Annotated in this window: 52 protein-coding genes and 2 pseudogenes; 27 read left to right on the top strand and 27 right to left on the bottom strand. The window is 58.1% G+C overall.

Annotated features, from left to right (window positions below; translation table 11 throughout):
- Positions 1–294 precede the first annotated feature (294 nt).
- From BFQ04_RS07885 to BFQ04_RS30355, 3 genes are read left to right on the top strand one after another with little or no spacing between them, the layout of a single operon-like run.
- Entirely contained in the window at positions 295–1542 is a 1248-nt protein-coding gene (locus BFQ04_RS07885) for a hypothetical protein (RefSeq protein ID WP_065950330.1), read from the top strand.
- Between the two features lie 39 nt (positions 1543–1581).
- Positions 1582–2589: a glycosyltransferase family 2 protein gene (locus BFQ04_RS07880; RefSeq protein ID WP_065950329.1), complete on the top strand. Its 1008-nt coding sequence runs from the start codon at positions 1582–1584 to the stop codon at positions 2587–2589.
- Entirely contained in the window at positions 2586–2999 is a 414-nt protein-coding gene (locus tag BFQ04_RS30355; protein ID WP_065950328.1) for a GtrA family protein, read from the top strand. The genes BFQ04_RS07880 and BFQ04_RS30355 overlap by 4 nt, the downstream gene beginning before the upstream one ends.
- Positions 3000–3177: 178 nt before the next feature.
- Here the strand turns inward: BFQ04_RS30355 and rpsA are convergent, their stop codons facing one another.
- The 8 genes from rpsA to mtnA form a co-directional block, all read right to left on the bottom strand.
- Complete coding sequence (gene rpsA / locus BFQ04_RS07870; protein ID WP_065950327.1) at positions 3178–4863, bottom strand: 30S ribosomal protein S1; 1686 nt, start codon at positions 4861–4863, stop codon at positions 3178–3180.
- Between the two features lie 119 nt (positions 4864–4982).
- The gene (cmk, locus tag BFQ04_RS07865) at positions 4983–5672 is read right to left on the bottom strand and encodes a (d)CMP kinase (protein ID WP_065950326.1); all 690 of its coding nucleotides are present in this window, start codon (positions 5670–5672) and stop codon (positions 4983–4985) included.
- The gene (locus tag BFQ04_RS07860) at positions 5669–7879 is read right to left on the bottom strand and encodes a bifunctional prephenate dehydrogenase/3-phosphoshikimate 1-carboxyvinyltransferase (RefSeq protein ID WP_065950325.1); all 2211 of its coding nucleotides are present in this window, start codon (positions 7877–7879) and stop codon (positions 5669–5671) included. Before BFQ04_RS07860 ends, cmk begins: the two co-directional genes overlap by 4 nt.
- Positions 7880–7907: 28 nt before the next feature.
- Complete coding sequence (gene hisC / locus BFQ04_RS07855; protein ID WP_065950324.1) at positions 7908–9020, bottom strand: histidinol-phosphate transaminase; 1113 nt, start codon at positions 9018–9020, stop codon at positions 7908–7910.
- Positions 9021–9029: 9 nt separating this feature from the next.
- A complete protein-coding gene (pheA, locus tag BFQ04_RS07850) occupies positions 9030–10124 on the bottom strand; it encodes a prephenate dehydratase (RefSeq protein WP_003172650.1) in 1095 nt (364 codons plus the stop codon).
- On the bottom strand, positions 10124–11209 hold the full coding sequence (serC, locus tag BFQ04_RS07845) for a 3-phosphoserine/phosphohydroxythreonine transaminase (protein WP_065950323.1): 1086 nt from the start codon (positions 11207–11209) through the stop codon (positions 10124–10126). Before serC ends, pheA begins: the two co-directional genes overlap by 1 nt.
- 225 nt (positions 11210–11434) lie before the next feature.
- Positions 11435–14089 carry a DNA gyrase subunit A gene (gene gyrA / locus BFQ04_RS07840; protein WP_065950322.1) on the bottom strand — a complete coding sequence of 885 codons (2655 nt, stop codon included), beginning with the start codon at positions 14087–14089 and terminating at the stop codon, positions 11435–11437.
- Between the two features lie 424 nt (positions 14090–14513).
- Positions 14514–15584 carry an S-methyl-5-thioribose-1-phosphate isomerase gene (gene mtnA, locus BFQ04_RS07835; RefSeq protein WP_065950321.1) on the bottom strand — a complete coding sequence of 357 codons (1071 nt, stop codon included), beginning with the start codon at positions 15582–15584 and terminating at the stop codon, positions 14514–14516.
- A 109-nt stretch (positions 15585–15693) separates the two neighbouring features.
- Here mtnA and BFQ04_RS07830 point away from each other — a divergent pair, with 109 nt between their 5' ends.
- From BFQ04_RS07830 to BFQ04_RS07815, 4 genes are all read left to right on the top strand, one after another.
- Entirely contained in the window at positions 15694–17025 is a 1332-nt protein-coding gene (locus BFQ04_RS07830) for a TRZ/ATZ family hydrolase (protein ID WP_065933007.1), read from the top strand.
- 29 nt (positions 17026–17054) lie between these two features.
- Positions 17055–17753, top strand: a complete 699-nt coding sequence (gene ubiG, locus BFQ04_RS07825; protein ID WP_003189760.1) for a bifunctional 2-polyprenyl-6-hydroxyphenol methylase/3-demethylubiquinol 3-O-methyltransferase UbiG — start codon at positions 17055–17057, stop codon at positions 17751–17753.
- A 4-nt stretch (positions 17754–17757) separates the two neighbouring features.
- Positions 17758–18429, top strand: coding sequence for an N-acetylmuramic acid 6-phosphate phosphatase MupP (gene mupP / locus BFQ04_RS07820; RefSeq protein WP_065950320.1), 672 nt, complete (start codon positions 17758–17760; stop codon positions 18427–18429).
- Between the two features lie 149 nt (positions 18430–18578).
- Positions 18579–19319, top strand: a complete 741-nt coding sequence (locus BFQ04_RS07815; RefSeq protein ID WP_065950319.1) for a YciK family oxidoreductase — start codon at positions 18579–18581, stop codon at positions 19317–19319.
- A gap of 77 nt (positions 19320–19396) precedes the next feature.
- Here BFQ04_RS07815 and BFQ04_RS07810 read toward each other — a convergent pair whose 3' ends face one another.
- From BFQ04_RS07810 to BFQ04_RS07785, 6 genes are read right to left on the bottom strand one after another with little or no spacing between them, the layout of a single operon-like run.
- Positions 19397–20911 carry an ABC transporter substrate-binding protein gene (locus BFQ04_RS07810; RefSeq protein ID WP_065950318.1) on the bottom strand — a complete coding sequence of 505 codons (1515 nt, stop codon included), beginning with the start codon at positions 20909–20911 and terminating at the stop codon, positions 19397–19399.
- Positions 20893–21912 (bottom strand): ABC transporter ATP-binding protein, encoded by a 1020-nt coding sequence (locus BFQ04_RS07805; protein ID WP_065950317.1) that lies wholly within the window; start codon positions 21910–21912, stop codon positions 20893–20895. Before BFQ04_RS07805 ends, BFQ04_RS07810 begins: the two co-directional genes overlap by 19 nt.
- Positions 21909–22865 (bottom strand): ABC transporter ATP-binding protein, encoded by a 957-nt coding sequence (locus BFQ04_RS07800; RefSeq protein WP_065950316.1) that lies wholly within the window; start codon positions 22863–22865, stop codon positions 21909–21911. The genes BFQ04_RS07805 and BFQ04_RS07800 overlap by 4 nt, the downstream gene beginning before the upstream one ends.
- Positions 22862–23719, bottom strand: a complete 858-nt coding sequence (locus tag BFQ04_RS07795) for an ABC transporter permease (RefSeq protein ID WP_065950315.1) — start codon at positions 23717–23719, stop codon at positions 22862–22864. Before BFQ04_RS07795 ends, BFQ04_RS07800 begins: the two co-directional genes overlap by 4 nt.
- Positions 23716–24663: an ABC transporter permease gene (locus tag BFQ04_RS07790; RefSeq protein WP_065950314.1), complete on the bottom strand. Its 948-nt coding sequence runs from the start codon at positions 24661–24663 to the stop codon at positions 23716–23718. The genes BFQ04_RS07795 and BFQ04_RS07790 overlap by 4 nt, the downstream gene beginning before the upstream one ends.
- A gap of 3 nt (positions 24664–24666) precedes the next feature.
- On the bottom strand, positions 24667–25554 hold the full coding sequence (locus BFQ04_RS07785; protein ID WP_065950313.1) for a proline iminopeptidase-family hydrolase: 888 nt from the start codon (positions 25552–25554) through the stop codon (positions 24667–24669).
- Positions 25555–25737: 183 nt separating this feature from the next.
- On the opposite strand from BFQ04_RS07785, the gene BFQ04_RS07780 reads away from it, so the two are divergent.
- Together BFQ04_RS07780 and BFQ04_RS07775 are read left to right on the top strand one after the other, a co-directional pair.
- A complete protein-coding gene (locus BFQ04_RS07780; RefSeq protein WP_065950312.1) occupies positions 25738–26502 on the top strand; it encodes a LuxR family transcriptional regulator in 765 nt (254 codons plus the stop codon).
- A gap of 92 nt (positions 26503–26594) precedes the next feature.
- Positions 26595–27527: a proline iminopeptidase-family hydrolase gene (locus tag BFQ04_RS07775; RefSeq protein WP_065950311.1), complete on the top strand. Its 933-nt coding sequence runs from the start codon at positions 26595–26597 to the stop codon at positions 27525–27527.
- Between the two features lie 36 nt (positions 27528–27563).
- On the opposite strand, the gene BFQ04_RS07770 is transcribed toward BFQ04_RS07775, so the two are convergent.
- Entirely contained in the window at positions 27564–29066 is a 1503-nt protein-coding gene (locus tag BFQ04_RS07770) for a nucleobase:cation symporter-2 family protein (RefSeq protein ID WP_065950310.1), read from the bottom strand.
- A 158-nt stretch (positions 29067–29224) separates the two neighbouring features.
- Here BFQ04_RS07770 and BFQ04_RS07765 point away from each other — a divergent pair, with 158 nt between their 5' ends.
- On the top strand, positions 29225–30058 hold the full coding sequence (locus BFQ04_RS07765; RefSeq protein ID WP_065950309.1) for a nucleoside-binding protein: 834 nt from the start codon (positions 29225–29227) through the stop codon (positions 30056–30058).
- Between the two features lie 63 nt (positions 30059–30121).
- Here the strand turns inward: BFQ04_RS07765 and punC are convergent, their stop codons facing one another.
- On the bottom strand, positions 30122–31306 hold the full coding sequence (punC, locus tag BFQ04_RS07760) for a purine nucleoside transporter PunC (RefSeq protein WP_065950308.1): 1185 nt from the start codon (positions 31304–31306) through the stop codon (positions 30122–30124).
- Between the two features lie 122 nt (positions 31307–31428).
- Between punC and punR the strand changes: the two genes are divergently transcribed.
- A complete protein-coding gene (punR, locus tag BFQ04_RS07755; protein WP_065950307.1) occupies positions 31429–32337 on the top strand; it encodes a DNA-binding transcriptional activator PunR in 909 nt (302 codons plus the stop codon).
- 57 nt (positions 32338–32394) lie between these two features.
- Here the strand turns inward: punR and BFQ04_RS07750 are convergent, their stop codons facing one another.
- Complete coding sequence (locus BFQ04_RS07750; RefSeq protein WP_065950306.1) at positions 32395–33564, bottom strand: aspartate aminotransferase family protein; 1170 nt, start codon at positions 33562–33564, stop codon at positions 32395–32397.
- Between the two features lie 101 nt (positions 33565–33665).
- Here BFQ04_RS07750 and BFQ04_RS07745 point away from each other — a divergent pair, with 101 nt between their 5' ends.
- Both BFQ04_RS07745 and BFQ04_RS07740 read left to right on the top strand, forming a co-directional pair.
- Complete coding sequence (locus tag BFQ04_RS07745; RefSeq protein WP_065950305.1) at positions 33666–34571, top strand: LysR family transcriptional regulator; 906 nt, start codon at positions 33666–33668, stop codon at positions 34569–34571.
- Between the two features lie 159 nt (positions 34572–34730).
- The gene (locus BFQ04_RS07740) at positions 34731–35924 is read left to right on the top strand and encodes an anthrax toxin-like adenylyl cyclase domain-containing protein (RefSeq protein ID WP_065950304.1); all 1194 of its coding nucleotides are present in this window, start codon (positions 34731–34733) and stop codon (positions 35922–35924) included.
- 66 nt (positions 35925–35990) lie between these two features.
- On the opposite strand, the gene fabV is transcribed toward BFQ04_RS07740, so the two are convergent.
- The gene (gene fabV, locus BFQ04_RS07735; RefSeq protein ID WP_065950303.1) at positions 35991–37184 is read right to left on the bottom strand and encodes an enoyl-ACP reductase FabV; all 1194 of its coding nucleotides are present in this window, start codon (positions 37182–37184) and stop codon (positions 35991–35993) included.
- 272 nt (positions 37185–37456) lie between these two features.
- Here fabV and BFQ04_RS07730 point away from each other — a divergent pair, with 272 nt between their 5' ends.
- The 4 genes from BFQ04_RS07730 to BFQ04_RS07715 all read left to right on the top strand — a co-directional run bounded on the left by BFQ04_RS07730 (position 37457) and on the right by BFQ04_RS07715 (position 40623).
- The gene (locus BFQ04_RS07730; protein ID WP_065950302.1) at positions 37457–38281 is read left to right on the top strand and encodes an aspartyl/asparaginyl beta-hydroxylase domain-containing protein; all 825 of its coding nucleotides are present in this window, start codon (positions 37457–37459) and stop codon (positions 38279–38281) included.
- Positions 38282–38430: 149 nt separating this feature from the next.
- Positions 38431–39804, top strand: a complete 1374-nt coding sequence (gene ppnN, locus BFQ04_RS07725; RefSeq protein ID WP_065950301.1) for a nucleotide 5'-monophosphate nucleosidase PpnN — start codon at positions 38431–38433, stop codon at positions 39802–39804.
- Positions 39805–39973: 169 nt separating this feature from the next.
- Positions 39974–40231, top strand: coding sequence for an AbrB/MazE/SpoVT family DNA-binding domain-containing protein (locus tag BFQ04_RS07720; protein ID WP_065950300.1), 258 nt, complete (start codon positions 39974–39976; stop codon positions 40229–40231).
- Complete coding sequence (locus BFQ04_RS07715; RefSeq protein ID WP_065950299.1) at positions 40228–40623, top strand: PIN domain-containing protein; 396 nt, start codon at positions 40228–40230, stop codon at positions 40621–40623. Before BFQ04_RS07720 ends, BFQ04_RS07715 begins: the two co-directional genes overlap by 4 nt.
- Before the next feature lie 18 nt (positions 40624–40641).
- Here BFQ04_RS07715 and BFQ04_RS07710 read toward each other — a convergent pair whose 3' ends face one another.
- Both BFQ04_RS07710 and BFQ04_RS07705 read right to left on the bottom strand, forming a co-directional pair.
- Positions 40642–40971, bottom strand: a complete 330-nt coding sequence (locus BFQ04_RS07710; RefSeq protein WP_101219068.1) for a YXWGXW repeat-containing protein — start codon at positions 40969–40971, stop codon at positions 40642–40644.
- Between the two features lie 132 nt (positions 40972–41103).
- Positions 41104–42003 carry a DMT family transporter gene (locus BFQ04_RS07705; RefSeq protein ID WP_065950297.1) on the bottom strand — a complete coding sequence of 300 codons (900 nt, stop codon included), beginning with the start codon at positions 42001–42003 and terminating at the stop codon, positions 41104–41106.
- A gap of 99 nt (positions 42004–42102) precedes the next feature.
- Here BFQ04_RS07705 and BFQ04_RS07700 point away from each other — a divergent pair, with 99 nt between their 5' ends.
- Complete coding sequence (locus BFQ04_RS07700; RefSeq protein ID WP_065950296.1) at positions 42103–42939, top strand: LysR family transcriptional regulator; 837 nt, start codon at positions 42103–42105, stop codon at positions 42937–42939.
- Positions 42940–43002: 63 nt separating this feature from the next.
- Here the strand turns inward: BFQ04_RS07700 and mqo are convergent, their stop codons facing one another.
- Positions 43003–44649 carry a malate dehydrogenase (quinone) gene (mqo, locus tag BFQ04_RS07695; RefSeq protein ID WP_065950295.1) on the bottom strand — a complete coding sequence of 549 codons (1647 nt, stop codon included), beginning with the start codon at positions 44647–44649 and terminating at the stop codon, positions 43003–43005.
- A 481-nt stretch (positions 44650–45130) separates the two neighbouring features.
- Between mqo and BFQ04_RS07690 the strand changes: the two genes are divergently transcribed.
- A complete protein-coding gene (locus BFQ04_RS07690; protein ID WP_065950294.1) occupies positions 45131–46318 on the top strand; it encodes an MFS transporter in 1188 nt (395 codons plus the stop codon).
- A gap of 286 nt (positions 46319–46604) precedes the next feature.
- Here BFQ04_RS07690 and BFQ04_RS28380 read toward each other — a convergent pair whose 3' ends face one another.
- The 3 genes from BFQ04_RS28380 to BFQ04_RS07680 all read right to left on the bottom strand — a co-directional run bounded on the left by BFQ04_RS28380 (position 46605) and on the right by BFQ04_RS07680 (position 48214).
- A complete protein-coding gene (locus tag BFQ04_RS28380) occupies positions 46605–46826 on the bottom strand; it encodes a hypothetical protein (protein ID WP_083217936.1) in 222 nt (73 codons plus the stop codon).
- Between the two features lie 146 nt (positions 46827–46972).
- Complete coding sequence (locus tag BFQ04_RS07685) at positions 46973–47338, bottom strand: DUF6124 family protein (protein ID WP_065950293.1); 366 nt, start codon at positions 47336–47338, stop codon at positions 46973–46975.
- Positions 47339–47686: 348 nt separating this feature from the next.
- Positions 47687–48214, bottom strand: a complete 528-nt coding sequence (locus tag BFQ04_RS07680; RefSeq protein WP_065950292.1) for a hypothetical protein — start codon at positions 48212–48214, stop codon at positions 47687–47689.
- Between the two features lie 688 nt (positions 48215–48902).
- On the opposite strand from BFQ04_RS07680, the gene BFQ04_RS07675 reads away from it, so the two are divergent.
- From BFQ04_RS07675 to BFQ04_RS07665, 3 genes are all read left to right on the top strand, one after another.
- The gene (locus tag BFQ04_RS07675; protein ID WP_065950291.1) at positions 48903–50198 is read left to right on the top strand and encodes a hypothetical protein; all 1296 of its coding nucleotides are present in this window, start codon (positions 48903–48905) and stop codon (positions 50196–50198) included.
- Between the two features lie 289 nt (positions 50199–50487).
- On the top strand, positions 50488–51357 hold the full coding sequence (locus BFQ04_RS29945) for a TIR domain-containing protein (RefSeq protein ID WP_065950290.1): 870 nt from the start codon (positions 50488–50490) through the stop codon (positions 51355–51357).
- A gap of 147 nt (positions 51358–51504) precedes the next feature.
- A complete protein-coding gene (locus BFQ04_RS07665) occupies positions 51505–52329 on the top strand; it encodes a TIR domain-containing protein (RefSeq protein WP_065950289.1) in 825 nt (274 codons plus the stop codon).
- 64 nt (positions 52330–52393) lie between these two features.
- Here the strand turns inward: BFQ04_RS07665 and BFQ04_RS07660 are convergent.
- A pseudogene (locus BFQ04_RS07660) lies at positions 52394–52801 on the bottom strand (DUF4113 domain-containing protein); the annotation flags it as partial.
- 40 nt (positions 52802–52841) lie between these two features.
- Here BFQ04_RS07660 and BFQ04_RS07655 point away from each other — a divergent pair.
- From BFQ04_RS07655 to dusA, 5 genes and pseudogenes are all read left to right on the top strand, one after another.
- Positions 52842–53389 (top strand): annotated as a pseudogene (locus tag BFQ04_RS07655) (transposase); the annotation flags it as partial.
- A gap of 127 nt (positions 53390–53516) precedes the next feature.
- Positions 53517–54494: a hypothetical protein gene (locus BFQ04_RS07650; RefSeq protein WP_065950287.1), complete on the top strand. Its 978-nt coding sequence runs from the start codon at positions 53517–53519 to the stop codon at positions 54492–54494.
- A 283-nt stretch (positions 54495–54777) separates the two neighbouring features.
- Entirely contained in the window at positions 54778–55020 is a 243-nt protein-coding gene (locus BFQ04_RS07645; protein ID WP_032902648.1) for a CopG family ribbon-helix-helix protein, read from the top strand.
- Positions 55010–55294 (top strand): type II toxin-antitoxin system RelE/ParE family toxin, encoded by a 285-nt coding sequence (locus tag BFQ04_RS07640; RefSeq protein ID WP_065950286.1) that lies wholly within the window; start codon positions 55010–55012, stop codon positions 55292–55294. The genes BFQ04_RS07645 and BFQ04_RS07640 overlap by 11 nt, the downstream gene beginning before the upstream one ends.
- 83 nt (positions 55295–55377) lie before the next feature.
- Complete coding sequence (dusA, locus tag BFQ04_RS07635) at positions 55378–56364, top strand: tRNA dihydrouridine(20/20a) synthase DusA (protein WP_065950285.1); 987 nt, start codon at positions 55378–55380, stop codon at positions 56362–56364.
- A 100-nt stretch (positions 56365–56464) separates the two neighbouring features.
- On the opposite strand, the gene BFQ04_RS07630 is transcribed toward dusA, so the two are convergent.
- The gene (locus BFQ04_RS07630; protein WP_065949523.1) at positions 56465–57301 is read right to left on the bottom strand and encodes an IS3 family transposase; all 837 of its coding nucleotides are present in this window, start codon (positions 57299–57301) and stop codon (positions 56465–56467) included.
- Positions 57298–57600, bottom strand: a complete 303-nt coding sequence (locus tag BFQ04_RS30350; RefSeq protein ID WP_065949522.1) for a transposase — start codon at positions 57598–57600, stop codon at positions 57298–57300. Before BFQ04_RS30350 ends, BFQ04_RS07630 begins: the two co-directional genes overlap by 4 nt.
- Positions 57601–57671 lie beyond the last annotated feature (71 nt).

The following is a 57671-nucleotide window of genomic DNA, read 5'->3' as shown; positions in this document are numbered from 1 at the left end:
AGGGGCATGCGCACTTCACGACTACATGTCCCGATGGCTAGATCAAGCCCACCTCCGGATGACTCTCCAGACAGCTGTAAGCCACGTCACTTGCGAATCGAGACCGCCCATGCATGCACGGACATCCCGTAACCTTCGAAAGCCGAGCGCGGCGACGGCGCTGACGCTATCGGGGCGCAAGCCCATACGATGAGAAGCCTGCAAAAAGCGCATCATCATCGCTCAGCAGGTATAATTACCTTAAGTTAATTCGGTCCGCATGTTCACAACGAAAGCCAAAGGGATGCAGCAGCAATGACGTTATTTAAACCTGCTAAACCAATTAAAAAAAACAGCAGGGTGCACACTAGCACGACAGCCGACACACCTCAGTCAAAGCGCCTTACGAACTTAGTGGCCTATGGGATACTTCTGGGAATTTGCATTATTCTATTTGAGCCTCTTATCAGCACTCTCTCTACAAACGCGTTCGACTATGTCACTCACTTAAAGTGGGCAAGCGACATGGAGAATGGTCAGAAATTAATATTGCCTCACCCGCTGTATCACGTGCTCACGATACTTTCCAAAAAAGCACTCGCCATCAGTTACCCCCAGGCGTCAACACTGGTCATAGTGCTTTCAATCTTCTTCCTTGCTATTTTAAATTACAATATTTTAAAAGCTCACACGTCCGCGTTGATCGCTGTATTTCTCTCAGTCTGCTTGCTTGTCATAACGCCCTTACAACTCTTCTTCGCTATTGATCAGCACCTTTACTTCGGCTACATAGGAATAAGCATTTATCACAGCCCTACCATGCTGCTGCTGAAGCCTCTATCCCTCCTGGCGTTCTGCTATGCACTCAAGTCTGTAGACAGCCCGCAGCACAACAATCTCTCCAACGGACTCGCACTCGCGTTCGCTTTGTTCCTCAGTGGGATTTCAAAGCCTAATTTCTTGATGATCGTGCTCCCCGCCTTTGTGCTTTTCCTGCTGATCACCCACCGGCTCAAATCAGCACTCATGAACAAGTATATCTATCTCGCATTTTTTCTCCCCATCATCGCTTTGCTAGGCCTGCAGTTTTTTCAAACGTTTTTCTTCCAAGACCTTTCACAAGCCACCGGCGCTACTGAAAGCCATATTGTTGTTCTACCCTTTGAGACCATGGCTCATTATTCAGACTTTCTATTTCCGAAGCTGATTTTATCGATAGCGTTCCCGCTGCTGGCCTTTTTATGCTACCCGAGAGACTTCATACAAGACAAAGCTGTCGTTTTTTCCTGCTGCTGCCTTTTGATGGGCTTGGTGCTGACCTACTTCTTCGCAGAAAGCGGATCAAGAATGTACGATGGAAACTTCTGGTGGAGCGGACAAATGGGGCTCTATCTGGTCTTCCTGTTCTCTGTCGCATTTCTAGTTAAAAACAGACATCACCTGACGATTCGCACCGTAGACAAAGTAAAGTATTCACTCTGTCTGATGTTGTTTTTCTTACACGCGCTTTTTGGAATATTCTTTTATAAACAAGAGCTTTTTTTCAATGCGAAATTTTGGTAACAATTCGTCTATCCCACACACCAACAAGATAAAAATATTATGCCAGCAAAATTGACATCACCTCATATCTCGGTGATCGTTCCAGTTTACAAAGCCGAAAACTCACTTGAGGAGCTTTACTCACGCCTGAAATCCGCCCTCGAGGAAATCTCATCCGATTTCGAAATCGTATTGATAGAAGACTGCGGGGGTGATCGCTCGTGGCAAATTATAGAGCGCCTCGCCGAGGCGGACCCAAGAGTACGTGGCATCCAGTTGAGTCGAAACTTTGGCCAGCACTATGGAATCACCGCAGGCTTGGATGCTTGCCGAGGCCAATGGGTCGTTGTGATGGATTGCGACCTTCAGGATCGCCCTGAAGAGATTCCTCGCCTCTATGCCAAGGCGCAAGAAGGTTACGATATCGTTTTAGCCTTGAGAGGAAAAAGAAGTGATCCGCTACTTAAGAGAGCAACCTCTTGGCTGTTCTACAAGACGTTCAGCTATTTAGCCGACTTTGAATATAATGGCGACAGCGGAAACTTTCGTATTATTTCGCGAAAAGTAGTCGATAACCTCTGCCAAATGCGCGAGCAACTTCGCTTTTTTGGTGCACTCGTTCATTGGACAGGTTTCTCAAGCACAGGGATTGAAATCTCGCACGCAGAACGCCTGGATGGAAAAAGCACCTATACGTTTTCAAAGCTCTGGAACCTGGCGATGGAGACAATAATTGCCTATTCAGACAAACCACTTCGGCTTGCAGTGAAGTTAGGTTTCACCATGGCAGCACTGGCGTTTATCTTTGGGGCGTACCTCATGTTCACCACGATGCTACACGGAGCCGTGGTACAGGGCTGGACCAGCCTTATGGTTTCTACATTCTTTATTGGTGGCATCGTCATTTCAATCCAGGGCATTGTTGGCATATACGTCGGCAAAACATTTGACCAGACCAAGAACCGCCCCCTGTATATTGTAGGACGGAAAACCTACGATTTATCTGATGACACAGTTGGCACACACACGCAAACCTCTCGATCTACCTTGCGCTTCGAAAAAGAATGAAGGCCAGAATGAGTTTTTTTGCCTCACCCGCTTTTTTACAACTGATACGTTATGGGGTTGTCGGCCTGACTAATAATGCCTTGCTTTACGCGGGCTACTTATTGCTTGTGTATTGCGGAAGCGGTGAAAAGCTGGCGATGACGTTAATTTATATAATAGGTGTTCTCACCAGTTATACGTTCAATTACAAGTGGACGTTTTCTCAGAAAAAGAATCGAGGTGCCTTGATACGATACATCCAGATGCACTTAACCGGGTACCTCATAAACTTTTTGCTTCTGTATATCCTTGTCGACAAGTTACTTTACCCTCATCAATTTGTTCAAATCTTCGCAATCATAGTTGTCGCTTTTTTTGGGTTTTTCACATGCAAGTATTTCGTTTTTCGTGAAAAATCGGCTCGCGAATAAAGCCTATCTTTCACGTACGGGTGCTAGTGCCACTCACTGAAGCGCAGCCTCTATGAGTCAGGCGTTATTTCGGCCGTGACTTGCGCCACTGGATTACGAGCTGCCAGTCTCATCAGACTGAACCAACAGGCACAAAAAAGGGCGACCGAAGTCGCCCTTTTTTACAGCCTTACAGAACTTAGTTCTGCTTAGCCATTGCTTCGCGCAGCAGGGAGGCCATGGTGGTCTCGCCAGTTGCAGCTTCCGGAGCGGATTTCAGGCTCTGGATAGCTTCTTTCTCTTCCACTTCATCTTTCGACTTGATGGAGAGTTGGATTACGCGGCTCTTGCGGTCAACGCTGATGATCTTGGCTTCTACTTCCTGGCCTTCTTTCAGAACGTTGCGCGCGTCTTCAACGCGGTCACGGCTGATTTCGGAGGCTTTCAGAGTCGCTTCGATATCGTCGGCCAGAGTGATGATGGCGCCTTTGGCGTCAACTTCTTTCACTGTACCTTTAACGATGGCGCCTTTGTCGTTCTCTTGTACGTACTCGGAGAACGGATCGCTTTCCAGTTGCTTGATGCCCAGGGAGATGCGCTCGCGCTCTGGGTCAACCGACAGGATAACGGTGTCCAGCTCGTCGCCCTTCTTGAAACGACGAACAGCTTCTTCGCCAACTTCGTTCCAGGAGATGTCGGACAGGTGAACCAGGCCGTCGATGCCGCCGTCCAGACCAATGAAGATACCGAAATCGGTGATCGACTTGATGGTGCCGGAGATTTTATCGCCCTTGTTGAACTGGCCAGAGAAATCTTCCCATGGGTTAGATTTGCACTGCTTGATGCCCAGGGAGATACGACGACGCTCTTCGTCGATGTCCAGAACCATAACTTCCACTTCGTCGCCGACTTGTACGACTTTCGAAGGGTGGATGTTCTTGTTGGTCCAGTCCATTTCGGAAACGTGTACCAGGCCTTCAACGCCTTCTTCCAGCTCAGCGAAGCAGCCGTAGTCGGTCAGGTTGGTAACACGCGCGGTCACGCGGGTGCTTTCTGGGTAACGGGCTTTGATAGCGACCCATGGATCTTCACCCAGTTGCTTCAGGCCCAGGGAAACACGGTTGCGCTCGCGATCGTATTTCAGAACTTTGACATCGATCTCGTCGCCAACGTTGACGATTTCCGAAGGATGCTTGATACGCTTCCAAGCCATGTCGGTAATGTGCAGCAAGCCATCGACGCCACCCAGATCGACGAATGCGCCGTAATCGGTGAGGTTCTTGACGATACCTTTGACTTGTTGGCCTTCCTGCAGGGATTCCAGCAGAGCTTCACGCTCGGCGGAGTTCTCTGCTTCCAGGACGCTGCGACGGGAAACGACAACGTTGTTGCGTTTCTGGTCGAGCTTGATGACCTTGAATTCGAGTTCTTTGCCTTCCAGGTGCGTGGTGTCGCGCACAGGACGAACGTCGACCAAAGAACCTGGCAGGAACGCACGGATGCCGTTAACGTCGACAGTGAAGCCGCCTTTAACCTTACCGTTGATAACGCCCTTGACCACTTCTTCAGCTGCGAAGGCTGCTTCGAGAACAATCCAGCATTCAGCGCGCTTGGCTTTTTCACGGGACAGCTTGGTTTCACCGAAACCGTCTTCAACCGAGTCCAGAGCAACGTGAACTTCGTCACCGACATTGATTGTCAGATCACCAGCATCGTTGTAGAACTGTTCCAGCGGGATCAGAGCTTCAGACTTCAGACCAGCGTGAACGGTTACCCAGCGAGCTTGGTAATCGATATCAACGATAACACCGGTGATGATGGAGCCTGCCTGAAGGTTCAGGGTTTTTAGGCTTTCTTCAAAGAGTTCCGCAAAGCTTTCGCTCATTTTAATTCCTGTTGATAAGGGCGAAGAATACGCCCATCTCCACACCCCAGACGGTATGGGTCAGTTTCAATTAGAAGAAGCACCACAGGACTATGACTGGTCCCCTGCGGCCTTCTTGGTCACCCGGCGATATCGCGAATGGCGATCTCGCTCATGATGCGTTCCAGCACCTGCTCGATGGACAACTCCGTGGAATCCAGCTGTATGGCGTCAGCCGCCGGCTTGAGCGGGGCTACCGCACGCTGGGTATCACGCTCATCGCGTGCACGGATCTCATCTAGCAGACTCGACAGACTAACACCATCGACTTTGCCCTTCAACTGCAAGTAACGGCGGCGAGCACGTTCCTCGGCGCTGGCGGTCAGGAAAATCTTCAGCGGCGCCTCGGGAAAGACCACCGTGCCCATGTCACGGCCGTCGGCCACCAAGCCCGGCGGCTCCTGAAACGCGCGCTGGCGCTGCAGCAATGCGTCACGTACGGCGGGCAGCGCGGCAACCTGGGAGGCCCAGGAACCGACTTGTTCGTTACGCAGGTCGTCGGTCACATCGTCGCCTTCAAGGATGATGCGCTGGGGATGACCTTCCGTCGCGCCGACGAACTGCACGTCAAGGTGCGCCGCCAGCAACGTGAGGGATTCCTCGTTGGTCAGGTCGACGCCATGGTTGCGCGCGGCGAACGCCAGCAGGCGATACAGCGCGCCGGAATCGAGCAGGCACCAGCCGAGGCGCTTGGCCAGGATGCCGGCGATCGTGCCCTTGCCCGAGCCGCTTGGCCCGTCGATGGTAATCACCGCAGCTTTGATATTCACAATTGAGCCTCTTGGGCTACACGCATGCCGACATGGGCACACAGTGTAAGAAAGTTCGGAAAAGATGTAGCGACGTTGGCGCAATCGCGGATACGGATCGGCGCCACCGCTCGCAACGACGCCACGCTGAAGGCCATGGCGATCCGGTGATCGCCATGGGCCTGCACGTCGCCGCCGCCTATCGGGCTGCCGTCAATGATAATCCCATCAGGTGTCGGTTCACACTTCACACCCAGCGCCAACAGACCGTCGGCCATGACCTGGATACGATCGGACTCCTTCACCCGCAGCTCCTCGGCACCGCGCAACACTGTGCGCCCCTCGGCGCAGGCGGCGGCTACGAACAGTACGGGAAATTCATCGATCGCCAGCGGCACCAGCGCTTCGGGAATCTCGATGCCTTTGAGCCCAGCGGCGCGTACACGCAAGTCGGCAACCGGTTCGCCACCCACTTCACGTGTGTTTTCAACGGTAATGTCCGCGCCCATCAGGCGCAGAATATCGATCACCCCGGTGCGCGTCGGATTGATACCGACATGTTCGAGCAACAACTCGGAACCCTCGGCAATCGTGGCCGCTACCAGGAAAAATGCCGAGGAGGAAATATCCCCCGGCACTTCTATATGGGTAGCGGTCAACGCATGCCCGGACTCGACCGACGCTGTCGCGCCCTCCACCACCACCGGGTAACCAAAACCGCGCAACATACGCTCGGTGTGGTCGCGGGTCGGTGCAGGCTCGGTCACTGCGGTTCTGCCTTCGGCATACAGTCCGGCCAGCAACACACAGGATTTCACCTGGGCACTGGCCATCGGCAGTACATAATTGATGCCTTTGAGTGCCTGGCCACCGTGTATGGTCAGCGGCGGGCAGCCTTGCGGCCCGGTCTCGATCACTGCACCCATGTCTCGCAACGGCTTGGCCACGCGGCTCATCGGGCGCCTGGACAGCGAGGCGTCGCCCGTCAGCACGCTGTCGAAGCGCTGCGCCGCCAGCAACCCGGACAACAGGCGCATGGACGTACCGGAATTGCCCAGGTAGATCGGCCCCGGCGCCGGTTTCAGGCCATGCAGGCCCACGCCATGAATCGTCACTCGACCGTGGTGCGGCCCTTCAATCACCACGCCCATGTCGCGAAACGCCTGCAAGGTCGCCAAGGCGTCCTCACCTTCAAGGAAGCCTTCCACTTCGGTCACGCCCTCAGCCAATGAGCCCAGCATGATCGAGCGATGGGAGATCGACTTGTCACCCGGCACCCGAATGCGCCCGCTCAAGCGGCCACCGGGACGGGCGATGAAGGTCAGTTCTTCGGCATTCACTGCGGTTTCCACATAGGCGCGGCGCGCCAGGATCTTGCTGAAGTGTTCACGCGCCACCCGCGCACGGGTGAACACGCCCAATAGTTGATGGCCATCGCCCGCATCCACCGCGTCGCGCAGGGCGTCGAGGTCGCTGCGGAAAGTATCCAGGGTACGCAACACCGCTTCACGGTTGGCGAGGAAGATGTCGTGCCACATCACCGGGTCACTGCCGGCAATTCGCGTGAAGTCGCGAAAGCCACCGGCGGCATAGCGGAAAATCTCCAGGTTTTCGTTGCGCTTGGCCAACGAATCCACCAGGCCGAATGCCAACAGATGCGGCAGATGGCTGGTCGCCGCCAGCACTTCGTCGTGACGCTCGACCTGCATATGCTCCACATCCGCCCCCAGCTCGCGCCATAACCGGTCTACCACGGCCAAGGCCGCAGGATCGGTCTGTTCAAGCGGAGTCAGGATCACTTTGTGCCGCCGAAACAGCTGCGCATTGGATGCTTCCACCCCACTCTGCTCGGAACCGGCAATCGGATGGCCCGGCACGAAACGCGGCGGCATTTCACCAAACGCCAGTTGTGCGGCGCGCACCACGTTACCCTTGGCGCTGCCGACATCCGTGAGAATCGCGCCGCCCAAATCCAGGCCGGCCAGGATCACCAATAGCTTTTCCATCGCCAGGATCGGCACGGCCAGCTGGATCACATCGGCGCCCTGGCAAGCGATGGCCAGGTCCGCCTCGCAGCGATCCACCACCCCAAGCTCCACCGCCAGCTTGCGCGATTGCGGGTCCAGGTCCACGCCGACCACTTCGCCGCACAGGTCGCTCTCGCGCAGGCCTTTGGCGAAGGATCCACCGATCAACCCAAGACCGACCACCACCAGGCGACCGATCATAGGCACAGCAGGTTGCAATGCAGTGACATCAACCACGGGCCAGAACCTTGGCCAACGCCTCCAGGAAGCGGCTGTTCTCCGCCGGCAAACCGATGGTGACGCGCAGGTGGTTTGGCATGCCGTAATTGGCCACCGGGCGCACGATCACGCCTTCGCGCAGCAACCCCTGGAAGACCGGGGCGGCTACCTGTCCGAGGTCGACACAGATAAAGTTGCCCCTGGACGCAATCCAGCCCAGGCCCAACTCGCGAAAACCGTCCTGCAATTGCTGCATGCCGCGCTCGTTGAGGCGACGGCTTTCTTCCAGGTAATCGGCGTCATTCAATGCCGCGCAGGCCGCCGCCAGGGCCAGACTGTTGACGTTGAACGGTTGGCGCACGCGGTTGAGCACATCGGCGACTACCGCTGTGGACAAGCCATAGCCAACCCGCAGCGACGCCAGGCCGTAGGCCTTGGAGAACGTGCGCGACACCAGCAGGTTCGGATAGGCCGCCAGGAAGTCCAGGCCATCCGGCAGGTCGCTGCCTTCGGCGTACTCGATATAAGCCTCATCCAGCACCACGAGGACGTGCTCGGGCACGTCCTGCAGGAATTCGTTCAAGGCCTGCTCATCGAACCAGGTGCCCGTCGGGTTATTCGGGTTGGCGATAAACACCACGCGGGTTTGCGCATCGATGGCGGCCAACATCGCCGGCAAATCGTGCCCCCAGTCTTTTGCCGGGATAACCCGCGCATCGGCACCTACGGCCTGGGTGACGATCGGGTAGACCGCAAATGCATGCTCACTAAACACCGCATTCAGGCCCGGCGCCAGATAGGCCCGGCCGACCAGCTCGAGGATGTCGTTGGAGCCGTTGCCCAGGGTCACCTGATTGAGCTCTACCCGGCATTTTCCTGCCAGCAGGGACTTGAGGGCAAAGCCGTTGCCGTCGGGATAACGGGTCAGCTCAGCCAACTCATCGCGAATCGCCGCCAGCACTTTAGGGCCAGGACCCAGCGGGTTCTCGTTACTCGCCAACTTGACGATTTTGGACGGATCCAGATTCAACTCACGTGCCAACTCGTCCACAGGCTTGCCTGGGACGTAAGGCGAGAGTTGTTGCACGCCCGGCTGCGCCAGGGCGAGGAAGTTGCCACTCATGTCAAAGCCTCACAAAACCGCTTTCGGGTAAGAGCCCAGCACCTTGAGTGCCACGGCCTCCTGGCTGATTTTCTCCAGCACACCTTTGACCAGTGGGTCGCGGTGATGCCCGATGAAGTCGATAAAGAACACGTAGGTCCATTTACCGCTGCGCGAAGGACGCGTCTCGATGCGCGTCAGATCAATCCCGTTGTCGTGGAACGGCACCAGCAGCTCGTGCAGCGCGCCGGGTTTGTTGCTCATGGAGACGATAATCGAAGTCTTGTCGTCGCCGGTGGGCGGCACTTCCTGGCTACCGATCATCAGGAAACGCGTGGAGTTGTCCGGACGGTCCTCGATTTTCTCGGCCAGGCGCGTGAGCCCGTACAGGCCCGCCGCCATATCGCCAGCAATCGCTGCCGAGTTCCACTCGCCCTTGACCCGCTTGGCCGCCTCGGCATTGCTGGAGACTGCCACGCGCTCGACGTTCGGGTAATGCGCATCCAGCCACTTGCGGCACTGGGCCAGGGACTGGGCGTGGGAATAGATACGGCTGATGCTGTCGGTCTTGGTGTTTTCGCCCACCAACAGGTGATGGTGGATGCGCAGCTCAACCTCGCCACAGATCACCATGTCGTGTTCCAGGAAGCTGTCCAGCGTGTGGTTGACCGCGCCTTCGGTGGAGTTTTCCACCGGCACCACGCCAAAATTCACTGCGCCGGCCGCCACTTCGCGGAACACTTCGTCGATCGCAGCCATGGGCTTGCTGATCACGGCGTGGCCGAAATGCTTCATGGCCGCCGCTTGGGTGAAAGTGCCTTCCGGGCCGAGGTACGCTACTTTCAGCGGCTGTTCCAGCGCCAGGCACGAGGACATGATTTCACGGAACAACCGCGCCATCTCTTCGTTGCCCAGCGGGCCCTTGTTACGCTCCATCACGCGCTTGAGCACCTGGGCTTCTCGCTCGGGCCGGTAGAACACCGGCACTTCACCTTCCGCCAGGGACGCCATTTTCACCCGTGCCACTTCCTGGGCGCAGCGTGCGCGCTCGCTGATCAGCTCGAGAACTTTCTCGTCCAGGCTGTCGATGCGTACCCGCAGGGCCTTGAGTTCTTGCTCAGACATTAGCCGTGTTCCTTTTCGAACTCTGCCATGTAGGCAACCAGCGCGTTGATGGCGTGGATGTCGACAGCGTTGTAGATGGAGGCGCGCATGCCACCGACTGAACGGTGACCCTTGAGGTTCAGCAGGCCGCGCTCGTCGGCGCCGGCCAGGAACGGCTTGTCCAGGCGGTCGTCGGCCAGGCGAAATGGCACGTTCATCCATGAGCGATTGGCGAGGTTGATCGGGTTGCTGTACAAGCCGCTGGCGTCGATGAAGTCGTAGAGGGTGCGCTTCTTCACTTCGTTGAGCTTGCCCATGGCCGCCACGCCGCCCTGCTCCTTGAGCCATTCGAACACCAGGCCGGACAGGTACCAGGCGAATGCCGGCGGGGTGTTGTACATCGAGCCATTATCGGCCGCGACCTTGTAGTTGAGCATGGTCGGGCACAGCGAGCGGGCGCGGCCGAGCAGGTCTTCGCGGATGATGTTGACCAGAATACCGCTCGGGCCGATGTTTTTCTGCGCACCGGCGTAGATCATGCCGTACCGGGACACGTCGATCGGGCGCGAGAGGATGTCCGAGGACATGTCGCACACCAGCGGGACGTCGCCCACTTGCGGCACCCAGTCGAATTGCAGGCCGCCAATGGTTTCGTTGGCAACGTAGTGCACGTAGGCCGCATCCTTGGACAACTTCCATTCGTTCTGACCAGGAATGGCGAAGTAGTCATAAGGCTTGGCGGTGCCTGCCACGTTGACATGACCGTAGCGGGAGGCTTCTTCAATGGCCTTCTGACCCCAGATACCGGTGTCGATATAGTCAGCGGTGCCGCCTTCAGGCAGCAGGTTCAGCGCAATCTGGGCGAACTGCTGGCTCGCGCCGCCCTGCAGAAACAGCACTTTGTAGTGGGAGGGAATGTCCAGCAAGTCGCGCAGATCCTGCTCGGCCTTGGTGGCAATGGACACGAACTCATCGCTGCGATGGCTCATTTCCATCACGGAGAGGCCTTTTCCATGCCAGTCGAGGAGTTCAGCCTGCGCGCGCTGCAGGACTGCTTCAGGAAGCGCCGCGGGACCGGCACAGAAGTTATAGGCTCTCTTGCTCACATCCAATCTCTCTGATCTGGTGGGACTCAAATCACACACTGTAGGAACGAGGGAGACGCCCAGTTCTTGCTCGCGAAAAACCCGAGAGCGCAAGGGCGTATCAGGCAGCCCGCGTCATCGTTGGCGATTTTCGCGAGCAAGCTCGCTCCTACAGGGGGCGGCGTTATATTTCAAAGGGGACAAACAACAAGGGGGCGAATCTTCATCCGCCCCCTGTGTGTCCGCTTATTCCTGCGGTTCTTCTTCGTCTGCGGCAGCATCGAGGGTTGGCTCGTCGACGTTGTCATCGCCGGCTGCGATCACCTCGCCGTCGAACTCCTCATCTTCCAGCTCTTCGCCCTCAACTTCCGAAGGCTCCTGCACACGTTCCAGGCCGACCAGTTTTTCGTCCTTGGCCAGCTTGATCAGGGTCACGCCCTGGGTGTTACGGCCCAGGCTCGAGACTTCCGCCACGCGGGTACGTACCAGGGTGCCCTGGTCGGAAATCAGCATGATTTCCTCGCCATCGAGCACCTGGACTGCGCCGACCAGACGGCCGTTGCGGTCGTTGCTGACCATGGCGATCACACCTTGGCCGCCACGCTTGTACTCCGGGAACTCACTGATGGCGGTGCGCTTGCCGTAGCCGCGCTCGGAAGCGGTAAGGATCTGGCTGCCTTCCTCGGGAATCAACATAGAGATCAGCTTCTGCCCTTCCGGCAGGCGCATGCCGCGCACACCGCGGGCGGTACGGCCCATGGCGCGAACGTCGGATTCCTTGAAGCGCGTTACTTTACCGCCGTCGGAGAACAGCATGACTTCACGCTCGCCATCGGTGATCGCGGCGGAGATCAGCACGTCGCCTTCATCCAGCTCCAGGGCGATCAGGCCCACGCTGCGTTGACGGCTGAAGGATTCCAGCGGGGTCTTCTTCACGGTGCCCTTGGCGGTGGCCATGAAGATGAAGTGACCTTCGGTGTAGTCCTCGACCGGCAGCATGGTGGTGATGTATTCATCACTGTCCAGCGGCAGCAGGTTGACCAGTGGGCGACCACGGGCGGCACGGGAGGCTTCCGGGATTTCGTAGGTTTTCAGCCAGTACACCTTGCCCTTGCTGGAGAACAGCAGCAGCGTGGTGTGGCTGTTGGCGACCAGCAGGTGAGCGATGTAGTCCTCATCCTTGACGCCGGTAGCCGATTTACCTTTACCGCCACGACGCTGAGCCTGGTACGCAGCCAGCGGCTGGGTCTTGGCATAGCCACCGTGGGAGATGGTCACCACGCGCTCTTCTTCCGGGATCATGTCGCCCAGGGTCAGATCGAGGCGTGCATCGAGGATTTCGGTGCGGCGCACGTCGCCGTATTCGGCGCGGATCACTTCGAGTTCTTCGCGGATCACTTCCATCAGGCGTACGGCGCTGTTGAGGATGCGGATCAACTCGCCAATCTGGTTGAGGATCTCCTGGTACTCGGCCAGCAGCTTCTCGTGCTCCAGACCGGTCAGGCGGTGCAGGCGCAGTTCCAGGATGGCCTGGGCCTGTTCCGGCGACAGGAAATACTTGCCGTCACGCAGGCCGTATTGCGGGTCCAGGGTCTCGGGGCGGCAGGAGTCCGCGCCGGCGCGTTCAACCATGGCCACGACGGCGCTGGATTCCCACGGCATCTTGATCAGGGCTTCCTTGGCTTCCGACGGCGTCGGGGAGGCCTTGATCAGCGCGATCACCGGGTCGATGTTCGACAGCGCAACCGCCTGGCCTTCCAGGATGTGGCCGCGCTCGCGGGCCTTGCGCAGTTCGAATACGGTACGCCGGGTGACCACTTCGCGACGGTGACGTACGAAGGCTTCCAGCAGATCCTTGAGGTTCAGGATGCGTGGACGGCCATCGATCAGCGCAACCACGTTGATACCAAACACGCTTTGCAGCTGGGTCTGGGCGTAGAGGTTGTTGAGGATCACCTCGGGCACTTCGCCACGACGCAGCTCGATCACCACGCGCATACCGTCTTTGTCGGACTCGTCGCGCAGCTCGGTGATGCCTTCGAGCTTCTTCTCTTTAACCAGCTCGGCGATCTTCTCGATCAGGCGTGCTTTGTTCAGCTGGTACGGGAGTTCCGTGATGACGATCTGCTGGCGGCCACCGACCTTGTCGATGTCTTCGATGATCGAGCGGGCGCGCATGTAAATGCGGCCGCGACCGGTGCGGTAGGCTTCGATGATGCCGGCGCGACCGTTGATGATCGCGGCGGTCGGGAAGTCCGGGCCGGGGATGTATTGCATCAGCTCATCGACGGTCAGCTCGGGATTGTCGATGAGGGCCAGGCAACCATCGATGACTTCACCGAGGTTGTGCGGCGGGATGTTGGTGGCCATGCCCACGGCGATACCGCTGGAACCGTTGACCAGCAGGTTGGGAATACGGGTGGGCATGACGGCCGGGATCATTTCGGTGCCGTCGTAGTTCGGCACCCAGTCCACGGTTTCTTTATGCAGGTCGGCCAGCAACTCGTGCGCCAGCTTGGTCATGCGCACTTCGGTGTATCGCATGGCCGCGGCGTTGTCGCCGTCGACCGAACCGAAGTTGCCCTGGCCGTCTACCAGCAGGTAGCGCAGGGAAAACGGCTGGGCCATCCGAACGATGGTGTCGTACACCGCAGTGTCGCCGTGAGGGTGATACTTACCGATCACGTCACCGACAACACGGGCAGATTTCTTGTACGGCTTGTTCCAGTCGTTACCCAGCTCGCTCATCGCGAACAGCACACGCCGGTGCACGGGCTTCAAGCCGTCGCGCGCATCAGGCAGTGCCCGACCGACAATGACGCTCATCGCGTAGTCGAGGTAGGACTGTTTCAGCTCGTCTTCGATATTGACCGGGAGGATTTCTTTGGCCAGTTCGCCCATGAGAAGCCTGATTCCTTTTTCGGGTGAAACTTCGTTACATCCATTCGGGACGAACAAAGCTCGCCGCTGCCGGCACGGTGCCTGACAACGACTTACGACAAATCAACGAGTTATGACACGGATCTGCGCGTTATGGACCACCCCTCGGGGCAGCCCTGGAAACCGCCGGATGTTATCACAATCGCCGCCACGCACCTATCCCCCTGATGCGCATGGAGGCTAGTAATTTGATGAATGACAGGCTTGAGGGGGACGAGAGGGGCTCAGAGGTGGGGTGGTGCTGTTTTTTGAGGCTGGATCCGGGACTTTTATTGACTTTGAGGGCCAATCGGGGGCAAGCCCCCTCCCACATGTTGACCGTGTTCACCATTCAAGTGTGGGAGGGGGCTTGCCCCCGATAGCTATTTCACAGACACCACAGCCCTCAATGCAGCCGCTTACGGCACATCAACCTGGCCAGCTTGGCGGTATCCGGCCGCTCCACAACGCCTTTTTCAGTCACGATCACATCAATCAGATCAGCCGGCGTTACATCGAACACCGGATTAAAGGCCTGCGCCTCCAACCGCTGGCCATTGACCTCCAGCAACTCACCGACATCACGCTCTTCCAGGGCCACATCATCGCCGGTAGCCATCATCAGATCGAGGGTCGAACTCGGCGCCACCACCATGAAGCGTACGCCATGGTGCATGGCGCAAACGGCCAGTTGATAGGTACCGATCGTGCTGATCACATCGCCATTGGCCGCGATGCAGTCCGCGCCGACCACCACCCAGGTGACGCCTTTGGTCTTGAGGATATGCGCTCCGGCGGAATCGGCATTTACCGTGACCGGAATGCCGGCGCCGGCCAGTTCCCACGCGGTCAATCGCGAGCCTTGCAGCCACGGACGGGTTTCATTGGCATACACCTGCTCGACCAGGCCTTCCAGGAACGCCGCGTGAATCACCCCGAGCGCCGTGCCGACACCGCCGGTGGCCAAAGCGCCGGCGTTGCCATGGGTCAGGATCGCCTGGGCATTGCCCTGATGCTTGCGTATTCGCTCAAGGCCCAATTGGGCCATGACCACATTGGCTTCGCGGTCGCTTTCATGAATCGCAAGGGCTTCGGCTTCCAGCACCGCCAACGGGTCGGCGTGCTGCCTGAGACGGTCGAGGCGGTCGCGCATGCACTTCAATGCCCAGAACAGGTTGGATGCGGTGGGACGGGTATCGGCCAGCAATGCGTAGTCTTCTTCCCATGCCGCCTGCCAGTCGTCGCCTTCGGCAATGCGCTGGCGGGCAGCCAGCACCAGGCCGTAGGCCGCACTGATCCCGATGGCCGACGCGCCGCGCACCACCCTCGCGCGAATGGCGGCGACCACCTCGTCGACGGTCGAGCACGCCACCCAGCTTTCCCGGGCCGGCAACGCACGCTGATCGAGCAGGTGCAGCACGCCATCACGCCACTCGATGGCCTTCACCTTCTCCGCAGCCAACAGTCGGTCGCGCATCCCTTACCCCGTACTCATGAACAAAAGCCGCCGATTATAGCGATCCGCCAGCCGGGACGCTCGGGTATACTTCGCCCTTCTTTTATAGCTGCCCAGGAAGAAGCCTGCGATGACGCCCACTGCCGCCCCGCTCGACTTATTACTGCTGCCGACCTGGCTGGTACCCGTCGAACCCGCCGGCGTAGTGCTCAAGGAGCACGGCCTGGGTATCCGCGACGGCTGCATCGTGTTTATCGGGCCGCGGGCGGCGGCATTGAAGCTTGAGGCGAGCGAAGTGCGCGAACTGCCGGGCATGCTGCTCAGCCCGGGCCTGATCAACGCCCACGGACATGCGGCGATGAGCCTGTTTCGCGGCCTGGCCGATGACCTGCCGTTGATGACCTGGCTGGAAAAACACATTTGGCCCGCAGAAGCCAAGTGGGTCGATGAAGCCTTCGTGCGCGATGGCACTGACCTGGCCATCGCCGAGCAGCTCAAGGGCGGCATCACCTGCTTCTCCGATATGTATTTCTACCCCAAGGTCGCCAGCGATTGCGTGCACAACAGCGGCATGCGCGCGCAGATCGCCATTCCGATCCTGGACTTCCCGATCCCGGGCGCCAGCAACGCCGACGAGGCGATTCGCCAGGGCATCGAGCTGTTCGGCGACCTCAAGCATCATCCACGCATCAAGATCACCTTCGGCCCCCACGCGCCTTATACGGTCAACGATGACAACCTGGAAAAGATCCGGATCATCGCTGAAGAGCTGGACGCCGCGATCCATATGCACGTGCACGAAACCGCCTTCGAAGTGCAGCAAGCCGTGGAACAGACTGGCGAGCGGCCACTGGCCCGTCTGGGTCGCCTTGGCTTGCTGGGCCCGCGCTTCCAGGCCGTTCATATGACCCAAATCAGCGAGGATGACCTGGCTTTGCTGGTAGAAAGCAACACCAGTGTCATCCATTGCCCGGAATCGAACCTGAAACTGGCCAGCGGCTTCTGCCCGGTTGAACGCCTGTGGCAGGCTGGCGTCAATGTGGCTATAGGCACTGATGGCGCCGCCAGCAACAACGACCTCGACCTGTTGGGCGAAACCCGCACGGCCGCCATGCTGGCCAAGGCCGTCGCCGGTTCGGCCACCGCGCTGGATGCCCATCGCGCGTTGCGCATGGCAACCCTCAATGGCGCGCGGGCCATGGGCCTGGACAGCCAGATCGGTTCGCTGGAAGTTGGCAAGGCCGCAGATATCGTCGCCTTCGACCTTTCGGGGCTGGCGCAACAACCGATCTACGATCCGGTCTCACAGCTTATCTATGCGACCGGTCGCGACTGCGTGAAACACCTTTGGGTCGCCGGCAAGCAGTTGCTCGACGACCGACGATTGACCCGCATGGATGAAGCACAGTTGACCGCCACGGCCATTGCCTGGGGCCAACGCATCAGCGGGCACAGCGAATAAACCGATTTATCAGATTCAGAGGATTCACCATGAGCAACGTCGACCACGCCGAAATCGCCAAATTCGAAGCCCTGGCCCACCGCTGGTGGGACCGTGAGAGCGAGTTCAAGCCGCTGCACGACATCAACCCACTGCGGGTCAACTGGATTGACGAACGTGTCAACCTGGCCGGCAAAAAAGTGCTGGACGTCGGTTGCGGCGGTGGCATCCTCAGTGAAGCCATGGCCCAGCGCGGCGCCACCGTCATGGGCATCGACATGGGTGAAGCACCGCTGGCCGTGGCCCAGCTGCACCAGCTGGAGTCCGGCGTAAGCGTGGAATACCGCCAGATCACCGCCGAAGCCCTGGCCGAGGAAATGCCCGAGCAATTCGATGTGGTCACGTGCCTTGAAATGCTCGAACACGTGCCGGACCCGTCTTCGGTGATCCGCGCCTGCTTTCGTATGGTCAAGCCCGGCGGCCAGGTGTTCTTCTCCACCATCAACCGCAACCCCAAGGCTTATCTGTTCGCGATTATCGGCGCCGAATACATCATGAAGCTGCTGCCACGCGGCACCCATGACTTCAAGAAATTCATCCGTCCGTCCGAGCTGGGCGCGTGGAGCCGCCAGGCCGGGCTGACCGTCAAGGACATCATCGGCCTGACCTACAACCCGCTGACCAAGCACTACAAGCTGGCCAACGACGTTGACGTCAACTACATGATCCAGACCCTGCGCGAGGAGTAAGCCTGTGAAGTTGCGAGCGGTTCTCTTCGACATGGACGGTACCCTGCTGGACACCGCGCCGGACTTTATCGCCATCTGCCAGGCCATGCGCGCCGACCGTGGCCTGCCGCCGGTCAACGACCAGCACATCCGCGATGAAATCTCCGGTGGCGCGAAAGCGATGGTCGCCGTGACCTTCTCGATGGACCCGGAGTCGCCAGGTTTCGAAGCGTTGCGCCAGGAGTTCCTCGAGCGCTACCTCAAGGATTGCGCGGTGCACAGCAAATTGTTCGACGGTATGGCCGAACTGCTGGAAGACATCGAGAAAGCCAAGCTGATCTGGGGCGTGGTCACCAACAAGCCGCTGCGCTTTGCCGAGCCGATCATGCAGCAATTGGGCCTGGCCGAACGCTCGGCCGTGCTGATCTGCCCGGACCACGTGAAGAACAGCAAGCCGGACCCGGAGCCGATGATCCTGGCGTGCAAGATGCTCGACCTCGACCCGGCCAGCGTGTTGTTCGTGGGCGATGATTTGCGTGATATCGAATCCGGTCGCGATGCCGGTACGCGCACGGCGGCGGTCACCTACGGCTACATCCACCCGGACGACAACCCTCGTCACTGGGGGGCGGATGTGGTGGTGGATCACCCGCTGGAACTGCGCAAGGTGCTGGATAACGCGGTGTGCAGTTGCTGATTTAACTGATCGATGAAGATCCAATGTGGGAGGGGGCTTGCCCCCGATTGCAGTGTGTCAGTCACTGCATTTGTTGACTGATCCACCGCTATCGGGGGCAAGCCCCCTCCCACAGGGGATCTTCGGCATTTTCGAATTTGAGGTTATTTATGTTTGATTATTCTGCCCCTCCAGAACTGCTCAACGGCCGGGTCATCCTGGTCACCGGCGCCGGTCGCGGAATCGGCGCGGCCGCGGCGAAAACCTACGCCGCCCACGGCGCCACCGTGCTGCTGCTGGGCAAGACCGAAGCCAACCTGGCCCAGGTGTATGACGAGATCGAAGCCGCCGGCCAGCCGCAACCGGTGGTGATCCCGTTCAACCTGGAGACCGCCCTGCCCCATCAATACGATGAGTTGGCAGCGATGATCGAAAAGGCATTCGGCCACCTCGACGGCCTGCTGCACAACGCCTCGATCATCGGACCGCGCACACCCATCGAGCAATTGTCCGGCGAGAACTTCATGCGGGTGATGCACGTCAACGTCAACGCGATGTTCATGCTGACCAGCACCTTGCTGCCGTTGCTCAAGCTGTCCCGGGATGCGTCGGTGGTGTTCACCTCCAGCAGCGTCGGGCGCAAGGGCCGGGCGTATTGGGGCGCTTATGGTGTGTCGAAGTTTGCCACCGAAGGCTTGATGCAAACCCTGGCCGACGAACTGGAAGACGTAGCCGCCGTGCGCGCCAACAGCATCAACCCGGGCGGTACGCGCACCAGCATGCGGGCCCAGGCCTACCCAGGGGAAAACCCGATGGAAAGACCGGCGCCGGAAGAAATCATGCCGGTGTACCTGTACCTGATGGGGCCGGACAGTGCGGGCATCAATGGGCAGGCATTTGACGCGCAGTAACCCCTGACAAGACCTGGATCAAATGTGGGAGGGGGCAAGCCCCCTCCCACATTTTGTATTGCGGTGTTCTGTAGACCTTAGTTTTTCACCACTTCCTCGAGCGTGAAGCGGCCCAGCGGGTTCTGCAGGAAGTTGCTCACATTCTTGCGTGAGATATTGATGTACGGGCTGTAATACAGATCGATCCAGTTCACATCCTGTTTCGCCAGTTTCTGCAATTCCACGTACATCTGCTCACGCTTGGCCGGGTCGGCCTCGATGCGCGCTTGCGCCACCAGTGCCTTGACCTTGTCGTTCTGGTAACGGGTCATGTAGTTCTGGTTGGTGTCGTGGCCCAGCACGAAGGTGGTCTTCTGGTCCGGGTCGAGGATGTCGTTGGTCCAGTACATCACCGAAATATCGTACTCACCGTCCACCAGCATCTGCCAGCTCTGGGTCGGGTCGACCTTTTGCAGGTTGGCGGTGACGCCGACCTTGGCCAGTTGATCCTTGATGATCACCGCAATCTGCTCGTCCGCTTCATTGCCGGCGTTGACCACGTAGTTGAGCTTCAAGTCCTTGGCGCCGGCCTGCTCCAGCAGCTTCTTGGCGGCAGTCGGGTCGTACGGGCGCTGCAGGTTATTGGCGTAGTGATAAAGCGAGCCTTTCGGGATGTAGGAATAGGCCACGGTGCCTTGACCGTAAGTGGCGGTCTTCACCAGCGATTGTTTGTCGATGGCCATGTCCAGCGCTTCACGCACCTCTGGCTTGGCCAGCAGGCCGTGAGCGTGGTTGATCAGCAGGTGGTCTTCGCGGGTGGACGGGTCGGCATGGACCACCACGTTCGGGTCTTTTTTCAGCTCCTCAACGCGGGAGAAGGGTACGAAGATCGCCGTGTCCAGCTCGTTGTTCTGCACCATGCGCATGCGTGTGTTGTCGTCGGTGACCGACACCCACTCCACACCGTCCAGGCTGACGTTGCTGGCCTGCCAGAAGTTCGGGTTCTTCTTCAGGATCACGCGGTCGCCCTTGCGCCACTCGTCCACGGTGAAGGCGCCGGACGTCACCGGGTTTTCCGAGTAGGCGTCTTCGCCCATTGTCGTCATGGCTTTTTCCGACAGGATCGACACCGTTGGCGACGCCAATTGCGAGAGAAACGCTACCGCCGGCGTTTTCAGGGTAACCACCAGCGTTTTCGCATCGCTGGCCTTGGCGGTGTCGATCAGGCTGAACGGGTCGCTCCACAGCGATGCCTTGTTATCACGGATGCGCAACAGGCTGAACGCCGCGTCGCCAGCGGTGATCGGCGAGCCGTCGGAGAACTTCGCGTCGCGCAACTTGAAGGTGTAGGTCAGGCCGTCCTTGGAAATCTCCCAGCTTTGCGCCAGGCCCGGTTGCATTTTGGTGCCCAGGTTATCCACCCGCACCAGGGTGTCGTAGACGTTGGCAAAAACCCAGGTATCGCGGTTCTGCGCGCTTTTGATCGGGTCAAAGGTGGTGCTGTCTTCACGGCAACCGATGGTCAGTACACCGGCAGCCTGGGCCAGGCCGGCAGTGAGGGACCAGGCGGTCAGCGTGGCGGCGGCGAGCAATTTCAGATGGCGCGATTGCATGTCATAACTCCTTGTTCATGATGGGCAGGAAGGGTCAAAGGGTGTTCAAGCACGCAACTGTACCGATGCTCATGCAGTGAATGGGTGGGCGGCAACACTACGGAACACCTGGCCTGGGCATAGCGGCAACGCGGGTGAAACGCGCAACCTGTGGGCAAATTCAGCGGGCTTGGTGGTTCGCCGGGCAACGGCTGCGCAGGCAACGGATGATGGGGGTCAATCTGCGGAATTGCCTCGATCAACGCCGCCGTATAAGGATGGCGCGGCGCAGTGAACACCGCTTCCACCGGCCCCTCCTCGACGATCTTGCCCAGGTACATCACCGCCACGCGGTCGCACAGGCGACGCACGATGGCCAGGTCATGGGCGATAAACAGGATCGCCAGGTTCATGCGCTGTTGCAGTTCCAGCAGCAGATTGATGATCTGGCCCTGGATCGACACGTCCAGCGCCGCCACGCATTCGTCGGCGATGATCAGGCGCGGCTCCACCGCCAGCGCCCGGGCGATCCCCACGCGCTGGCACTGGCCGCCACTGAGGGAGCCGGGTTTGCGCGAGGCCAGTTCAGGGCGCAGGCCAACCAGCTCAAGCAGTTCATCGACACGGGCGCGGATGTTGTGCGGCGCGACCTTGCGCTGCACCCGCAACACTTCGGCAAGGGTCTCGCCGACGGTGTGACGCGGGTTCAGGGCGGCATAGGGGTCCTGGAAGATCATCGCGGTCTCCTGGCGCAACCGTGCAATATCGATAGCACTGCCCTGAGCCATGTCGACACCCTCAAACAGCACCTGCCCGGCGCTGATCGGGTTGAGGTGCAAAATCGCCCGGCCCAGCGTGCTTTTACCGCTGCCGGACTCGCCCACCAGCCCGAGGGTTTCACCGGCGGCCAGATTCAGCGACACCCCGTTCACCGCCCTCACCCACTGCTTGCTCAACCCGAACAGGCCACTGCCGGATGCGGTAAAGCGGACCTCCAGGTCCTTGATCTGCAACAGGCTCATGGGCGCCCTCCCAAGGGATAGTGACAGGCAACCCGTGCGCCTTCCGGCAACAGTTCGGTACACAGGGCGCCGACCTGCGGGCAACGGGGGTTGAAGCGGCAACCGTCAGGCAATGCGTCGAGCAGCGGCGGCTGGCCAGGGATGGTGCGCAACAACGCATGGCCGCTGCTGTGGGCCGGCTGACAATCGATCAGGCCGGCAGTGTACGGGTGCCGTGGCTGGGCCAGCAGTTCGTATTTGCTGGCGTGTTCGCACAGGCGCCCGGCGTACATCACCGCGATGGAGTCGCAGCTTTGCGCCACCACGCCGAGGTCGTGGGTGATCATGATGATCGACAGGCCACGCCTGTCGCGAAGGTCGAGCAACAAGCGCAGGATTTGCGCCTGCACCGTCACATCCAGGGCCGTGGTGGGTTCGTCGGCGATCAGCACCTTCGGGTTGCACCCCAGGGCTACTGCAATCATCGCGCGCTGGCGCATGCCGCCGGAAAACTCATGGGGATAGTTGTCGACACGGGCTTTCGGGTCGGGAATACCCACTTGGCGCAGCACGTCGATGGCTTGCAGGCGCGCGTCTTTTTTCGAGGCGCCTTGATGCAGGCGGATGCCCTCGGCGATCTGCTCGCCGATACGCATCAACGGGTCCAGGTGACTGCTGGGGTTCTGGAAGATCATGCCCAACTGCCCGCCACGCACGGCGCGCATGCCGGCTTCATCCAGGCGCAACAGGTCCTGGCCGGCCAGGTGTACCGTGCCGCCCTGTACGCGCAGGTTGGGCGATGGCAACAGGCGCATCAGGCCGCGACACGCCAGGGTCTTGCCCGAACCGCTTTCACCGACCAACCCCAGGATTTCGCCCTCGGCCAGGTCAAAGGACACGCGGTCGACCAGGGTCAGCGCGTGCCCGGCGTTATCGGCAATCACGCTGAGATCGCGCACTTGCAGCAGGCTCATGAGCGATCCCCCAGGACGTGCGCCACACCATCGGCCAGCAGGCTGAAGCCCATGGCCAGGGTCACGATGGCCACGCCCGGAAAGGTGCAAATCCACCAGGCGGTGGTGATAAAGGCCTGGCCCTCGGCGACCATCGTGCCCCATTCGGCGGTCGGTGGCTGCACGCCCAGGCCCAGGTAGCTCACCGCAGCGCCGTTGAGCAGCACCAGCACCGCGTCGGACATGGAAAACACGATCGAGCCAAACAGCGCATTGGGCAGCAAATGCCGGAACAGAATGCGCCCATGACCAAACCCCAGGCTCTTGGCGGCCAGGGCAAAGTCGCTCTCCTTGAGCACCAGGATCTGTGAACGGATCAACCGCGCATACGACACCCAGCCCACCAACGCCATGGCGATGTAAAAGCTCTGCAGTCCAGGCCCGAGAATGGCCATGATCGCCAGCATCAACACCAGAAACGGGAACGCCAGGACCACGTCGATCACGCGCATGCACACACTGTCCAGGCGCCCGCCGATATAACCGGAGACCGCACCGATGAAGGTGCCGATCATGAACGGAAAGATCACCCCGACAATCGCCAGTTGCAGGTCGATGCGCGCGCCCCAGATCACCCGCGACAGCACATCGCGGCCGTAGTTATCGGTACCGAACAGGTGCGCAGCGCCGGGCGCCAGCAGGCTCATATCGGTGTTCTGCGCAATCGGGTCGTAGGGCGCGATCCACGGCGCGAACAGCGCCAGGATCAACCACGTGAGCAGTATCAACAGGCCCCACGCAGCGGTCAGCCGGCCGTTGCGAAAACCCAGGCGCAGGCGCAGACGCCAGGGCGCTATCAATGGGCGGCTATTCATTGCATTTTCACCCGTGGGTCGAGCGCCACCGTGACCACGTCGGCGATGAAGTTGACCACCACCGTCGCGCACGCCAGCACCATCGCCACGCCCTGTACCACCATGTAGTCGCGGGTAAAAATACCGCGCACCAGCAACTGGCCGATGCCGGGAATGGCGAACAGGCTTTCGATGACCACCGTGCCGCTGATCAGCCAGCCGATATTCACAGCCAGCAGGTTGACGGCCGGCACCAGCGAGTTGGGCACGACATGGCGGCGGAACACGGCGGCTTCCGACAGCCCCCGCGCCCGTGCAGCGGTGACATGATCAGCCTGCAGTTCCACCAACATGCTCGCGCGCAAATTACGCACCAGCACTGCCGACAGCGCCAGGGCAATGGTCAGACACGGCAGGACCATATGGTGGGCCTTGTCCAGCCAGGTGCGACCGTAACCGGACACCGGAAACAGGCCCCACTGCACGCTCAGCAACAGGATCAGCATCAGGCCCAGCCAGAACGCCGGCATGCCCAGGCCGACCGTGGTGAATATACGGATCAGGTTGTCTGGCCAGCCGCCTTTATTGCGCGCCGCCAGTGTCGCCAGCGGTACCGCGATCAACAGCGCCAGCAACACACTGCCGAGCACAAGCACCAGCGTCGGCTCAATGCGCGTGACGATCAGCTTGAGGGCGTCGACCTTGTACAGCAGCGATTGGCCGAGGTCGCCCTTGAGCAGGTTCTTCAGGAAGTAGAAATATTGCAGCCACAACGGCTCATCGAGGCCGTACTGGGCGCGGATTTTCAGCAACGCGTCCGGCGTGCTGCGCGAACCCAGCAGCGCGCGCGCCGGATCGCCCGGGATCGAGCGCACCAGCACAAAGGTGATCAGGCTGATGCCCACCAGCACCGGCAACAATTGCAGGGGCCGGGACAGTACGAAGCGGTAACGCGCCAGGTTCATTCGTCAGCCTCGGTGACGGGCGAGAAAGTCCAGCAGCACCGGAAAGTACGCCTGGGGTTCTTCGTAGAACGGCATATGGCTGCTGTTGGGAAATACATGCAGTTCGGCGTGCGGGGCCGCCATCTTCATGCGCATGGCACAGGCCGGCGTGAGTTCGTCGTGCTGGCCGGTGGTGATCAATATCGGCATCTTGAACGTGGCCATTTCAGGAATGCGGTTCCAGTCCTTGAGGTTGCCGATATAGAGGAATTCGTTTGGGCCTTGCATGGTTTCGTAAGGCCCCATGTTCCAATCGCCGAGGGAGCGTTTGACCGGCTCCGGCCATTCGTCCAGCCGGCAGACGTGGCGATAGTTGAGCAAGGTGATCGCGGCTTGATATTGCGGGTGATCGAGCGTGCCCGTGGCTTCATGGCGCTGCATCATGGCCACGGTTTCGCTGCCAAGGGCGCCGCGCAGGCGTTCAAGTTCCCGTGACAGGTGGGGAATATCGCCAACCGTGTTTTCCAGAATCAAGCTTTTCAGCGCATCGGGGTAATGGATGGCGTACTCGATGCCCAGCCAACCGCCCCAGGAATGCCCGAGCAGATGCACAGGGCCCAGGCCCAGTGCCTGGCGCACGGTCTCGACTTCTTCGACATAACGGCGGATTTCCCACAGGGAAACGTCGTTCGGTCTGGCTGATGCGCCCGTGCCAAGCTGGTCGAATGCAACCACTCGCAGGTTATGCTCTTTGAGCCAGCCATGGGCGTCGCGCAAATAGTCACACGGCAGGCCCGGCCCGCCGTTGAGGCACAGCACCACCTCATCGCCTTCGCCAAAGCTGTAGACCACGAGATTATGGCCGTCGACTTGCACGTTGTACTGCTGGTCGGGGGCAATTTCACGCCACATGCATACATTCCTTGTGTTGTATCGGCCTGGCAGGTAGTGGCCGTTTGTCACGTCAACACTACCGAGGATGCCGCGCGTCCATAACCTAGCGTTTCTTATAGGTTTGGCCTGGCAGTCCTTCGCCGGGGCGTGGCATTCTACTTGCAGCAAGTCGAGATTCAAATGAATTCGGGAGCAGAACGGATGCTGGCCAGGCTAACTGCCTTCAATAGTCGTCTGATGCCGGGCAGGAGCCTGGACGAGCAGATAGACAACACATTTATCCTCGCCCAACAATTGGGCTTCGATGCGCTGGTGTACGACTACACGCCGGTGCCCATCGACCTCAATGGTGCGCTGATCACGCCCTCGGTGCTGCAACTGCGCAACACACCGACCGACTGGCACGCCTTGTGGTGCAGCGAAGGGTTCTACCAGATTGATCCGGTGCAACACCTGGCCTTGCGCAGCGTATCGCCGTTTGTCTGGTCGTATGAGGCAAAAGCCGAGACTGCACTGCAAACGATCATCGACCCCTGCCATGCACCCGTTTGTTCCTACCTGCACGAACAACAGTTGACCTGCGGCGTCAGCGTGCCGATCCACCTGCCCCGCGGTGGCTTCGCCTCATTGACCGGGCTGCGCACCGGCAAGGCGAGCACGGTATTGAAAGATGCGCAGCACACCTTGTCGGACTTCAGCGTGATCGGCCACGCGTTACAGGAGGCGGCTTATCCTTTGTTCAACAAAGCGTTGCGCACCTACCCGCATATCCATCTGACCAAACGCGAGCGCGAGTGCCTCAAATGGGCGGCCGAGGGCTTGACCGCGGCCGAGATCGCCACGCAATTGACCCGCTCGCTGGCGGTAGTGACCCTGCACCTGGCGTCGGCCATGCACAAATTGGGCGCCAAGAACCGCGTGCAGGCGGTGGTGCGCGCTACGCACTACCGGTTGCTGGACGATTGACCCTTACGCAAAACCTAGCTGTTTTGCTAGTTACCTAAACGTCGCGTGCAGACTATCGTAGCCCTGATCCTTTTTTCAGAGCAGGGTACGAAATGGAATTCATCGACAAAGTCCGCGAAGGCTACGCCCCCTTCGGCGCCTATCAGACGTGGTATCGCATCACCGGTGAGCTGGCCACAGGCCGCACACCGCTGGTGATCATCCATGGCGGCCCCGGCTGCACCCACGATTACGTCGACGCGTTCAAGGACGTTGCCGCCAGCGGCCATGCGGTGATTCACTACGACCAGCTGGGCAACGGTCGCTCAACGCATCTGCCGGAAAAACCGGCATCGTTCTGGACCGTCGACCTGTTCCTCAATGAGTTGAACAACCTGCTCGACCACCTGCACATCAGCGACAACTACGCGATCCTCGGGCAATCCTGGGGCGGCATGCTCGGCAGCGAACATGCGATTCTGCAGCCCAAGGGCCTGCGTGCCTTTATCCCGGCCAACTCACCGACGTGCATGCGCACCTGGGTCAGCGAGGCCAATCGACTGCGCAAGCTGTTGCCCGAAGGTGTGCATGAAACCTTGCTCAAGCATGAAGCCGCCGGAACCTACCAGGACCCGGAATACCAGGCCGCCTCGCGGATCTTCTACGACCAGCATGTGTGCCGGGTCAACCCGTGGCCGGAAGAAGTCGCACGCACCTTCGCCCAGGTCGATGCCGACCCGACGGTGTACCACGCCATGAGCGGCCCGACGGAGTTCCATGTGATCGGCAGCTTGAAGGACTGGAACGTGATCGGTCGCTTGCCTGCGATCAACGTGCCGACCCTGGTGATCTCCGGTCGGCACGACGAGGCCACGCCGTTGGTGGTCAAGCCTTTCCTGGACGAAATCCCGGACGTGCGCTGGGCGCTGTTCGAAGACTCCAGCCACATGCCCCACGTAGAAGAACGCCAGGCATGCATGGGGACCGTGGTGAAGTTCTTGGATGAAGTATGTTCAGTACGGCACGCAGCACTCAAAGCCAGTTGATTTCCAATGTGGGAGGGGGCAAGCCCCCTCCCACATTTAGACCTTGCTGGTTTCAGCCTTCACTGTTCTCTTCGGCATATCCGCCACCAGTGGAATCTCCTTGCCCTCGGCATCGAACAGTTTGCCACCCCGGTAGTAATCGCCATCGCGCAACGCCGCCACGTCGCGAAAGCACAAACTGCGCTCCGTCCCCGCCACGAATACCGACTGCTGGTCAGAGTTACCGGCGGTGAAGTGGTTGAACGTCAGGTTGAGCAAGATCGCCATGATCGCCGACGAGCTGATGCCCGAATGGAAAATGGTCGCGAACCAGTTGGGAAATTGGTCGTAGAAGCTGGGCGCGGCGATGGGAATCATGCCGAAACCGATACTCGTGGCGACGATGATCAGGTTCATGTTGTTGCGGTAATCCACCTTGGACAAGGTGCGAATACCGCTGGCCGCCACCGTGCCGAACAACACAATGCCGGCGCCGCCGAGCACCGAGGTAGGCACGGCGGCAATCACCCGGCCCATGAACGGCAGCAGGCCAAGCACCACCAGGAACACCCCGCCGGTTGCCACCACAAAACGGCTCTTCACCCCGGTAACCGCCACCAGGCCGACGTTCTGGGCGAACGCACTCTGCGTGAATGAACCGAAGATCGGCGCGAACATGCTCGACAGCATGTCGGCGCGCAGGCCGTTGCCGAGGCGTTTGGAGTCGACCTTGGTGTCGATGATCTCACCCACTGCCAGAATGTCCGCCGAGGTTTCCACCAGGGTGACCATCACCACGATGCACATGGAAATGATCGCTGCCACATGAAAGGTCGGCATGCCGAAATGGAACGGCGTGGGAAAGCCGAACATGGGCCCCTGGGTCACGCCGGAGAAGTCGGCCATGCCCAGGAACACCGCGATTACCGTGCCGATTACCATCGCCAGCAGAATCGACAGGCGCGAGATGGCTGCGCTGCCGATTTTGCTCAGCAGCAACACCAGCACCAGCGTCAGTGCAGCCAGGCCGATATTCGACATGCTGCCGAAGTCCGCCGCGCGGCTATTACCGCCCATGGCCCAGCGCGCCGCCACGGGCATCAGGGTCAGGCCGATGGTGGTGATTACGATACCGGTCACCAGCGGCGGGAAAAACTGGGTAATGCGCGAGAACACCGGGGTGATCAACAAACCGATGAACGACGCGGCCATCACCGCGCCGAGAATCGCCGGCACGCCCCCTGCCCCGTCGCTGCCGACGATCGCCACCATGGTCGCCACACCGGCGAACGACACGCCCTGCACCAGCGGCAACTGGCACCCGAAGAATGGCAGGCCAAGGGTTTGCAGCAACGTGGCCAAGCCACCGGCAAACAACGACGCGGCGATCAACAGGCCGATATCCGCTGGCGACAACCCGGCCGCCTGGCCGACGATCAACGGTACGGCAACGATGCCGCCATACATGGTGAGCACATGCTGCAGGCCGTAAGCCATGTTGGCGGCGACGCCCAGATTTTCATCTTCGGGCCGCTGCGGTGACGCCTTCGGGATAGTCATGGTGAGGGGATCTCTGTTTTTGTTGTGCGCTCACTGTATGCAATGTTAAGACTGTATGTCCATAGAGTTGTATACAATCATTCAGACAAGATACCCTGCCGCGGCGTTACAAAAACAATCCGGCCGTCACGAGCCAGAACGCCAAAGGACCCAACAGAATGAAAAAGGCATTGCAAGGCGCAACCGTCGCATTGACCCTCTTCGGCGGCGGGGAGGCTGTCGCAGTGGAATGGATGAACAACAGCGTAGGTTTTCGCTACGGCCAACACTTCACCAACCCGAACAACCCCGACGACTTCAGCAAGCGCATCTACAGCTTCACCCACGCCAGCGGCTACCGATACGGCAGCAATTTTCTGAATCTCGATGTGTTCCTGTCCGACAGCAAGGACCCACGCAAGGGCACCGACCGCGGTGGCAGCGAGGTGTACGCGGTGTACCGCCATCAGCTCTACGCTTCACGGGTATTGGCTATGCCGCAGGGTACCGGGCTGATCAAGGATTACGCACTGACACTGGGCTTCGATGCGAACCGCAACAACAACTTCGCCAGCGCGAAAAAACGCGCTCTGGTCATCGGCCCTACGTTGAAATGGGGCACCGTCGGTGTGCTGGACCTGAGCCTGATGTACTACAAGGAAAAGAACCACACCGGGATTCCCGGCGCCAGGGAATCGAACCACACCTTCGACGACACCTACATGCTCAACCTGACCTGGATGCGCCCGTTCGAGATCGCCAGCCATGCGGCTAAATTCCAGGGATTCATCAATTACGTGGGGGAGAAAGGCGAGGACTATCATGGCCGCGATACCGCGCCGGAAGCCCTGATGCGCACCGCATTGATGGTGGCGGTGCGGCCGGGCAAGAGCGTCAAGCCGAACCTGTATCTCGGCGTGGGCTATGAATACTGGCATAACAAGTTCGGCGTGGACGGCGGTCGGGGCAGCCGTACATCAACGCCGACGCTGAACATGGAAGTGACGTTCTAGCTGAAGAAACTCAATCCAAATGTGGGAGGGGGCTTGCCCCCTCCCACATTTTCGACCGCATTGTCACTTCAGATCAGTTGCCAGCTCAGAGCACTGCGCCTTCGGCCGCGCCAACCAGTAACCCAACACCGCCAACGGCGCGGTCGCCAGCATCACCATCACCGTGATCAACAACGGTTGCTCGATCATTGACGACACCAACAAGCTGGCCAGGAAGCAAAGGCCCAGTTGCAGAGTGTTTTGCAGTGCCGCCGCCTTGCCGGAGTTTTCCGAAAACGGCATCAGCGCATTCGCCACCACGATCGGGTAGCTGGCCCCGTTGCACAGCGCCATCAGGCAGAACGGAATCAGCAAGGTGGTGAGGGTCGGCACTGTCAGGGTTGCAACCAGGTACAACGCCACCATGCTCAGGCAATAGAAAGCAAGCAACCACGGAAGCAAGGTCTTGCCCGGCAAGCGCTGCAAGGCGCTGCGGCAACTGTAGCCGCCGACAAGAAAGGCCAGGGTCGGCACCACGTAACTGAGGCCGATGTCACTCGGGCTGTAGCCCATGCCACCGAGGATGAACGGCGAAGCGGTCAGCCAGGCAAAGAAACTGGCGGAGCAGGCGGCAAATATCATGACGTTGCCAGTAAATACCCGTGAAGTGAACAGCTGTGCATAGCCCAGGCGCACGGGTTGGTGCGTCTGACGCTTCGGCGCGCTGCGCAGGAACACCGTCGGCAACAGCAGGAGCAGCGACACCCCCAGCAACACGCCAAAAATCGCCTGCCAGCCAAAATGATTCAACACCATCGCGCCCAACAACGGCGCCAACGCCGGCGACAGCGACATCAGCGGCATGATGCTGGCGAACACGCGGTGAGCCTTGTCCGCCGGGTAGCGATCAATCACCAGGGCCTGCCAACTCACCGCCGCAGAGCACACGCCGATCGCCTGCATAAAGCGCAATGCCCAAAGCTGCGGCGCGGTCTGCACCCAGAACATGCCCAGGCACCCCAGCACAAACAGGCTCAACCCCATGAGCAGGACCGGCTTGCGCCCGAGCCGGTCGGACAATGGCCCCCACAGCAGCTGCCCGAGCGCAAAACCGGCAAGGAAAATGCTCAAGCTGGCGCCCACGGCCCCGGCGCCAATCTGCAACTGCTCGCCCATGGCGCCAAACGCCGGCAAATACATGTCCATGGCGAGATAACCGAGCATGCTCAGCCCCGCCAGATACCAAGTGAAACCAAATGAGTTTTTCATTGAAGCCTTGTAGAACCTGCCATCAAACTATTTGCTGACTGGCGCCCATTATGAAGCTGGTAGTTTTCCTGTGAAGCGATAATAATTGGACAGTCTGATCAATAATTTTGAAGGCAGCTGCCATGTGGTCCGAATATTCCCTGGATGTGGTCGATGCCGTCGCACGCCACGGCAGTTTCAGCGCCGCCGCCCAGGAACTGCATCGCGTGCCGTCGGCCATCAGCTATACGGTGCGTCAGTTGGAAGAGTGGCTGGCGGTGCCGCTGTTTGTACGACGCCACCGTGACGTGGAGCTGACGCCCGCCGGCCGCCTGTTTATCGACGAAGCCCGCGGGGTAATGAAAAAAATGCTCGGCACCCGGCGCCTGTGCCAGCAAGTGGCCAATGGCTGGAGCGGTCAGCTGAAGGTGGCGGTGGATTCCATCGTCAAGCCGCAACGCTGTCGGCAACTGGTGCTGGACTTCTATCGACAGTTCCCCGAAGTGGAATTACTGCTGGAGTACGAGGTGTACAACGGTGTGTGGGATGCGCTGGCGGACGAGCGCACCGACATTGTGATCGGCGCCACCAGCGCGGTGCCGGTGGCCAGCCACTTCAGCTTTCGTGACATGGGCTTGTTGAACTGGCTGTGTGTGGTCAGCGCCAAGCATCCCCTGGCAACGGTCAGCGGCCTGCTCAGTGACGATCAACTGCGCCCCTTTGCCTCCCTGTGCATGACCGACACCTCGCGCAACCTGCCCAAACGGGACACTTGGACCCTGGACAACCAGCGCCGCCTGGTGGTGCCCAACTGGTCCTCGGCGCTCGATTGCCTGCGCGATGGTTTGTGCGTCGGCATGGCCCCGGCGCACCAGGTGCTGCCGTGGATCGAGCGCGGCGAACTGGTGGCGCTGCAACTGCACCGCCCCTTCCCGGCCAGCCCATCCTGCGTGGCCTGGGCACAGAACAAACTGTCCCCGGCCATGGCGTGGTTGCTGGAGTACCTGGGGGATACCGAGACCCTGAACCAGGAGTGGTTGAATGGAATCTGAAAAGCAGCGCAGAACTCTCTGGGAGGGGGCAAGCCCCCTCCCACATTTGGCTGCATTTCAAGCCAGCAGTCGGGTGATGGCTCGTACGATCATCTCCACTTCCTTGCTGTGCAACGTCAGCGGCGGCAACAGGCGAATGATCTTGCCCCGCGTGACGTTGATCAACAGCCCGTGCTCCTGGGCGGCACGTTGGGCAAGGTCGCGATAAGGGCTGGCCAGTTCAATCCCGATCATCAAGCCTTTGCCACGAATCGCCCGCACTTGCGGGTGCCCATCGAGTTCCATGCGCAAGCGATCGAGCAAGCGCTCGCCCTGCCGCGCAGCGTTGTGCAACAGCCCCTGCTCTTCGATGATGTCCAGCACCGTGCAGCCGACGCGGCACGCCAGCGGGTTGCCACCGAACGTACTGCCATGGCTGCCTGGCGTGAACAGTTCGGCGACGCCGGCGCGGGCCAGGCAGGCGCCGATCGGTATACCGTTGCCGAGCCCTTTGGCCAGGGTCATCACGTCGGGGACAATGCCCTCGTGCTGAAAGGCGAACCAGGCACCGGTACGGCCAATGCCGGTTTGTATTTCATCAAGCATCATCAGCCAGCCGTGACGCGTGCAATGATCACGCAGGGCTTTCAGGTAGCCGGGCGGTGCCGGTAACACACCGCTTTCGCCCTGGATCGGCTCCAGCAGCACGGCGGCGATGCGCGTACCCAACTGTTGGGTGATGCGCTTCAATGCGTCCAGATCACCAAAACCCACCTTCAGAAAATCCCCCGGCAGACGTTGAAATCCAAGGCGCACTGATGGCCCGTCACTGGCCGCCATGGTGCCCAGCGTGCGCCCGTGGAAAGCGTTCTCCATCACCACCACCAAGGGCTGCTCAATGCCTTTTTTCCAGCCATGCAGGCGTGCCAGTTTCAGCGCTGCTTCATTGGCTTCAGCGCCTGAATTGTTGAAGAACGCGCGGTCAAGCCCGGACAGTTGGGTCAGGCGCAGGGCCAGACGCTGTTGCCAGTCAATGCTGTAGAGGTTGGAGGTGTGCAACAGCAGGCCGGCCTGCTCGCTGATGGCCGTTACCAGCCGGGGATGGGAATGGCCGACATTGGTCACGGCCACGCCCGCGACCGCGTCCAGGTACTCGCGACCTTGTTGGTCCCACAGACGCGTGCCCAAACCGCGTGTGAAACTCAGGGCCAAGGGTTGATAGGTACTCATCAGGCAGGCGGCAGTCATGGGGCGGGCTCCAGTGCATCGTTGTGGTGTTTGAGTATCGTTAGCCACCACAGCTGGATAAACTGCGAATTCCTACAATTACTTTAAACCAGGACTTGATAATGGATCTGTTCCAGGCCATGTCGGTGTATGTGAAAGTCGTCGAGACCGGCAGCATGACCGCCGCCGCGCACGAGTGCGGGATGTCGACGACCATGGTCGGTAACCATCTGCGTGCGCTGGAGCACCGACTGGGCGTCAGTTTGCTCAAACGCACCACTCGCAAACAGAGCCTTACGGAATTTGGCGGGCAGTATTATCAGCGCTGCCTGGAAGTGCTGGGGCTGGTGGCCGACTCCGAGCTACTGGCGGAGCAGATTCACAGCGAAGCGCCCAAAGGCAGCCTGCGTATCACCGCGCCGCCCGTGTTCGGCACCGAACGTCTCGTGCCGGCCTTGAGCGAGTTTTCCCAGCGCTACCCGCTGATCAACCTGTATGTGGTGTTGAGCAATGAGCGGATGGACCTGGTCGACAGCGGCTTCGATGTGGCGATCCGCCTCGGCGAACTGGAAACCTCCAGCCTGATCGCCAGACCCCTGCAGGCCTACACCCTCACCCTCTGCGCGTCCCCTGCGTACCTGGCGCGGCGTGGCACGCCGCAGACTCCGGCTGACCTGCAGCATCACGACTGCCTGGCTTTCGCCTACCCTGCGACCGACAACTGGCGCGACACCGACAAACTGTGGCGCATGACGGGGGACGAAGGCGAGGTAGAGGTTCCGGTGGCCGGCTCATTGACCATCAACAGCTCCCAAGGCTTGCGTCAGGCGGCGGTAAACGGCATGGGCATCATCATGCTGGCTGATGCCCTGGTGCAACCGGACCTGGAGAGCGGCAAGCTGGTTGCCTTGCTGACCGGTTATAACCTCCCCAGCCGCCCCATGCACCTGCTGTATCGCCAAGACCGTTATCGCCTGCCCAAGCTGCGGGCCTTGGTCGATTTTGTCATGGAGAAGTGGGCGCGCTAGGAGGCGCAGCAGAAGGCAGGCACGAGTAGGATCGTTCTGAATGTTCACCACACCTCCCCATCCGGGGCCAATCTCTTTTAATGTCAGCCCTATCAAGGAAAACGTTGACTGAACGGAATCACCCAACACTGCCGCAAGACGTGACATAGGGGTATTCCGATGATAGCCACGAGTCTCAGTGTTACATCACCTTCCGCACTCAGCCTGGAAGCCTTGCAACGCAATCAGTCCCTTCAGGAACACAGCGTTGCCGGGGAGTCCGACAGCCCGCGCCAGACCCTGATCGAGCGGGTAACAAAGCAAACAGGGATAGTTTCGAGCCACCTTGAACCCTTGCAACAGATCGCGGCAACCACCAACTCCATCATCGGCATACGTCCAGTCGAGTCCGTGGCTACCGGACTGATAGAAGCCGGACACCCCACCAAGGACTTCCACATCAAGGGCAAAAGTGCCAACTGGGGGCCGCAGGCAGGTCTGATCTGTACCGACCAGGCATTCAGCAAGCTGGAGAGCGCACCGGAAAAAGTCGCCAAGGCCAACGCGCAGATTCTGGAGTGCGTCGAGCGACGCCACGCAGTCCCGATCCCGCTGAAACTCTCGAGCCATCGCCTCAATGAACTGGTGAACCTAGGCCATATCACTGAACTGGCCGCAACAGGTGAGGAAGGCACGCTGAAATTGAGCGCCCAAGGGCCGAGCGGGCAACGCTATACATTTCAAGCCCGTTCTGTTTCGCCTGACGCCGACACTTATCTGATCACCCACCAGGGCAAGCCGCTTGAAGTACTGGCCAAACAGGCAGAGGGCAAGCCGTTGACTGCCGATTACGATCTGCACATGGTCGCACCGCACCTCAGTGACTACGGGGCCCAGGATAAGCTCCCGGTACCGGATGTCGCTCACAGCGTGTTCAAGGAACGAATCAATGCGTATAAACAGGTGCCGGAGGAGCTGCGCGCAGACTTTGCCAGCGCAGCGAATTTCTACAAGAAAGAGGACGCCGATCTAGGCAATGCCACGCCGCGAATACGGGAGATGATCGGCATCATCAATCAAACGCTGGTCGGGGACGCAGAGCGGGTGGTCCACCACAATGCGGACTCGGGCAGCCCGGCGACGGAAGTGGCCGCGAACTACCCGGCGACGTTTTTCCTGCCGTCAAAACTAGGCAGATTCGATGAAATAAGCATCATCCATGACAGCAGGGAAATGGCTGAGCTGATAAAAACCGCCAAAGACAGCGGTTTTCACGTGCCGCTCAATCCTCTCTGGGAGAATGAGCTGGTGAATATCCGGCGATCAGACTTCACCCAGGCAAAACATCGCCTGGCTGAATCCAGATATGCCTGATATCGGCAGCAGCAAGCAGCGGCCTGATAATCGAGTTATCGAGGCCGCCACCGTTGCATCATTTAATTACGCCTGAACCAGACCGTTGATCTTGACGGTCGGGTTCACGTCCGCTTCGTAGTCCACGCCATCGACCTCAAAACCGAACAAGCGCAGGAACTCAGCCTTGTAGCCGGCAAAATCGCTGATCTCGTTGACGTTGTCGTCGGTAACCTGGTTCCACAGCGCCGCCACGGCGTCCTGAACCTTTGGCTCCAACTCGGCCAGATCGGCACGCAGACGGCCGTCAGCGTCCAGTTTCGGCTCGCTGCCGTACAGGCTGTCCTTGAACAGGCCGTACACCTGCTCGATGCAGCCCTCGTGAGTGCCCTGCTCTTTCATCACCTTGAACAGCAGCGACAGGTAGAGCGGCATGATCGGGATTGCTGAACTTGCCTGGGTGACCACGGCCTTGAGCACCGACACACGGGCGTCGCCCTTGAGCGCAGCGAGGTTGTCGCGCAGAGTCAGGACTTTTTTGTCCAGGTCTTTCTTGGCTTCGCCGATGGAGCCGTTCCAGTAGATGTCCTGGGTCAGCTTCTCACCCAGGTAGGTGAACGCGGTGGTCTTGGCGCCTTCGGCCAGTACATCGGCGTCACGCAGGGCGTCGATCCACAGCTGCCAGTCTTCACCGCCCATGACTTTGACGGTGCCGTCGATTTCTTCCTGGGTCGCCGGCTCCAGCGTAGTGTCGACCACCACGCCCTTGTCAGTATTGATCCCACGCAGGGTCACAGCCTTGCCGATCGGCTTGAGGGTGGAGTTGTGCACCACGCCTTGTGGGTCGGTACGGCGTGGCGCGGCCAGGCTGTAGACCACCAGGTCGATTTTGCCCAGGTCTTTCTTGATGGTTTCGATGGTCAGGCGCTTGATCTCGTCGGAGAACGCGTCGCCGTTGATGCTCTTGGCGTACAGGCCCTTTTGCACGGCAAACTTCTCGAACGCCGCGCTGTTGTACCAGCCAGCGGAGCTCAACTTGCCTTCTTCGCCTTCTTTCTCAAAAAACACGCCCAGGGTATCGGCGCCGCAGCCAAACGCAGCACTGATGCGCGCGGCCAGGCCGTAGCCGGTGGAAGCACCGAGGACCAGCACCTTCTTGGGGCCGCCTTCAATGGTGCCGTTTTCAGTCACGTAGTCGATCTGTTCCTTGACGTTCGCTTCACAGCCAACAGGGTGAGCGGTCACACAGATAAAGCCACGAACCCGCGGTTTGATGATCATAAAAATTCTGCCTCTTCCAAGGTGCCGAAGGCCAATGGTGGCCATTCAACTTCAATCGTACCGGTCTATGACGCCTGAAAAACCGAAGCGTCACGATAGACGCAAATCTTCCGATCTCAAAATTCAATCCGCAGACCCTGACAGCCCTGATGTCCGTTACAAACTGTGCACCGACTTAACAATTTTCGAACTATTTAAAACGCTCAAGGACGACAGAAACCCCTATGATGACGATATTGTTTCATTATGTTTCAGGTTTGGAGCCAGGTTTCATGAGCAAAAACGCTGTCGGCAAAAAGCTGGTGTCCCTCGCCTGGGTCGTCGGCGTTCTGCTATTGATCTACTGTTTTCCGCGCACCTGCCTGGTGTTTCTGCTGCTGGTGGTGCTCTGCGGTGTTTATGATTTTTTGCGTAACGGCCTCTACGACCGCAACACCATCAAGAAATATTTCATCGGCAACGGCCGCAACACTTGGGTGCTGGCGCCGTTCAACACCCTGCTCGACCTCTTGAGCGCCCGCAACCGGCATGTCTACACGATGCAAGACCTGCCGCCCGAATGGCGCGAAGACCTGCAACAGGTCATCAACGACGCCATGGCACGCAAGGAAGAAATCATCGGTTACCTGGACGCCCGCATGGCCGAGAAGAAACGCGGCATGCTGTTTTTCCAGTGGTACGGTCGGCCCATCGAAACCGCCCTGAACATCCCGCAACTGCGCAAGAAACTGCCCTTCGTGAAGACCATCGGCGTGTCGGTGTTCAATGAGAACCGCTCGACGTCGTTCCACTTCGGGCCCCTGCGCATGATGTTCCGTGTGCTCTACAACATGGCGCCGGCACCGCACCATGAAGGCGTGTATATCCAGGTGGGCAAGCACAAGCACTACTGGCACGACGACCCGCTGTTTATCTTCGATGACACGCTGATGCATGCGTCTTTCAACAAGAACGATGCGAAACGTTACTGCCTGTTCATTGATATCGTGCGGCCAACCCGGGTGCCCTCCGTGCTTAACGCCGTGATCGCGGGTTTTGCCGGCCTGGTGTTTACCCTGCGTCGGGTTTTCTACAAAAACTGGAAGCTGATCCAGTAAGTTCTGCGGCATGATGGTGCTGGACGGTATTTGCGCTCGGCCTTGCGCCTGAGGTAAATAACCGTCTCGTGCGACCGTATACGGCGCCCATCATTCTCAAGCCATCGCGTCTTTCGTGGATGCGGTGGCTGTGCTTTCAAGGAATCAGAATGCCCCAACGTCAAGTCATCAACGCCGCCGTCAGCCCCAAGGGCAGCCTCGAAACCCTGTCACAACGTGAAGTCCAGCAACTGAGTGAAGCCGGCAGCGGCAGCGTCTATGCCCTGTTTCGCCAGTGCGCCCTGGCGATCCTCAACACCGGCGCGCATATCGACAACGCCAAGACCATCCTCGATGCCTATAAAGACTTTGAAGTGCGCATCCACCAGCAAGACCGCGGCGTACGCCTGGAACTGCTCAACGCTCCCGCCGACGCCTTCGTCGATGGCGAGATGATCGCCAGCACGCGCGAAATGCTGTTCAGCGCCTTGCGTGACATCGTCTACACCGAGAACGAGCTGGACAGCCAGCGCATCGACCTGAGCAACTCCCAGGGCATCACTGACTACGTGTTCCACCTGCTGCGCAACGCCCGTACGCTGCGCGCGGGGGTCGAGCCGAAGATCGTGGTGTGCTGGGGTGGCCACTCGATCAACACCGAAGAATACAAATACACCAAGAAAGTCGGGCACGAGTTGGGCCTGCGCAGCCTCGACGTATGCACCGGCTGCGGCCCCGGCGTCATGAAAGGGCCGATGAAAGGCGCGACCATTTCCCACGCCAAACAACGCATCACCAGTGGCCGCTACCTGGGCCTGACCGAGCCTGGCATCATTGCCGCCGAAGCGCCGAACCCGATCGTCAATGAGCTGGTTATCCTGCCGGACATCGAGAAACGCCTGGAAGCCTTCGTGCGTGTCGGCCACGGCATCATCATCTTCCCCGGCGGCGCGGGCACCGCTGAGGAATTCCTGTACCTGCTGGGCATCCTGATGCACCCGGACAACCGCGACCTGCCGTTCCCGGTGGTGCTCACCGGGCCCAAACATGCGGCTCCCTACCTGGAACAACTGCACGCGTTCGTCGGCGCTACCCTCGGCGAAGCGGCGCAGAAGCATTACCAGATCATCATCGACGACCCGGCCGAAGTCGCGCGCCAGATGACCGCAGGGCTCAAGGCGGTCAAACAGTTCCGGCGCGAGCGCAACGACGCGTTCCACTTCAACTGGCTGTTGAAGATCGACGAAGGTTTCCAGCGCCCCTTCGACCCGACCCACGAAAACATGGCCAGCCTGCAGCTGAGCCATGCGTTACCGCCCCATGAACTGGCGGCGAACCTGCGTCGCGCGTTCTCGGGGATCGTTGCAGGTAACGTGAAGGACAAAGGTATTCGCCTGATCGAAGAAAACGGTCCGTACGAGATTCATGGCGACCCGGCGATCATGAAACCGTTGGATGAGCTGCTCAAGGCGTTTGTCGCCCAGCACCGCATGAAGCTACCGGGCGGCGCGGCGTATGTGCCGTGCTATCGCGTGGTGCAATGAGCCGGCGCGGCCGGTCATAGTTTGTATCGGTTTGGCGCATGGCCAAAGGTGTGGGGATCGAGGGTTCGGACTAGGGTTTTAGTACCGACTCACCCACACCTGCGAGCAACCCATGGACCAACGGATATTGTCCTCTATCACTCCTTACCCTAAGGTAAGGAATATCACGATGGAGATCTTCACTATGGCAACCGCCACGCTTACATCAAAAGGGCAAATCACCATCCCTGTCCAGGTCAGGACAGCCCTCGGCCTGGAAACAGGCGACCGGGTGGAATTCGTCGAAATGGAAGACGGCATGTTTTCCATGATCGCCGCGAGCAAAACCGTCACCGACCTCAAGGGTCTGATTCGCAAGCCTGCCAATGCGGTGTCCATCGAGGACATGAACCAAGCCATCGCGGCCCAGGGAGCAAAAGCCGGATGATCGGCCTGGATACCAACGTGCTGGTGCGCTACGTCACCCAGGACGAGCCGGTGCAATCAGCCAAGGCGTCCAGACTGATCGAATCACTGACTGCCGCGTCACCGGGCTTTGTCAGCCTGGTGACCATTGTGGAGTTGGTGTGGGTACTGCAGTCCTGCTATCAATCAGCCAAGAGCGATGTGGTGATGGTGCTGGAAACCCTGCTGCACACGCGCGAGCTCACTGTTGAGCACGCCGATATCATCTGGCAGGCGCTGCGCAAGTTCGTGGCGAACAAGGCAGACTTTGCCGACTGCCTGATCGAGCGTTGCGCCCATGCGGCCGGCTGCGAGTACACCGCCACCTTCGACCTCAACGCGGTCAAGGCGACGGGTATGAAGCGCATTGGTTGAGTCGGTTTGTTTCGGGGTTCAGCGAATCCAGCCACCGACCTGCCAGTGATACCCGTCATTACGCTGTACCCAATGCGGATGCACATAGCGATAACCCTCGCGCACCGGCTCCCAATGGCCGTGCACCGCGACATATCGCCCGCCTTGCCAGCGCCAGTAGCCGCGTGACCAGATATAACCTTCGCGCGCCGCCGGCTCGACTTCGATCACTTGCACCGGCGGCGGTTGGGGCGCCACGACTTCCACATACTCATGCTGTACCGGCCGACGTTCATGTACGACACGCTCTTGCACACACCCGGATGACGCGACGACTAACGCCGCCATTGCCGCATAACGTAGCAACATACAAAACCCTCGGGCGTAATCGCCCCGTACCTGCATCAGTAAGAATTCCCCCTTTGTTGCAGCCAGGCCTCCTGCTCGGGCATGGTTTATTTTTAACAGGAGATGTCTGTCAGATTGCTGAACCCCCAGGCCTCAAGACGTGCACGCGACGGTCGGTCGCTTCAGGCGCAATAAAACCAGCCCGGCAATGACGACGGCGATGCCGGCATAGGTCGAGGCATGAATCCGCTCGCCGAACATCAACGCCGCCCATACCAGGGTGACCGGGGGCTCCAGGTAGACCAACGCGGCAACCTGGGTGGCCGTCATCACGCGCAGCAACTGCCACAGGCTCAAGTAAGCAGCAAAGGTGGAAAACACCGTCAACCACACAATCGAAACCAGTACGTCGGTGTCATGGGGAATGCTCAAGGTATCGGTGTACAACACAGCGCCTGTGAAGCCGATCAGGCTCAGCAGCGATTGGATAAACAGCGGTATGAGCAAACCGACATTCTCGCTCTGCACCGAGCGGCGTTCGTACAGCGTCGCCAGCGTCAGCCCCAGCGCCGACACCAGTGGCAGCCCATACATGGCCAGGCTTACCTGCGTTGGGCCATGGCTATACTGCCCGGCTATCACCATCGCAACGCCGGCAAAGCTGATCACGAGCCCCACCCATTGCCAGCCGCCGCTGCGCTCGGTGGCGCTGCCCGTCGACAATACCGCTGTCATCAACGGCTGCAACGCCGCGATGATCGCCGCAATGCCTGGCGGCAGACCGTTCTGGATCGCCACATACAGGCAACTCAGGTACAAAAACTGCGACAGGCAACCAATGACGGCGTAATGGCGGATCTGCGCCCATGAAACCTTCAACAGTCTGACGTTCAGGAACAGCCCCAGGCACAGCGATACCAATAGGAATCGCCAGAACAGCAGGTTGAACGCCCCCCCGTCCTGGGTGCCAAGCTTGGCGCCGATATAGCCCGAACTCCACGACAGGACAAACGCCCCTTGCAACAGCAGCAAACCCAGGGTTGATCGCTTCATGCAGCCCTCCAGCCTTAATCGATTGACTTCAAGGCTAGGGACAGGAGACTCTTCTGTATATTTGAATAACCTGCACTATCAATCCGTAAAAGTCGAACCATGGCCAAACAGCTGAATATCGATCTACTGCGTACCTTTCACGCCGTCGCGCGTTTTGGTCGCTTCAATGAAGCGGCCGAGCATGTGCACCGCAGCGCTTCCACCGTGACCACGCAGATTCAGAAACTGGAAGATCAGGTCGGCCAGCGCCTGTTCAGCCGCAGCAACCAGGGCGTGGACCTGACGCTGTACGGCAGAAAACTGTTGGGCGAAACCACCGAATTTCTCAAAAGCCACGACCGCCTGCTGATCTCGCTGATGCCCCAGCGCATGCAGGGCAAGATCCGCCTGGGTGTACCCGATACTTACGCGCCCGCCTTCATCCAGGCATTCGTGCCGCGACTGATTGCCGACAACCCGCTGCTGGAGCTGGAAATCGAAGCGCGCACCAGTGGCGAACTGTTGAATCTGTTCACGGCAAACCAACTGGATCTGGCAATCACCGTCAGCGCACAGCCACTGGCACAGGGTGAGCGCTTGGGGCCGGTGCAACCGCTATGGGTGGCAGCCGAGCAATTCAGTTATCCGCCAAACGCGCCGCTGCCCATCACCGTGCCCATCGCTGGTTGCCCCTATCGAGCGGCAGCGTTACAGGCGCTGAAAGATCACGGGATTTACCATCGAGTACTGCTGGAAAGCCCTAACTCATCGGCGGTAGAGGCTTGCGTACGCAGCGGCGTGGCCGTGGGCCTGATGGAGGAGAGCCGCATGGGCGAAGGGCTGAGGCAAATGACAGAGCTGGCGGCCCTCCCCGCGCAGCATCTGTATCTGCTGTGCGACACCGCTAACGCACTGGCCCTGCACGTGTATGAGCAAGTCAGGCACTTCAGGGTCTGAACGCCGCGCACAAAAAAGCCCGCTGACCGTCACCGGTTCAGCGGGCTTTTTATCAGGCGTTACTTACAGCGCCAGGTCAGACGCCGGCTTGCCAGGCTCAGCCGCAGGCTTGGCAGCCTCGGTGGCCTGTGGAGCAGCCAGTTGCGGGATCGCTGGCGGTGGCGTCAGTTGCAGCACACCGGCAGTGTAAGCCCACTCCTTGGCAACCGCTTCAGGGCTGTCGTTCAGCTTGGTGCCATAGCTTGGCACGATCTGGTGCAGTTTTTCCTGCCAGGCCGGGCTTGCTACCTTGTCCTTGAAGACTTTCTGCAGCACGGTCAGCATGATCGGAGCCGCGGTCGACGCGCCTGGCGATGCACCCAACAGGCCGGCAATGGAGTTGTCAGCGGAGCTGACCACTTCGGTACCGAGCTTCAGCACGCCGCCCTGCTCTTCGTCACGCTTGATGATCTGCACGCGCTGGCCGGCTTGCCACAGGCGCCAGTCGGCTTGCTTGGCGTTCGGGAAGTATTCCTGCAGCGCCTTGAAGCGGTCGTCATCGGACAGCATCAGTTGGCCGGCGAGGTACTCGACCAGTGGGTATTCACGAATACCGACTTTGGTCATCGGCCAGATGTTGTGGGTGGTGGTGCTGGTCAGCAGGTCCAGGTACGAGCCTTCTTTGAGGAACTTGGTCGAGAAGGTGGCGAATGGGCCAAACAGAATCACGCGCTTGCCATCCAGCACGCGGGTGTCCAGGTGCGGAACCGACATCGGTGGCGAGCCCACCGAAGCCTTGCCGTAGGCCTTGGCCAGGTGCTGCTCGGCGACGGTCGGGTTGTCGGTCACCAGGAACGAGCCGCCAACCGGGAAGCCGGCGTATTCCTTGGCTTCAGGAATGCCCGACTTTTGCAGCAGGTGCAGGGCACCGCCGCCAGCGCCGATGAACACGAACTTGGCGTCGGTTTCAGTCTTAGTGCCGTCTTTGAGGTTTTTGTAGCTCACACGCCACGAACCGTCTTCGTTGCGGGTGATGTCCTGCACTTCGCTCGACAGTTTCAGGTCGAACTTAGGGGTGGTTTGCAGGTGGGCAACGAACTGGCGGGTGATCTCGCCAAAGTTGACATCGGTGCCGATCGGGCTCCAGGTGGCCGCGATTTTCTGGTTGGGGTCACGCCCTTCCATCATCAGCGGGACCCACTTGGCGATCTGCGCCGGGTCTTCGGAGTACTGCATGCCGGCGAACAGCGGGCTCGCCTTCAGCGCTTCATAGCGCTTTTTCAGGAACTTGATGTTGTCATCGCCCCACACAAAGCTCATGTGCGGTGTGGAGTTGATGAACGAACGCGGGTTCTTCAACACGCCCTGCTGGACCTGCCAGGACCAGAACTGACGGGAGATCTGGAACGCTTCGTTGATCTCGACCGCTTTAGGGATCTCAACGTTGCCGTTCTTGTCTTCCGGGGTGTAGTTCAACTCGGCCAGGGCCGAGTGACCGGTACCGGCGTTGTTCCAGCCGTTGGAGCTTTCTTCGGCCACGCCATCGAGGCGCTCGACCATCTCCATCGACCAGTCCGGTTCCAGCTCGTTAAGCCAGACACCCAGGGTCGCGCTCATGATGCCGCCGCCGATCAGCAGCACATCGACTTTCTTTGCCTCTTCCGCGTGAACGGACGTGATCCCCATCGACAAAGCCAGCCCCAGCAGGGCAGTGTTTACTTTTTTAAACATCAGTAGCACCTATGATAAAACGCCATCCGCCCTACCGCCCCCGATCATGAGTAACCCTCGACCACGCTACGTCAGGCAACGTACCGCGGGGTCTGCACATTCACATAAGGCTGCAGGGTGGGCACACAAGGCCGATGGATCGACCTCACTGTTATGTCCCTTCTGCGCTGACTTCTTATCATTATTGGCTTCAGCTACCTGGGCGACAGCCAACCGCTGGGACGTATACGGGTGTACGCACCAAGGAAAGCCTAGACCAGGACGGCGCGCAGAATATCACGCTAAACGGCGTTTATGCGCCGTTTGCCCAATTGACACCGCTAAATCGCGGCTTTTATCGCGCCAGTGTCAAGACTGCCAGCCGCGACGTGGGGTCACAGGCCCGGAACTCTCGTGCTCGAGGCTGTTCTAGACACCTTCACAGTCGCCTGCGTAGCATCGGCGACTGTCTTTCGTGCACCTCATCCAAACAGAGCGATCCATGTCTATCCAGCAAACACCCGGGCACCTGCTGCCCGCGCGCAGTGCCGCCAAAATGGAAGCGGCCATGGCCGTGGGCGCGTTCGCCATCGGCACCGGCGAATTCGCCATCATGGGCCTGATGCCCGACATCGCCCAGAACCTGGGCCTGAGCGAACCGCAAGTCGGCCACGCCATCAGCGCCTACGCGCTCGGTGTGATGGTCGGCGCCCCGCTGTTGGCCATCCTCGGCGCCAAGCTGTTGCGCAAACACATGCTGCTGTTGCTGATGGGCCTCTACGCCCTGGGCAACTTCGCCACCGCCTTCACCCCCACCTTCGGCTCGCTGGTGGCCTTCCGCTTTATCAGCGGCCTGCCCCACGGCGCCTACTTCGGCATCGCCGCCGTGGTCGCCTCCAGCATGGTGCCCACCGACAAACGCGCCGGCGCCGTGGCCCGGGTAATGATGGGCCTGACCCTGGCCATGCTGCTGGGCAACCCCATCGCCACCTTCCTCGGCCAACACCTGGGCTGGCGCTCGGCGTTCGCCCTGGTCAGCGTGATCGCCCTGCTCACCATCGCCCTGGTCTGGCAATTCGTGCCCCACCGCCACGACGAACAACGCAGCGACCCGCGCAAGGAACTGCGCGCCTTCACCAAACCCCAGGTCTGGATGGCCCTGTCCATCGGCGCGATTGGCTTTGCCGGGATGTTCTGCGTATTCAGCTACCTGGCGCCGACCATGCTGGAAGTGACGAAAGTGTCGCCGCAGTGGATTCCGTTCGGCCTAGCAGCGTTTGGCGCGGGCGGCATCATCGGCAACATTGCCGGCGGCAAGCTGTTTGATCGCCTGCAATTTCGGGCGGTGGGTTGGATCATGGTGTGGTCGATGGCCGTGCTGATTTTCTTCACCTTCGCTGCCAGCTCACTGTGGAGCGTCCTGCTGGGCATCGGCCTGGTCGGCACCATGATCGCCATGGCCGCGCCGCTGCAAATCCGCCTGATGGACATCGCCCACGAAGCCCCAAGCCTGGCGGCAGCCTCCAACCACGCAGCGTTCAACCTGGCGAACGCGCTGGGCCCCTGGCTTGGCGGCATGGCGATTACAGCTGGGCTCGGCTGGACCAGCACCGGCTACATCGGCGCCGTAACGGCCCTCATCGGCCTGGGCCTCTACCTGATCGCCCGTCACATGAAAGGCGGCAACTAACGCCACAAGTTTTTGCGCCGATCATAGATCCAATGTGGGAGGGGGCTTGCCCCCGATAGCAACAGGTCAGTCACCACCCCAATGACTGACCCACCCCCCATCAATCATCATGCAACACCCCGCCCCATACTCCCCGCCCGCTGCCACCAGAATTCATCTTGGCAGCTTTGCCGTGGCTATAGTAGTCGCCAAACACCTGAACACTGAGAATCAAACTGTGGGAGGGGGCTTGCTCCCGATAGCAATGGGTCAGTCAACACACCACTGCCTGCCCTCACCACCCCCATCAGTCATCATGCAACAACCCCGAACCATACTCCCCATAACTACTCCCCAGCCCACTGCCACCAAAATTCATCTTCGCGGCTTTGTTGGGGCTATGGTCGCCAAATGCCTGGCACCCGCCTGAAAAGCACGGGTCGCTGCTGGTCACGCTCGATGAAGATGAACAAGCACTCAACATCAACGTGCCGGTGATCATCAAGACTTTGACGAGGTTCGAGATCATGGTTTCAGTTCCCTGTGGGCTGGAGGCGCTGGGGTCCTCTCTCAGTAGGGGATCGTAGACCTCAACGGCGCAGGGAATTATGAAACTTTGCTGGGTGACAGCATGAGTTCAGGTTGCCGCCTTGGGTAAGGCGGCAGGGTCGGTTGTCAGGCTTTGACTGGAACGGTTACAGACGCAACCTGCTCCTGGGCACGGTCAACCAGCAGCGAGCTCAACTCGATTAACTGCTGGATGCCCAGGGCGATGGCGCGCTGGGAGTCGTCGAGATCGAATGCCAAGGTGGCGGCCATTTCGTTAGCGGATGCCAGGTTTTCGGCGGCGTTGGCCAGGAGGGTTTCGGGGTCGATGGTTGGGTTGACGAGGAAGAGGCTGTCGCTTGGGCGCTCGGTGGGCGCAGCGTCTTCGGATGGGGGCAAGTGATGATGGATTGCTCGCTGGGCTGCGGCTTGAAGCTTGGGATCGACGGGCGATGCGCTTTGGTCAAATGAAGAACTGCGTGTGTTGTTGTGCATGGGCGAAGCTCCAAATATTTTCGGGAGTTAAAAAACGCCTTAGCAATACGGACTTCCACCTCCGGCCACTGAGTTCGCAGTGGCTTGAGGAGCTTAGTGATGGGTCATTTAACGGGCAAGCCGAAAAAAGTGTGGGAAATTTTCCCGAAGATTCAAACCTGTTCCCGAAACCACTCCACACCCGGTAAGTCACCGCAATGATGGATTGGAGCTACTAATTCCACAGGCCTTGTAATACATGCCTTGTAGCGTTCCATAAAAAAACCCGTACCACTTTTGTACCACGCTACCCTCACTCAAGAGGGTTTCCTTCCCCCCTAGCAGTCTTCCGCGTCGACCGGCACACGCTTACAGCTGTCCTGCAGCTTCGCGGGCTTGCTCGTCAGCGTACTCCTGCAGCCAGTTTTGACCGTTATCCAAAGTAATAAAGGCCATATGTTTGGCGGCCTCCAATGTGTCCTGAAAGCGTGGCCAAGATGGGCTGAATCCGTCTTTGTGCACGAGATTCACCCGCCACCGGCCTCGCGTTTGCGGCGACAAGGTGATGGTGAAATCTTCGATCTGAGTGGTGTGCGAACCGTCACCGAGTTTTGTCCAAATCACGTCACGGTAGGTTCGCAGCAGGCGCCGCTTAAAGCGCACGGCTTGCTGCACCAGAGCCAACAGCTCACCGGACGGCTTGATCTGTCCCTCTAGAGCGCGGTTGATCCCTCTTAGGATTGTCGCCGGCGAGCGGTAGTCGCCTAGTGAGCGCATACGATCCATCAACGCCGCAGGCGACCAGTCCAACTCAGCCAAGGCTAGGTGCAGGTCTTTGGATAGCTCTTCTGCCGAGCGTTCGAAGCCGGTAACTATCTCTTCGTTTTCGTCGTTCATGGCAATCTCTCAGCCATTCGCAAGGTGACACAATGTCACCTCGAAAATGACAACGCAATATACCTGTGAAAAAGCGTCGATCCCTGGTCAGCATTGCACTAGCGCTGCTCACGCAGCGACTAGATGTAGCTCCAGCCCCGACATAACCCACACACCTTCTCAGGAAAAGGGGACAGATTTGTTTAATATTAGGGTCTCGCGCCACCCGATCATCACCCAGCCCCCTCCGACCCATTCCTGATAAACTGCCCACCCTTCGCATTCTCCATCCAAGACTCCAATGCCTTCAGCCATAGCTCCACCGCAAGCCCTCTCCCGCCGCTTCTCCGTCGCCCCCATGATGGATTGGACCTAGCATTCCTCTAACACCCTACTATTCATGACGTGTACCTCCTATCCGTCGAGCTATGTAGCAATTTATAAGCAATCCATTCTGAGCCACATCTCAACGCAACCATCATTAAAGCTCGTGCCAAGCTAAGCTAGTGAGTCGCTGATCCACAGTAGCTTTAACTCAGCTCCACGCGCTCCATTTACCCTTGGAGCCTCCGCCAATCATGGCCTTGCCGTTTTTTGACGGACATCTGCCGGTACTGTCTTCACAGCCCTATTTTCAGCGCCCTATTGCCTAAAATGAAGTGATTCATGCATGCTCAGTTTTTGTCGTCTCTATAGGAAGCTCCTTTAAATGGAACAAGTGCACACAACGGATGAAGTTTTCGGTATAACCAGACAGCTTCCTCTCAACTATGTTGAAAGATTAACCGTTGATAAAAAGCTGCGAGAGGAACTTGATGCTGGTCATCACATAGTCATCTATGGTAGTTCCAAACAAGGAAAGACATCTCTACGCAAGCACTGCCTAAATGAAGAAAACTATATTCTCGTACAGTGTTCGAATAAAAGTGACATGGCAGATCTTCATGCCAGCATTTTAAAGCGCGCAGGTTTTGAAATCACTCAGTCTTCCAAGAAAAGCAGCACCGGTCGAAATAAAGTTCTTGCGAGTGCTAAAGCAGGCGTCAAAGGTAGCTTATTTGGATTTGGCGCCAGTGGAGAAGCGTTGGCCGGAGCAGAAGGAGAAACAGGAACAGGTAATGAAATAACTACAGCCCCTTTGGAGCTGGATATCGATGATGTAAACGATGTTATAGCTGCTCTATCAGCAGTAGAATTTAAAAAGCAAATCGTGCTAGAAGACTTTCATTATCTACCATATGAAATACAACGAGATTTTTCGGTTGAACTCAAAGCCTTTCACGAATCTTCCGACTTCACTTTTATCATCGTTGGTGTGTGGCTTGAAGACAATCGCCTAATCGTTTATAACGGCGACCTTACAGGAAGGGTTATATCAGTTAATGCTGACCGCTGGAGCGAAGGCGAGTTGAAAGAAGTAGTTGATTCAGGCGGACATTTGTTAGGTGTGTCTTTCGACAATGACTTTTCCAATAAACTAATCAGCATCGCACGTGAAAGTGTGTACATCGTCCAAGAGGCGTGCCGACGCGCCTGCATCGACAGCGGAATAAAATCCGCAACTAATGTTCACTCAATTATTGGAAACGGTATCGACGTCGTAACACTCGTAAAGAGCATCGTCGACCAACAATCTGCGCGCTACGATGGATTCCTAACAAACTTTGCAGATGGATTCCAAGAAACCGAATTAGAAATGCACAAATGGTTGCTATACCCAATTCTGTCTGCACCAATTGAGGACTTAGAGAAAGGTCTAAAATATCGAGACATTAAGAACACACTATTTGAAAAACACCCCCGTCAAGGCGAGCTTAACCCTGGAAATATTACTCAGTCGTTACAATCAAGCGCATCTCTTCAAGTGAAGAAAAACATTATGCCAATCATCGTCGACTATGACCAATCGAGTAAAACGCTCCATATCGTCGATAAAGGGTTTCTCATTTGGCTGCAACATCAAGATGTGGCTGAACTACTTTCAGACGTTGGATTGCCAAACTGATTCACACCCCAATTGTGTAGGAGTATGCAGCGGGTTTGGGGGATAAGCCCGTGGTTGCGGGCTGCGATGCTCGTCCAAGGCAGGTTGCATAAATGCATAATGGGCATTGGATGGCATAGATTGGCGTATGATTTGCCCCATTTTTGCACCATTTAGGGCTAGTGGTACATATGCAGCATCGTTTGATAGCGCCATAGGCTTGATAAAGGTACAACACCATTAAGAACAATGTTGCTCGTTGTGTGTGAAGTGTCATGATGAGCCCATCAATGAATAGCAAGGAACAGCCATGGTAAGGAAGACAACACCACAACCCGCGGTTCAACCTAAGGTGTATCTCGACGAAGGGCAGCTAAGACGTGGAATAGAACGGATACAACAAAGAATTGCTGACCTTGATGCTTTCGACCTCAATACAATGCAGGAGGGCACGTCACCTGAGCTCAAAACGCTTGAGCGCAGTATTGAAGATACGTTGGAGCGGTGTTTTGGGACGAACACGACCGCCGCCAATCGATACAAAGAGGCACATAAGCTGCACTATCATGTGACGTTTTGGGTCTCGGGCATGCCTGACCCCGACTACAAGAGTATTACGGGCAAGAAAATAATCCATGCAAAAGCCACTCTTGAACAGGCGATACATGCATTAAATACGGATCTTGAAGACTTGGACGGCAGCACACCTACCAACGCCACCCCAAATTCAAATCCCAAACTACTATCGTCAAAAGTATTTCTCGTTCACGGTCATGATGAGGCGGCTCGCGAAACCGTCGCACGCTTCATTGAAAAACTAGGCATTGAAGTCATCATTCTTCACGAGCAGGCAAATAGCGGCCGTACCATTATTGAAAAAATTGAGCGCCATTCCGACGTAGGACTAGCGGTAGTCTTACTAACACCTGACGATGTTGGAAGTAAGGTTGGAGGAGTGCTAGAGCCACGAGCAAGGCAAAATGTCCTTTTAGAGCTCGGATATTTTATGGGGGCTTTAGGTCGAGATAAAGTTTGCGCACTGACGTCTGGCGAAGTTAATATTCCGACTGATTTCGCAGGCGTAGTCTGGACACCATTGTCAGGAGACTGGAAAATGGCTCTCGCCCGTGAACTAAAGGCTGCCGACTATGAGATCGACTGGAACAAAGTAATGAGCTAGCCTGCAAAACATTGACACAGCTCTCAAACTCAAAATACGCGATGTTTTGAAAATGAACGTTGATATTGCATTATAGCAATGTTGATACAATGAAAAATTATTTGCCCACTCTGCCCAATACAAAAGCTGCAAGAACGGAATCTAACCATGAGTATAAATTTTCTGGTGAACCACTTCGACAAGGTTAGTTATTTGCAAAATCTTCTAGCCGCTCGCGCTACTGGCAATGTAGCCGACCCTGCAGAGTACCTGCAACTACGGCACCAGCTCCTAAAAGATCCCGAAATTGGGCATCGACTTCCACCTTTCGTTAGGCAACACGGCAATCTCGATTCTTTCTGGACATTCATTAAAGGTAAGTTTAGCTCTTATGCCGAGCGCCGAGCCTATCTATCTGAACAGTTTACTCCCTTATTAGATTCGCTAGAATTCCCAAATCACAATATTAACTTACAACAGCAAGCCCCTGGGACCGACCAAAAAATACCGACGATGAAAGCATCATCACCGGCGCCTGTTATTGCTCGAAACAAACGAAAAATATTCATAGTGCATGGTCGGGATGATCTCGCTAAACTTGAGGTAAGTAGATTTGTGGAGAAGCTTGGTCTGGAAGCAATAATATTGCACGAACAAGCCAATGCGGGCATGACGATTATTGAGAAAATTGAGCGCTACACCAACGATGCGGATTTCGCTCTTGTCCTGTATACCCCTTGTGACCAAGGCATTGGGAATCATGAACAGCAAGAGAAGCTCAGGGACCGGGCTCGCCAAAATGTTGTTTTTGAACATGGTTACTTAATGGCAAAGCTTGGCAGGGAAAATGTATGCGCCTTGGTCAAAGGAACGATTGAAACCCCGAATGATATAAGTGGCGTTGTCTACGTTAATCTGGACCAAGCTGGAGCGTGGAAAAGAGATATCGTAAATGAACTTAGAGCTTGCGGCTACACCATTAGCAACTGGTAACCATAATTCCCCAACCGCTAACCTCCGTTGCAACTTCAAATGATTGTTAATTTACCGATACTTTTTAGCTGCAAACTACTGACCATAGCTGATCGATTCTGGTCGTGTAGCTCTGGCTAGTCATTTGGCGACGCATTCCCCAATCTGGATTAGCCGGCACACCTGCCGAACGCAGGGTTCCCCTTCCCCATCGTTCGTTAATTTGATCTAGTACCGTCATAACACGAGTTGCTTCGGTCGGCTGCGACATAGCGAACAAGTCATCGGTGTACTCGCCAGGCTGGCAAAGGTTGAGTAACATCACCTCAGCCTTGCTGTACCTAAAACCCGTGCGAAATATTCGATCAAGCGCGCCTACCGCCGTCTGAGTAAGAAGGCGCACGTCGTTGGTAGGATAGGGCATATCCACGACCACCCCGTTGGCATACTTCGCTTCCTCAGGATTGAACATCCCGGTGCGGATACAAACACGAGAGATAAGGGGGACGGATTTATTTAAGACTCAAGCTTTTGGCTTTATGACCCACGCCCGGCGCAAGCTCTACGATCTGCGCATCACGGACAAAAACGTGCTTGCCGAGCAAGCACTGCGATACATCGCGGTCCTATATGAAATCGAACGCGAAGTCCGCGATGTGGAACCGGATGTCCGACTACGAGTACGTCAGAAAAAAACTACGCCTCTGATGGACTTGTTTCATGCCTGGATGATCGCCCAGCACGAGCTTGTGCATGAAGGTTTGGGGATTACCGAAGCCTTGGATTACAGCGTAAAACGTTGGGCCGCGTTGAGTCGTTATCTGAATGACGGCACGGTGCCGATAGACAACAATAATATCGATCAGCAAACTCGGCCTTGGGCTCTTAGAATAAAAAACTGGTTGCTCGCTGATTCGTTACGCAGTGGCAAACGGGCTGCGGCGCTGATGAGCTTGATCCAGTCGGCCAAGCTCAACGGGCATGATGTGTATGCTTATCTGAAGGACGTTCTGACTCGCCTGCCGACGCAGCGGGCGAGTGAAATTGTGAGTTGTTGCCGCATCGATGGCATCCGGCTTAGCTGCGCAAGAAGGGATGCCCGGACGCTTAACTTTCTATATTATAAGCGCGAGATTAACCTGAGTGCTTCCTCATAAAATTTATGCTTCTATATTCCACCAGATTACCTGAGCCTCAAAGGGGAATGAATGCCGAGTACGAATGAGGTCTTTCAGAAAAACATTGACGACATTGCATTAATGTTGATTCAAAAATTTGCTCTCAGGTTTAAGCAAGAAGAGGAGAAACTGAACTGCCCGCTAGATAGATGGCTGGACTTCATATGTCGTTACATTGCTCCTTTACCGCGCAAGATTGCATTGTCCAATGCATTCCCAAAGGCCAATCTTCCGCCGAGCGCGCAACGCGGGTTATCAAGTTTGCTAAGAAAATTCACTACTGGGGAGAATGTCAACCCCTATCAAGGTCGAGGACTGATTATCCGCAACGACACCAGCGGGTCAAAAAAACACACTCGGACTGACTTGCTGTATGCAGACTGGAACATCCTGCACTTCCACCTAAGCGACGAAATTATCCCGTCAGGACAGTTCTTCTCCAAGCCAGCAGACTACCTTGCCTTTTGCATGATAGGGAGAGACGTAGCGGCCGTGGTAGACGTGCTCCCCCACCCAGATCGAGCGGGATTCGCTAATACCGACCTCTTTGCAACGCTGGCTAACTCATGGCCTCAATACATCGCGCAATATGAACTTAATGGAATACTTGCGGGGAATACCTTTTCTTCCTCAGATATCAGTCAATTGCGCGAGGCGGGAGTCACTACATTTGTTGAACATGACGGCAAGGTGTATATGGGCCCTGGCGGTGGGATAACTTCAGCTGGAACCTCGCTGCGGGTTGGGCGCAGTTCTGATTACCTCAGGGATACCGCAAATATGCTCGCTAATATGGTGGATGATCCTCATGGTCAGTTTCAGGTGCATCCAGTAATCAAGGAGATTTCGGAGCCTGACTTCATGCTTGCCTTGGACTGTCGCGGGCTTTGTGTAAGAGAAAACACAAGTCAAACCCACTTCCTAATTAAACGGCCCGTGGCTAATCAAGAGCCTACCCGCTTTGAGGCAATGAGCAATATGTTAGTCCCCGAGTGGGCCGTTAGTTGATTTTTAATCTTGCTCAATCCGTTACGCAAGCCCCATCACCGGAAGGCCACCACACGTTTCCCAAGAGGTGACTCATACAAAAGCAATCCGACGACTGCACCAACCCAAAAGGGGACTACAAAAGGGGACAGATTTATTTATCCGCCACGGTATCGGGTTTTAAGTTGGCAAAGGAAAAGCAAACGACCCACTCCGTCCCAGAGACACCTCGTGACGGCCTGTTGCTTCAACCCGACTCTTCACGGTGTAAGATGCCCCACAACCGTCCACCATCGAGGCCGCCATGACTGGGATATCCCTAAACCTGCCGGAAGACCTATCCAACTCTCTCGCCGACCTGGCCAAAACCAACGGGCAGACAGCGAGCTACCTGGCAATGGACGTTCTTCGCGACTACATCGAGCACGAAAAAACGCTGACTGCCCAAATCGAGCTGGCAGTAAAGGAAGCCGACGAAGGCAAATTTGCCACCGATGACCAAGTGGCGGCCATGCGCGCTAGGCGTTGGAGCCGGAATGCGGGTTGAGTGGCTTGAAAAAGCACTCAAAAATCTGGAAGACGAAGCGAATTATATCGCTCTCGAAAATCCAAAAGTCGCCGACGACTTCTCGGATGCCATTTTCGCCAGTGTCGACAGGCTAGCTCAGTTTCCTTCCATGGGGCGCGAAGGTCGGGTGAAACATACCCGCGAATGGGCAGTTCCCAACTGGTCCTATCTGATCCCGTATAGAGTGCGGGGTGATCGACTGCAGATCCTTGGCGTATTCCACACACGGCAACGTCCTCGCTCGAAGTGGTAATGCGCGCAAAACTTGCCTCTCCGGCACCCAAGATCCGTTCCTGATAAACTGCGCGCCATTCGCCTCGCTGACTCAGATCCCCCATGTCCCTACAAACCGCCCCGCTCTCCCGCCGTTTCTCCGTCGCCCCCATGATGGACTGGACCGACCGCCACTGCCGGTTCTTCCTACGCCTGCTCTCCAAACACGCCCTGCTCTACACCGAGATGGTCACCACCGGCGCGATCCTCCATGGCGATCACGAGCGTTTCCTGCGCCACAACGAAGCCGAGCACCCGCTTGCACTGCAATTGGGCGGCAGTGTTCCGGCTGATCTGGCCGCCTGCGCCCGTATGGCCGAAGCCGCCGGTTACGACGAGGTGAACCTGAACGTTGGCTGCCCCAGCGACCGGGTGCAGAACAACATGATCGGCGCGATCCTCATGGCGCACCCTGCCCTGGTGGCGGACTGTGTGAAGGCGATGCGCGATGCGGTGTCGATTCCCGTGACGGTGAAGCACCGTATCGGCATCAATGGGCGGGACAGTTATGCCGAGTTGTGTGATTTTGTCGGGACGGTGAAGGACGCCGGTTGCACCAGTTTTACCGTGCATGCGCGCATTGCCATTCTGGAGGGGTTGTCGCCCAAGGAGAATCGGGACATTCCGCCGTTGCGTTATGACGTGGCGGCGCAGTTGAAGCGGGACTTTCCGGCGTTGGAGATCAATCTCAACGGTGGGATCAAGACGTTGGAGCAGTGCGAGGAGCATTTGCAGACGTTTGATGGGGTGATGCTGGGGCGGGAGGCTTATCACAATCCGTATATGCTGGCGGAGGTGGATCAGCGGTTGTTTGGCAGCGAGGCGCCGGTGATCAGTCGGGCAGAAGCCTTAGCGCAGTTGCGGCCTTATATTGCGGAGCATTTGGCCAGTGGTGGGACGATGCATCACATCACCCGGCATGTGTTGGGGTTGGGCACCGGGTTTCCGGGGGCGCGCAGGTTCAGGCAGTTGTTGTCGGTGGATATTCATAAGGCGGCGGATCCGTTGGCGTTGTTGGATCAGGCTGGGGAGTTGTTGGAAGGGCGGTGACTGGTTAGCTTGCAGAGGGTCAGATAGTTTTGGATTGGCTGACACATTGCTATCGGGGGCAAGCTGAACTGGTCAAGTAATCTTGGACACTGATTAAGGTTCACGCCGCCAACCTTTCCTTCACGACCGGCGACCGGTAGTCGTTGTAGCTATGAGGCCTGCTGATGTTGTAGCGCGAGACATAGCGCTGCACGTCTGCTCGGGCCTCATGTTCCAGTTTGTAGCCCGTTTCAGGCACCCACTCTGATTTCAAGCTGCCAAAGAAACGCTCCATCGGGGCGTTGTCCCAGCATTCGCCTTTACGGCTCATACTCTGCCTAAACCCCTGTTTCAGCAGCTCGTTTCGGAATTTATGACTGGTGTACTGACAACCTTGGTCAGAATGAAACAACACATCCTGGGGATGGCCGCGTAGCTCAACCGCCATGCGTAGCGCTTCGCAGGTCAGGTTGGCATCAGAAATCATCGAGAACGACCAGCCCACGATCCTGCGAGCGTACAAATCCAGAACGGCGGCGAAGTACATCCACCGCTTGCCGACCTTGATATATGTCACGTCGCCACACCACACCTGATTAACCGCCGTCACATCAAATTTTCGCTTGAGCACGTGCGGCGCCACCAAGGCCTCCACGCCCGGCGACCTGTACTTATGGCGCCTGCGCTGACGGCTGGCGATGCCAGCTTCGCGCATCAAACTGCGAGCCATATAACGCCCGATACGATGCCCTTTGGCTTGTAGCTCCTTGGACAACGTACGTGCACCGGCCGACTCTCTGGACGCCTTGTGGTGCCTGACCAGCGCGGCTTTGAGCTTATCCCTCTCAGGATTTGCTCTGCCTTGGCGCTGGCGCCAGGCGTAGAAGCTACTGCGGTTGACCCCAAACGCCTGGCAACACCTTTTAACGCCGTACTGCTCGTCCAGCTCATCGATCAACGTGAATGATCTTTGGCGTCCAAAAGCAGGAGAGCACTGGCCTTTTTTAGAATTTCGATATCCAGGTCTTTCTCTCTGAGCAGAGCTTTGAGCCTCTGGATTTCTCGTTGATCAGCAGTAATCGCCTTGGCCCCTACCGGGGTCGAGCCCAAGCGTTCTTTTTGCACTTGATCGACCCAGCGGCGCAGGGCTGTGGGGCCGATATCCAGGGTGGCACACACCTCGGTAACCGGCTGACCTTCATCCAACACCATGCTGGCAGCCTTGAGCTTGAACTCACTCGAATAAGATTTACGCATAACCAAACACCTCAGATTTGGGCGCTATCATAGCGCCCGATTGAAGTGTCCAAAATCATTAGGCCAGTTCA

Origin of the sequence: Pseudomonas sp. 37 R 15, from assembly GCF_900004865.1 — a bacterium.
Classification (GTDB): domain Bacteria; phylum Pseudomonadota; class Gammaproteobacteria; order Pseudomonadales; family Pseudomonadaceae; genus Aquipseudomonas; species Aquipseudomonas fluorescens_AM.
This window is presented reverse-complemented; position numbering and strand designations above follow the sequence as displayed.

Coding starts and splice junctions, on each gene's coding strand:
- BFQ04_RS07730 (WP_065950302.1), top strand. CDS start 37,457: ATGAGCAAAAACGCTGTCGGCAAAAAGCTGGTGTCCCTCGCCTGGGTC.
- BFQ04_RS07720 (WP_065950300.1), top strand. CDS start 39,974: ATGGAGATCTTCACTATGGCAACCGCCACGCTTACATCAAAAGGGCAA.
- BFQ04_RS07885 (WP_065950330.1), top strand. CDS start 295: ATGACGTTATTTAAACCTGCTAAACCAATTAAAAAAAACAGCAGGGTG.
- BFQ04_RS07770 (WP_065950310.1), bottom strand. CDS start 29,066: ATGACTATCCCGAAGGCGTCACCGCAGCGGCCCGAAGATGAAAATCTG.
- BFQ04_RS07665 (WP_065950289.1), top strand. CDS start 51,505: ATGAGTATAAATTTTCTGGTGAACCACTTCGACAAGGTTAGTTATTTG.
- BFQ04_RS07685 (WP_065950293.1), bottom strand. CDS start 47,338: ATGCACAACAACACACGCAGTTCTTCATTTGACCAAAGCGCATCGCCC.
- BFQ04_RS07640 (WP_065950286.1), top strand. CDS start 55,010: ATGCGGGTTGAGTGGCTTGAAAAAGCACTCAAAAATCTGGAAGACGAA.
- BFQ04_RS07645 (WP_032902648.1), top strand. CDS start 54,778: ATGACTGGGATATCCCTAAACCTGCCGGAAGACCTATCCAACTCTCTC.
- BFQ04_RS07805 (WP_065950317.1), bottom strand. CDS start 21,912: ATGAGCCTGTTGCAGATCAAGGACCTGGAGGTCCGCTTTACCGCATCC.
- BFQ04_RS30350 (WP_065949522.1), bottom strand. CDS start 57,600: ATGCGTAAATCTTATTCGAGTGAGTTCAAGCTCAAGGCTGCCAGCATG.
- pheA (WP_003172650.1), bottom strand. CDS start 10,124: ATGTCTGAGCAAGAACTCAAGGCCCTGCGGGTACGCATCGACAGCCTG.
- BFQ04_RS07815 (WP_065950319.1), top strand. CDS start 18,579: ATGTTTGATTATTCTGCCCCTCCAGAACTGCTCAACGGCCGGGTCATC.
- gyrA (WP_065950322.1), bottom strand. CDS start 14,089: ATGGGCGAACTGGCCAAAGAAATCCTCCCGGTCAATATCGAAGACGAG.
- BFQ04_RS07880 (WP_065950329.1), top strand. CDS start 1,582: ATGCCAGCAAAATTGACATCACCTCATATCTCGGTGATCGTTCCAGTT.
- BFQ04_RS07740 (WP_065950304.1), top strand. CDS start 34,731: ATGATAGCCACGAGTCTCAGTGTTACATCACCTTCCGCACTCAGCCTG.
- BFQ04_RS07775 (WP_065950311.1), top strand. CDS start 26,595: ATGGAATTCATCGACAAAGTCCGCGAAGGCTACGCCCCCTTCGGCGCC.
- ubiG (WP_003189760.1), top strand. CDS start 17,055: ATGAGCAACGTCGACCACGCCGAAATCGCCAAATTCGAAGCCCTGGCC.
- BFQ04_RS07710 (WP_101219068.1), bottom strand. CDS start 40,971: ATGTTGCTACGTTATGCGGCAATGGCGGCGTTAGTCGTCGCGTCATCC.
- BFQ04_RS29945 (WP_065950290.1), top strand. CDS start 50,488: ATGGTAAGGAAGACAACACCACAACCCGCGGTTCAACCTAAGGTGTAT.
- BFQ04_RS07705 (WP_065950297.1), bottom strand. CDS start 42,003: ATGAAGCGATCAACCCTGGGTTTGCTGCTGTTGCAAGGGGCGTTTGTC.
- BFQ04_RS07675 (WP_065950291.1), top strand. CDS start 48,903: ATGGAACAAGTGCACACAACGGATGAAGTTTTCGGTATAACCAGACAG.
- BFQ04_RS07680 (WP_065950292.1), bottom strand. CDS start 48,214: ATGAACGACGAAAACGAAGAGATAGTTACCGGCTTCGAACGCTCGGCA.
- BFQ04_RS07795 (WP_065950315.1), bottom strand. CDS start 23,719: ATGAATAGCCGCCCATTGATAGCGCCCTGGCGTCTGCGCCTGCGCCTG.
- punC (WP_065950308.1), bottom strand. CDS start 31,306: ATGAAAAACTCATTTGGTTTCACTTGGTATCTGGCGGGGCTGAGCATG.
- dusA (WP_065950285.1), top strand. CDS start 55,378: ATGTCCCTACAAACCGCCCCGCTCTCCCGCCGTTTCTCCGTCGCCCCC.
- BFQ04_RS07745 (WP_065950305.1), top strand. CDS start 33,666: ATGGATCTGTTCCAGGCCATGTCGGTGTATGTGAAAGTCGTCGAGACC.
- BFQ04_RS07785 (WP_065950313.1), bottom strand. CDS start 25,554: ATGTGGCGTGAAATTGCCCCCGACCAGCAGTACAACGTGCAAGTCGAC.
- BFQ04_RS07810 (WP_065950318.1), bottom strand. CDS start 20,911: ATGCAATCGCGCCATCTGAAATTGCTCGCCGCCGCCACGCTGACCGCC.
- BFQ04_RS07765 (WP_065950309.1), top strand. CDS start 29,225: ATGAAAAAGGCATTGCAAGGCGCAACCGTCGCATTGACCCTCTTCGGC.
- BFQ04_RS07690 (WP_065950294.1), top strand. CDS start 45,131: ATGTCTATCCAGCAAACACCCGGGCACCTGCTGCCCGCGCGCAGTGCC.
- BFQ04_RS07750 (WP_065950306.1), bottom strand. CDS start 33,564: ATGACTGCCGCCTGCCTGATGAGTACCTATCAACCCTTGGCCCTGAGT.
- BFQ04_RS07830 (WP_065933007.1), top strand. CDS start 15,694: ATGACGCCCACTGCCGCCCCGCTCGACTTATTACTGCTGCCGACCTGG.
- BFQ04_RS07860 (WP_065950325.1), bottom strand. CDS start 7,879: ATGATCGGTCGCCTGGTGGTGGTCGGTCTTGGGTTGATCGGTGGATCC.
- BFQ04_RS28380 (WP_083217936.1), bottom strand. CDS start 46,826: ATGATCTCGAACCTCGTCAAAGTCTTGATGATCACCGGCACGTTGATG.
- hisC (WP_065950324.1), bottom strand. CDS start 9,020: ATGAGTGGCAACTTCCTCGCCCTGGCGCAGCCGGGCGTGCAACAACTC.
- mqo (WP_065950295.1), bottom strand. CDS start 44,649: ATGTTTAAAAAAGTAAACACTGCCCTGCTGGGGCTGGCTTTGTCGATG.
- fabV (WP_065950303.1), bottom strand. CDS start 37,184: ATGATCATCAAACCGCGGGTTCGTGGCTTTATCTGTGTGACCGCTCAC.
- BFQ04_RS07780 (WP_065950312.1), top strand. CDS start 25,738: ATGCTGGCCAGGCTAACTGCCTTCAATAGTCGTCTGATGCCGGGCAGG.
- BFQ04_RS07700 (WP_065950296.1), top strand. CDS start 42,103: ATGGCCAAACAGCTGAATATCGATCTACTGCGTACCTTTCACGCCGTC.
- BFQ04_RS07790 (WP_065950314.1), bottom strand. CDS start 24,663: ATGAACCTGGCGCGTTACCGCTTCGTACTGTCCCGGCCCCTGCAATTG.
- BFQ04_RS07800 (WP_065950316.1), bottom strand. CDS start 22,865: ATGAGCCTGCTGCAAGTGCGCGATCTCAGCGTGATTGCCGATAACGCC.
- BFQ04_RS07715 (WP_065950299.1), top strand. CDS start 40,228: ATGATCGGCCTGGATACCAACGTGCTGGTGCGCTACGTCACCCAGGAC.
- punR (WP_065950307.1), top strand. CDS start 31,429: ATGTGGTCCGAATATTCCCTGGATGTGGTCGATGCCGTCGCACGCCAC.
- mtnA (WP_065950321.1), bottom strand. CDS start 15,584: ATGCGCGACCGACTGTTGGCTGCGGAGAAGGTGAAGGCCATCGAGTGG.
- BFQ04_RS07650 (WP_065950287.1), top strand. CDS start 53,517: ATGCCGAGTACGAATGAGGTCTTTCAGAAAAACATTGACGACATTGCA.
- rpsA (WP_065950327.1), bottom strand. CDS start 4,863: ATGAGCGAAAGCTTTGCGGAACTCTTTGAAGAAAGCCTAAAAACCCTG.
- ppnN (WP_065950301.1), top strand. CDS start 38,431: ATGCCCCAACGTCAAGTCATCAACGCCGCCGTCAGCCCCAAGGGCAGC.
- BFQ04_RS30355 (WP_065950328.1), top strand. CDS start 2,586: ATGAAGGCCAGAATGAGTTTTTTTGCCTCACCCGCTTTTTTACAACTG.